This is a genomic window from Novosphingobium endophyticum, assembly GCF_014640675.1.
GTDB lineage: Bacteria > Pseudomonadota > Alphaproteobacteria > Sphingomonadales > Sphingomonadaceae > Novosphingobium > Novosphingobium endophyticum.
Map to the genome: position 1 here is coordinate 53,256 of NZ_BMHK01000014.1, position 54,415 is coordinate 107,670.

At 65.4% G+C, this 54,415-nt stretch carries 60 protein-coding genes (1 of these 60 running past the window's edge); 31 read left to right on the forward strand and 29 right to left on the reverse strand.

Translation table 11 applies throughout. From position 1 onward, the window contains the following. Together IEX32_RS20695 and IEX32_RS11680 are read right to left on the reverse strand one after the other, a co-directional pair. Window positions 1-936, reverse strand: partial view of a sensor histidine kinase gene (locus IEX32_RS20695; RefSeq protein ID WP_229736335.1) — the 5' portion only. It extends 354 nt beyond the left edge of the window; the window shows 936 of its 1,290 coding nt (coding positions 1-936); its start codon is at window positions 934-936; its stop codon lies off the left edge, out of view. Between the two features lie 86 nt (window positions 937-1,022). Then, window positions 1,023-2,546 (reverse strand): fumarate hydratase, encoded by a 1,524-nt coding sequence (locus IEX32_RS11680; protein ID WP_188771698.1) that lies wholly within the window; start codon window positions 2,544-2,546, stop codon window positions 1,023-1,025. Between the two features lie 219 nt (window positions 2,547-2,765). Here IEX32_RS11680 and IEX32_RS11685 point away from each other — a divergent pair, with 219 nt between their 5' ends. The 5 genes from IEX32_RS11685 to IEX32_RS11705 all read left to right on the forward strand — a co-directional run bounded on the left by IEX32_RS11685 (window position 2,766) and on the right by IEX32_RS11705 (window position 6,244). Continuing rightward, window positions 2,766-3,380, forward strand: coding sequence for a protein-L-isoaspartate O-methyltransferase family protein (locus tag IEX32_RS11685; RefSeq protein ID WP_188771700.1), 615 nt, complete (start codon window positions 2,766-2,768; stop codon window positions 3,378-3,380). A gap of 5 nt (window positions 3,381-3,385) precedes the next feature. Then, complete coding sequence (locus tag IEX32_RS11690) at window positions 3,386-4,840, forward strand: TolC family outer membrane protein (RefSeq protein WP_373285442.1); 1,455 nt, start codon at window positions 3,386-3,388, stop codon at window positions 4,838-4,840. A 71-nt stretch (window positions 4,841-4,911) separates the two neighbouring features. After that, window positions 4,912-5,361, forward strand: a complete 450-nt coding sequence (locus tag IEX32_RS11695; protein WP_188771702.1) for a DUF2497 domain-containing protein — start codon at window positions 4,912-4,914, stop codon at window positions 5,359-5,361. A gap of 65 nt (window positions 5,362-5,426) precedes the next feature. Next, entirely contained in the window at window positions 5,427-5,858 is a 432-nt protein-coding gene (locus tag IEX32_RS11700) for an acyl-CoA thioesterase (protein ID WP_188771704.1), read from the forward strand. Then, window positions 5,855-6,244, forward strand: a complete 390-nt coding sequence (locus IEX32_RS11705) for a (2Fe-2S) ferredoxin domain-containing protein (protein ID WP_188771706.1) — start codon at window positions 5,855-5,857, stop codon at window positions 6,242-6,244. The genes IEX32_RS11700 and IEX32_RS11705 overlap by 4 nt, the downstream gene beginning before the upstream one ends. Window positions 6,245-6,253: 9 nt before the next feature. Here IEX32_RS11705 and IEX32_RS11710 read toward each other — a convergent pair whose 3' ends face one another. Further along, window positions 6,254-6,547, reverse strand: coding sequence for a hypothetical protein (locus tag IEX32_RS11710; RefSeq protein ID WP_188771708.1), 294 nt, complete (start codon window positions 6,545-6,547; stop codon window positions 6,254-6,256). 138 nt (window positions 6,548-6,685) lie between these two features. On the opposite strand from IEX32_RS11710, the gene IEX32_RS11715 reads away from it, so the two are divergent. Genes IEX32_RS11715 through xth form a run of 3 tightly spaced genes read left to right on the forward strand, consistent with a single transcriptional unit; the run spans window position 6,686 to window position 8,323 of the window. Then, complete coding sequence (locus IEX32_RS11715) at window positions 6,686-7,111, forward strand: CBS domain-containing protein (protein WP_188771709.1); 426 nt, start codon at window positions 6,686-6,688, stop codon at window positions 7,109-7,111. A 57-nt stretch (window positions 7,112-7,168) separates the two neighbouring features. After that, the gene (locus IEX32_RS11720; RefSeq protein WP_188771711.1) at window positions 7,169-7,501 is read left to right on the forward strand and encodes a HesB/IscA family protein; all 333 of its coding nucleotides are present in this window, start codon (window positions 7,169-7,171) and stop codon (window positions 7,499-7,501) included. 48 nt (window positions 7,502-7,549) lie between these two features. Continuing rightward, a complete protein-coding gene (xth, locus tag IEX32_RS11725) occupies window positions 7,550-8,323 on the forward strand; it encodes an exodeoxyribonuclease III (protein WP_188771712.1) in 774 nt (257 codons plus the stop codon). 15 nt (window positions 8,324-8,338) lie between these two features. Here the strand turns inward: xth and IEX32_RS11730 are convergent, their stop codons facing one another. From IEX32_RS11730 to IEX32_RS11775, 10 genes are all read right to left on the reverse strand, one after another. After that, complete coding sequence (locus IEX32_RS11730; RefSeq protein ID WP_188771713.1) at window positions 8,339-8,968, reverse strand: cell wall hydrolase; 630 nt, start codon at window positions 8,966-8,968, stop codon at window positions 8,339-8,341. A 191-nt stretch (window positions 8,969-9,159) separates the two neighbouring features. Continuing rightward, window positions 9,160-9,492 carry a DUF1491 family protein gene (locus IEX32_RS11735; RefSeq protein WP_188771714.1) on the reverse strand — a complete coding sequence of 111 codons (333 nt, stop codon included), beginning with the start codon at window positions 9,490-9,492 and terminating at the stop codon, window positions 9,160-9,162. Window positions 9,493-9,495: 3 nt separating this feature from the next. After that, window positions 9,496-9,984, reverse strand: coding sequence for a PaaI family thioesterase (locus IEX32_RS11740; RefSeq protein WP_188771770.1), 489 nt, complete (start codon window positions 9,982-9,984; stop codon window positions 9,496-9,498). Continuing rightward, window positions 9,974-10,435: a PTS sugar transporter subunit IIA gene (locus IEX32_RS11745; protein ID WP_188771715.1), complete on the reverse strand. Its 462-nt coding sequence runs from the start codon at window positions 10,433-10,435 to the stop codon at window positions 9,974-9,976. The genes IEX32_RS11740 and IEX32_RS11745 overlap by 11 nt, the downstream gene beginning before the upstream one ends. Window positions 10,436-10,561: 126 nt before the next feature. Next, window positions 10,562-11,131 (reverse strand): ribosome hibernation-promoting factor, HPF/YfiA family, encoded by a 570-nt coding sequence (hpf, locus tag IEX32_RS11750; protein ID WP_188771717.1) that lies wholly within the window; start codon window positions 11,129-11,131, stop codon window positions 10,562-10,564. 25 nt (window positions 11,132-11,156) lie between these two features. Further along, window positions 11,157-11,840: a DNA polymerase III subunit epsilon gene (gene dnaQ, locus IEX32_RS11755; RefSeq protein ID WP_188771719.1), complete on the reverse strand. Its 684-nt coding sequence runs from the start codon at window positions 11,838-11,840 to the stop codon at window positions 11,157-11,159. Window positions 11,841-11,892: 52 nt separating this feature from the next. Next, window positions 11,893-12,492, reverse strand: coding sequence for a dephospho-CoA kinase (coaE, locus tag IEX32_RS11760; protein ID WP_188771721.1), 600 nt, complete (start codon window positions 12,490-12,492; stop codon window positions 11,893-11,895). Next, window positions 12,489-13,361 (reverse strand): shikimate dehydrogenase family protein, encoded by an 873-nt coding sequence (locus IEX32_RS11765; RefSeq protein ID WP_188771722.1) that lies wholly within the window; start codon window positions 13,359-13,361, stop codon window positions 12,489-12,491. Before IEX32_RS11765 ends, coaE begins: the two co-directional genes overlap by 4 nt. Further along, complete coding sequence (locus IEX32_RS11770; protein ID WP_188771723.1) at window positions 13,358-13,942, reverse strand: Maf family protein; 585 nt, start codon at window positions 13,940-13,942, stop codon at window positions 13,358-13,360. The genes IEX32_RS11765 and IEX32_RS11770 overlap by 4 nt, the downstream gene beginning before the upstream one ends. A 24-nt stretch (window positions 13,943-13,966) precedes the next feature. Next, a complete protein-coding gene (locus IEX32_RS11775; protein WP_188771771.1) occupies window positions 13,967-14,812 on the reverse strand; it encodes a pyruvate, water dikinase regulatory protein in 846 nt (281 codons plus the stop codon). Between the two features lie 339 nt (window positions 14,813-15,151). On the opposite strand from IEX32_RS11775, the gene hemE reads away from it, so the two are divergent. From hemE to IEX32_RS11795, 4 genes are all read left to right on the forward strand, one after another. Further along, on the forward strand, window positions 15,152-16,189 hold the full coding sequence (gene hemE / locus IEX32_RS11780) for a uroporphyrinogen decarboxylase (RefSeq protein ID WP_188771724.1): 1,038 nt from the start codon (window positions 15,152-15,154) through the stop codon (window positions 16,187-16,189). A 39-nt stretch (window positions 16,190-16,228) separates the two neighbouring features. After that, window positions 16,229-16,672 carry a CopD family protein gene (locus IEX32_RS11785; protein WP_188771725.1) on the forward strand — a complete coding sequence of 148 codons (444 nt, stop codon included), beginning with the start codon at window positions 16,229-16,231 and terminating at the stop codon, window positions 16,670-16,672. Window positions 16,673-16,893: 221 nt separating this feature from the next. Then, on the forward strand, window positions 16,894-18,150 hold the full coding sequence (rho, locus tag IEX32_RS11790; protein ID WP_188771726.1) for a transcription termination factor Rho: 1,257 nt from the start codon (window positions 16,894-16,896) through the stop codon (window positions 18,148-18,150). 15 nt (window positions 18,151-18,165) lie between these two features. After that, window positions 18,166-18,882 (forward strand): YjbE family putative metal transport protein, encoded by a 717-nt coding sequence (locus tag IEX32_RS11795; RefSeq protein ID WP_188771727.1) that lies wholly within the window; start codon window positions 18,166-18,168, stop codon window positions 18,880-18,882. On the opposite strand, the gene IEX32_RS11800 is transcribed toward IEX32_RS11795, so the two are convergent. Both IEX32_RS11800 and IEX32_RS11805 read right to left on the reverse strand, forming a co-directional pair. Continuing rightward, window positions 18,879-19,847, reverse strand: coding sequence for a quinone oxidoreductase family protein (locus IEX32_RS11800; RefSeq protein WP_188771728.1), 969 nt, complete (start codon window positions 19,845-19,847; stop codon window positions 18,879-18,881). The genes IEX32_RS11795 and IEX32_RS11800 overlap by 4 nt on opposite strands. Before the next feature lie 91 nt (window positions 19,848-19,938). Next, a complete protein-coding gene (locus IEX32_RS11805) occupies window positions 19,939-20,640 on the reverse strand; it encodes a dienelactone hydrolase family protein (RefSeq protein WP_188771729.1) in 702 nt (233 codons plus the stop codon). A 106-nt stretch (window positions 20,641-20,746) separates the two neighbouring features. Between IEX32_RS11805 and IEX32_RS11810 the strand changes: the two genes are divergently transcribed. The 6 genes from IEX32_RS11810 to IEX32_RS11835 all read left to right on the forward strand — a co-directional run bounded on the left by IEX32_RS11810 (window position 20,747) and on the right by IEX32_RS11835 (window position 26,645). Further along, a complete protein-coding gene (locus IEX32_RS11810) occupies window positions 20,747-21,019 on the forward strand; it encodes a DUF6489 family protein (protein WP_188771730.1) in 273 nt (90 codons plus the stop codon). A gap of 39 nt (window positions 21,020-21,058) precedes the next feature. Beyond that, window positions 21,059-22,336, forward strand: a complete 1,278-nt coding sequence (mnmE, locus tag IEX32_RS11815) for a tRNA uridine-5-carboxymethylaminomethyl(34) synthesis GTPase MnmE (RefSeq protein ID WP_188771731.1) — start codon at window positions 21,059-21,061, stop codon at window positions 22,334-22,336. Between the two features lie 70 nt (window positions 22,337-22,406). Then, entirely contained in the window at window positions 22,407-24,254 is a 1,848-nt protein-coding gene (gene mnmG, locus IEX32_RS11820; protein ID WP_188771732.1) for a tRNA uridine-5-carboxymethylaminomethyl(34) synthesis enzyme MnmG, read from the forward strand. Beyond that, window positions 24,251-24,892, forward strand: a complete 642-nt coding sequence (gene rsmG / locus IEX32_RS11825; protein ID WP_188771733.1) for a 16S rRNA (guanine(527)-N(7))-methyltransferase RsmG — start codon at window positions 24,251-24,253, stop codon at window positions 24,890-24,892. The genes mnmG and rsmG overlap by 4 nt, the downstream gene beginning before the upstream one ends. Then, the gene (locus tag IEX32_RS11830; RefSeq protein WP_188771734.1) at window positions 24,889-25,665 is read left to right on the forward strand and encodes a ParA family protein; all 777 of its coding nucleotides are present in this window, start codon (window positions 24,889-24,891) and stop codon (window positions 25,663-25,665) included. Before rsmG ends, IEX32_RS11830 begins: the two co-directional genes overlap by 4 nt. Next, window positions 25,662-26,645 carry a ParB/RepB/Spo0J family partition protein gene (locus IEX32_RS11835; RefSeq protein WP_188771735.1) on the forward strand — a complete coding sequence of 328 codons (984 nt, stop codon included), beginning with the start codon at window positions 25,662-25,664 and terminating at the stop codon, window positions 26,643-26,645. Before IEX32_RS11830 ends, IEX32_RS11835 begins: the two co-directional genes overlap by 4 nt. Window positions 26,646-26,722: 77 nt before the next feature. Here the strand turns inward: IEX32_RS11835 and IEX32_RS11840 are convergent, their stop codons facing one another. Both IEX32_RS11840 and msrC read right to left on the reverse strand, forming a co-directional pair. Next, window positions 26,723-27,364, reverse strand: coding sequence for a glycine zipper 2TM domain-containing protein (locus IEX32_RS11840; protein WP_188771736.1), 642 nt, complete (start codon window positions 27,362-27,364; stop codon window positions 26,723-26,725). Between the two features lie 146 nt (window positions 27,365-27,510). Then, window positions 27,511-27,993 (reverse strand): free L-methionine (R)-S-oxide reductase MsrC, encoded by a 483-nt coding sequence (msrC, locus tag IEX32_RS11845; RefSeq protein WP_188771737.1) that lies wholly within the window; start codon window positions 27,991-27,993, stop codon window positions 27,511-27,513. Between the two features lie 61 nt (window positions 27,994-28,054). On the opposite strand from msrC, the gene IEX32_RS11850 reads away from it, so the two are divergent. After that, on the forward strand, window positions 28,055-29,515 hold the full coding sequence (locus IEX32_RS11850; protein WP_188771738.1) for a PQQ-dependent sugar dehydrogenase: 1,461 nt from the start codon (window positions 28,055-28,057) through the stop codon (window positions 29,513-29,515). Between the two features lie 9 nt (window positions 29,516-29,524). On the opposite strand, the gene IEX32_RS11855 is transcribed toward IEX32_RS11850, so the two are convergent. Next, window positions 29,525-30,349, reverse strand: coding sequence for a DUF815 domain-containing protein (locus IEX32_RS11855; RefSeq protein WP_188771739.1), 825 nt, complete (start codon window positions 30,347-30,349; stop codon window positions 29,525-29,527). Between the two features lie 109 nt (window positions 30,350-30,458). On the opposite strand from IEX32_RS11855, the gene IEX32_RS11860 reads away from it, so the two are divergent. Next, window positions 30,459-31,424, forward strand: a complete 966-nt coding sequence (locus IEX32_RS11860) for an L-threonylcarbamoyladenylate synthase (RefSeq protein ID WP_188771740.1) — start codon at window positions 30,459-30,461, stop codon at window positions 31,422-31,424. Window positions 31,425-31,536: 112 nt separating this feature from the next. On the opposite strand, the gene IEX32_RS11865 is transcribed toward IEX32_RS11860, so the two are convergent. The 5 genes from IEX32_RS11865 to IEX32_RS11885 form a co-directional block, all read right to left on the reverse strand. After that, window positions 31,537-31,869, reverse strand: coding sequence for a DUF6726 family protein (locus tag IEX32_RS11865; protein ID WP_188771741.1), 333 nt, complete (start codon window positions 31,867-31,869; stop codon window positions 31,537-31,539). A 117-nt stretch (window positions 31,870-31,986) separates the two neighbouring features. Continuing rightward, a complete protein-coding gene (locus IEX32_RS11870; RefSeq protein ID WP_188771742.1) occupies window positions 31,987-32,520 on the reverse strand; it encodes a CarD family transcriptional regulator in 534 nt (177 codons plus the stop codon). A 324-nt stretch (window positions 32,521-32,844) separates the two neighbouring features. Continuing rightward, a complete protein-coding gene (fdxA, locus tag IEX32_RS11875; protein WP_188771743.1) occupies window positions 32,845-33,183 on the reverse strand; it encodes a ferredoxin FdxA in 339 nt (112 codons plus the stop codon). A gap of 18 nt (window positions 33,184-33,201) precedes the next feature. After that, on the reverse strand, window positions 33,202-33,495 hold the full coding sequence (locus tag IEX32_RS11880) for an RNA-binding S4 domain-containing protein (protein WP_188771744.1): 294 nt from the start codon (window positions 33,493-33,495) through the stop codon (window positions 33,202-33,204). A gap of 27 nt (window positions 33,496-33,522) precedes the next feature. Further along, window positions 33,523-36,078: a helicase-related protein gene (locus IEX32_RS11885; RefSeq protein ID WP_188771772.1), complete on the reverse strand. Its 2,556-nt coding sequence runs from the start codon at window positions 36,076-36,078 to the stop codon at window positions 33,523-33,525. 182 nt (window positions 36,079-36,260) lie between these two features. Here IEX32_RS11885 and IEX32_RS11890 point away from each other — a divergent pair, with 182 nt between their 5' ends. Genes IEX32_RS11890 through IEX32_RS11915 form a run of 6 tightly spaced genes read left to right on the forward strand, consistent with a single transcriptional unit; the run spans window position 36,261 to window position 42,608 of the window. Continuing rightward, window positions 36,261-37,925 carry a M23 family metallopeptidase gene (locus IEX32_RS11890; protein WP_229736336.1) on the forward strand — a complete coding sequence of 555 codons (1,665 nt, stop codon included), beginning with the start codon at window positions 36,261-36,263 and terminating at the stop codon, window positions 37,923-37,925. Window positions 37,926-37,984: 59 nt separating this feature from the next. Next, the gene (hemB, locus tag IEX32_RS11895; protein ID WP_188771746.1) at window positions 37,985-38,980 is read left to right on the forward strand and encodes a porphobilinogen synthase; all 996 of its coding nucleotides are present in this window, start codon (window positions 37,985-37,987) and stop codon (window positions 38,978-38,980) included. A 4-nt stretch (window positions 38,981-38,984) separates the two neighbouring features. Further along, complete coding sequence (locus tag IEX32_RS11900; RefSeq protein WP_188771773.1) at window positions 38,985-39,554, forward strand: GNAT family N-acetyltransferase; 570 nt, start codon at window positions 38,985-38,987, stop codon at window positions 39,552-39,554. Further along, window positions 39,536-41,767: a spermidine synthase gene (locus tag IEX32_RS11905; RefSeq protein WP_229736337.1), complete on the forward strand. Its 2,232-nt coding sequence runs from the start codon at window positions 39,536-39,538 to the stop codon at window positions 41,765-41,767. Before IEX32_RS11900 ends, IEX32_RS11905 begins: the two co-directional genes overlap by 19 nt. Next, window positions 41,764-42,327 (forward strand): gamma carbonic anhydrase family protein, encoded by a 564-nt coding sequence (locus tag IEX32_RS11910; protein ID WP_188771747.1) that lies wholly within the window; start codon window positions 41,764-41,766, stop codon window positions 42,325-42,327. Before IEX32_RS11905 ends, IEX32_RS11910 begins: the two co-directional genes overlap by 4 nt. Continuing rightward, window positions 42,327-42,608: a DUF167 domain-containing protein gene (locus IEX32_RS11915; RefSeq protein WP_188771748.1), complete on the forward strand. Its 282-nt coding sequence runs from the start codon at window positions 42,327-42,329 to the stop codon at window positions 42,606-42,608. Before IEX32_RS11910 ends, IEX32_RS11915 begins: the two co-directional genes overlap by 1 nt. A gap of 17 nt (window positions 42,609-42,625) precedes the next feature. On the opposite strand, the gene IEX32_RS11920 is transcribed toward IEX32_RS11915, so the two are convergent. The 4 genes from IEX32_RS11920 to IEX32_RS11935 form a co-directional block, all read right to left on the reverse strand. After that, window positions 42,626-44,275, reverse strand: coding sequence for a SulP family inorganic anion transporter (locus tag IEX32_RS11920; protein WP_229736338.1), 1,650 nt, complete (start codon window positions 44,273-44,275; stop codon window positions 42,626-42,628). A gap of 141 nt (window positions 44,276-44,416) precedes the next feature. Continuing rightward, the gene (locus tag IEX32_RS11925; RefSeq protein WP_229736339.1) at window positions 44,417-44,821 is read right to left on the reverse strand and encodes a group II truncated hemoglobin; all 405 of its coding nucleotides are present in this window, start codon (window positions 44,819-44,821) and stop codon (window positions 44,417-44,419) included. Window positions 44,822-44,996: 175 nt separating this feature from the next. Further along, window positions 44,997-47,366, reverse strand: coding sequence for an ATP-dependent Clp protease ATP-binding subunit ClpA (gene clpA, locus IEX32_RS11930; RefSeq protein ID WP_188771749.1), 2,370 nt, complete (start codon window positions 47,364-47,366; stop codon window positions 44,997-44,999). 125 nt (window positions 47,367-47,491) lie between these two features. Then, on the reverse strand, window positions 47,492-47,710 hold the full coding sequence (locus tag IEX32_RS11935) for a DUF1192 domain-containing protein (protein ID WP_188771750.1): 219 nt from the start codon (window positions 47,708-47,710) through the stop codon (window positions 47,492-47,494). 88 nt (window positions 47,711-47,798) lie between these two features. On the opposite strand from IEX32_RS11935, the gene IEX32_RS11940 reads away from it, so the two are divergent. From IEX32_RS11940 to IEX32_RS11950, 3 genes are all read left to right on the forward strand, one after another. Then, window positions 47,799-48,800, forward strand: coding sequence for an NAD(P)H-quinone oxidoreductase (locus tag IEX32_RS11940; RefSeq protein ID WP_188771751.1), 1,002 nt, complete (start codon window positions 47,799-47,801; stop codon window positions 48,798-48,800). A gap of 95 nt (window positions 48,801-48,895) precedes the next feature. Continuing rightward, entirely contained in the window at window positions 48,896-49,513 is a 618-nt protein-coding gene (locus tag IEX32_RS11945) for a glutathione S-transferase family protein (RefSeq protein WP_188771752.1), read from the forward strand. Window positions 49,514-49,707: 194 nt separating this feature from the next. Continuing rightward, window positions 49,708-50,421 (forward strand): DUF1013 domain-containing protein, encoded by a 714-nt coding sequence (locus tag IEX32_RS11950; protein WP_188771753.1) that lies wholly within the window; start codon window positions 49,708-49,710, stop codon window positions 50,419-50,421. Between the two features lie 139 nt (window positions 50,422-50,560). Here IEX32_RS11950 and IEX32_RS11955 read toward each other — a convergent pair whose 3' ends face one another. Together IEX32_RS11955 and IEX32_RS11960 are read right to left on the reverse strand one after the other, a co-directional pair. Further along, window positions 50,561-50,980 carry a bactofilin family protein gene (locus IEX32_RS11955; protein ID WP_188771754.1) on the reverse strand — a complete coding sequence of 140 codons (420 nt, stop codon included), beginning with the start codon at window positions 50,978-50,980 and terminating at the stop codon, window positions 50,561-50,563. Between the two features lies 1 nt (window position 50,981). After that, a complete protein-coding gene (locus IEX32_RS11960) occupies window positions 50,982-52,118 on the reverse strand; it encodes a M23 family metallopeptidase (RefSeq protein ID WP_188771755.1) in 1,137 nt (378 codons plus the stop codon). A gap of 291 nt (window positions 52,119-52,409) precedes the next feature. Here IEX32_RS11960 and IEX32_RS11965 point away from each other — a divergent pair, with 291 nt between their 5' ends. Further along, complete coding sequence (locus IEX32_RS11965; RefSeq protein WP_188771756.1) at window positions 52,410-53,699, forward strand: glutamate-5-semialdehyde dehydrogenase; 1,290 nt, start codon at window positions 52,410-52,412, stop codon at window positions 53,697-53,699. Beyond that, window positions 53,663-54,382 carry a nicotinate-nucleotide adenylyltransferase gene (locus IEX32_RS11970; protein WP_188771757.1) on the forward strand — a complete coding sequence of 240 codons (720 nt, stop codon included), beginning with the start codon at window positions 53,663-53,665 and terminating at the stop codon, window positions 54,380-54,382. Before IEX32_RS11965 ends, IEX32_RS11970 begins: the two co-directional genes overlap by 37 nt. Window positions 54,383-54,415: the final 33 nt, after the last annotated feature.

The window sequence follows — 54,415 nt, forward strand, 5'->3', positions numbered from 1 at the left end:
GTTGGGAAAGCGCACGGCCTCGATCGCGAAGTAGAGCTTCTGCAACTCGATTTCCTCGGCGAGCGGCAGATCGTTCGTCGGGTCACCCGAAAGCGTGTGGCGGTAGAAGTTCGAAAGCGTCTGAATCATCGCCTCGGCGTCATCCTGCCGCCCGGTCATCACCAGCGCCGACAGCGAATTGAGCGTGTTGAACAGGAAATGCGGATTGACCTGATAGCGCAGCGAACGCAGCTCCGCCGCCTCGGCCGCCCGGCGATATTCGCCCTCCCGTCGCTCGGCCGCCCGCGCCTCCTCCGCCTTGGCGAGGGCGAAGTAGAGCGCCACCCAGGCCAACACCAGGAAGTAGCGCCCGAACGCGGTGTCGGCGATGCCCACCCAGCGCTTGTACTCCTGGCCTTCCGACTTGCCGGTGTGGATGGTTATCGCGGACTGCCCATCCTCGGTCGTGCCGGGCCGCACTTCCACATCGGCGGCGCCGGGAGGCGCGCCGGTTTCCCCTTCCGCCGGCGATCGCGAAAGGTCGGGCAGGTCCACGAGGATATTGCCTGCCTCGTCGCGCCTGATCCGGACATTGCCCGTCTCCACCGTGGCCGAATTCTCATCCTCGGCCATCTTGGCCATCTCGATATCGGCGAAGATCGTGTCGTTGATCACGCTGAGGACGACGGCAAGCGGCAGCGCGCCGATCAGAACGACAGCAAGACGCACGCCCGCCGACTTGCGATCCAGCATCTGCAGCAGCGGCCAGACCGCCGCCATCACAAGCATCGAGAGAATGCAGATCGTGAGCCGGCGCGAGACTATCGGCCAGGCAAAGTCGAAACCGATGACCACGCCGCGCAGGGTGGCGACCAGGAAGTAGCACGCCCACAGCGCCGCGAGCGAGAGCAGGACCAGCCGCGCGGGAACCCTCGGTTCGATGGGAACATCCTTCATAACCGGTCGGAATAGCGCGAAAGTTCCCGCCCGCGCCAGTTCTTCGGTCGGCGTGAATGCATCGTTCGTCGAAAGGGCGGCGCGGCTTACTCCGCCAGCAGCGATTCCCTGGCGATCTTTTCCTTCCAGACCAGCGGCGCGAGCTGGTGGACGTTCTGCCCTTCCGGGTCGACCGCGACGGTCACAGGCATGTCCTCCACGGTGAACTCGTAGATCGCCTCCATGCCCAGATCCTCGAAGCCGACGATTTTCGCCTCCTTGATCGCGCGCGCCACGAGATAGGCGGCACCGCCCACCGCCATGAGGTAGGCCGACTTGTGTTTTGCGATGGATTCGGTGGCCGCCGGGCCGCGCTCGGCCTTGCCGACGCAGGCGAGCAGGCCCTGATCCAGCATCATGTCCATGAACGTGTCCATGCGCGTGGCCGTGGTGGGACCGGCCGGGCCGACCACCTCGTCGCGCACCGGATCGACCGGGCCGACGTAATAGATCACGCGGCCCCGGAAATCGACGGGTAGCTCCTCGCCCTTGGCCAGCATGTCCTGGATGCGCTTGTGCGCGGCGTCGCGGCCGGTGAGCATCCTGCCGTTGAGCAGAAGACGGTCGCCCTGCTTCCAGCTGCGCACCTCCTCGGCCGTCAGCGTGTCGAGATTGACGCGTTTGGCCGCACTGTCCGGCGCCCAGTGTACTTGAGGCCATTCGTCGAGCCTGGGCTTCTCGAGGAAGCTCGGGCCGGAACCGTCGAGCGCGAAATGCGCGTGGCGGGTAGCGGCGCAGTTGGGGATCATCGCCACCGGCTTACCCGCGGCGTGGCATGGCCAGTCCATGATCTTGACGTCGAGGATGGTCGAAAGACCGCCCAGCCCCTGCGCGCCGATGCCGAGCGCATTGACCTTGTCGAAGATCTCGATGCGCAGCGCCTCGACGTCGTCGCGCGGCCCGCGCGCCTTGAGCTGCGCCATGTCGATCGGCTCCATCAGGGCCTTCTTGGCAAGGTAGACGCAGTGCTCGGCCGTGCCGCCGATGCCGATCCCGAGCATACCCGGCGGACACCAGCCGGCGCCCATCTGCGGCAGCATCTCGAGCACCCAGTCGACGATCGAATCGCTGGGGTTCATCATCTTGAACTTGGACTTGTTCTCCGACCCGCCGCCCTTGGCCGCGACATCGACCGAGACTTTGGAGCCGGGCACCATCTCCACGCGCAGCACGCACGGGGTATTGTCCCTGGTGTTGCGGCGCGTGAACGCGGGGTCGGTCAGAACCGAGGCGCGCAGCTTGTTTTCCGGGTTATTGTAGGCCCGGCGCACGCCTTCATCGACGACTTCCTGGAGGGACTTGTCCGAGTCCAGCCGGCAATTCTGGCCCCATTCGACGAAGACGTTGACGATGCCGGTGTCCTGGCAGATCGGCCGGTGCCCTTCGGCACACATGCGGCTGTTGGTGAGGATCTGCGCGATGGCGTCCTTCGCCGCCGGCCCCTGCTCCGCGTCATAGGCCTCACCGAGGGCGCGGATGTAGTCCATCGGGTGATAATAGCTGATGTACTGCAGGGCGTCGGCGACACTCTCGATCAGGTCGTCTTCGCGGATTGTCACCAAATCGGCCATGGAAATGCGCTCCCGGTTACGCGGATACCTTGAATTTCGCTGGCTCCCATAAGACGGGACAAAGGGATCGTCAAAGCGCCGCGATCAATCGACCGGCGTATTGTCAAAGCGCTTGGCCTGAATGGCACCTTCGCTTAGAAGGCGCCGCACAATTTGCCGAATTTGCGAGCCATCGATCGTCAGGTCATCGGCCTCGCACGCATGAGGGAACAGTTCGCAATGACCTTGACCGAGGATCGGTCCGCTTCCGCAACCCCCAGCCCCATGAACCCGGCGCGGCGCGCCATGATCGAAAGCCAGCTGCGCACCAGCGGCGTCAACGAACCCTGGGTGCTGAAGGCCATAGGCGGCGTGGCGCGCGAGGATTTCGTGCCGGGGAGCATGCGCGATGCGGCTTACATCGACCGCGCGATCCCGCTGGGCGAGGGCCGCTTTCTGGCCGCGCCGCTGGTTCATGCGAAGATGCTGGCCGAAGCCGAACCGAACCTGAAGGACAGGGCGCTCCTGATCGGAGACGGAGACGGGTATCTCGCCGCGCTGCTGCGTCCGCTGGTCGGTTCGCTCGACGCGGTCGCACCGGCCGATGCCACGGCGATGGCCGGCGAAGGCAGCTACTCGCTGATCGTGATCGACGGCGCGGTGGAGGAACTTCCCGCAAGCCTGGCAGGCCAACTCGCGACCGATGGCCGCCTTGTCACCGGCCTTATGGTCCGCGGTGTCCCGCGCCTTGCCGCTGGCCGCAAGGCCGCCGGCACCATTTCGCTGCTTCCGCTGGCCGAACTCGGCATTCCCGCTCTTCCCGAATTCGCGGCCCCGAAGCGCTGGAGCTTCTGAGCGGGATGCGACACGTGGGGGGACGTGCCCGGCTGCTGGCAGGCATGGCCTGCGTCGGACTGGCGCAGGCGCCCGCCGCGCATGCCGACACCCTGCGTGAAGCGCTGATCCTTGCCTATCAGACCAACCCATCGCTTGAAGCGGCGCGCGCGGGGCAGCGCGCCACCGATGAGAGTGTGCCCATCGCAAGAGCATCGGGCCTGCCCAGCGTCAGCGCCGACGTCAACTACACCGAATTCGTGAAGCGCAGTGCCAACTCCTTCAGCAGCCCGGAACGCGCCCTGAGCGCAGGCACCGACCTGAGCGTTCCGGTCTATTCCGGCGGGGCGGTAAAGAACCGGATCAAGGCGGCGAAGTACCGTGTCGAGGCGGGGCAGGCGGACCTGCGGGCAACCGAAAGCTCAATCTTCTCGGCCGTCGTCGCCGCCTACATGGACGTGATCCGCAACGAGGCTATCGTCGGCCTCGGCCGCAATCAGGTGGACGTGCTCCAGGTCAACCTCCAGGCCACCAGCGACCGTTTCGAGATCGGCGACCTGACCCGCACCGACGTCGCCCAGTCGCAGTCGCGCCTAGCGCTTGCACAGAGCGACCTGCTCACGGCCGAGGCAAATCTCGCCGCCGCGCGCGAGACCTATATCCAGCTCGTCGGCAAGGCGCCCGAGAGGCTCGAGCCGCCCCCGCCGCTGCCTAACCTGCCGGAGAGCCCGCAGCAGGCTGTCGTCCAGGCGCTCGAATACAATCCCGATCTCATCGCCGCCCGCGAGCGTACCAGGGCAGCCGAGAAGGACATCGACGTCGCGGGAGCCGGACGCTTGCCCAGGGTCAGCCTCTACGCCTCGGGCGGCTACAACGACTATTTCGGTACGCTCGGCGGCAACGTCTCGGCGGACATCGCGCAAACCGAAAAGACCGCACAGGCCGGCGCTTCAATCTCGATACCGATCTTTCAGGGCGGTCTGCCCGCCGCCCAGCGCCGTCAGGCGCAGGCGCAGGCCTCCGCTGCCCTGGAAACGGAAATCGCGATCGAGCGCGACGTCATCGCCCAGGTGCGCGCGGCCTACAGTTCATGGCTCGCCTCGAAGGATCTGATCGAATCGAACCAGATCGCGGTCGATGCCGCCCGGCTCAGCCTCGAAGGCGTGCGCGCCGAGAACACCGTCGGAAACCGCACGATTCTCGACATTCTCGATGCCGAGCAAGAACTGCTCAACGCCCAGGTGCAGCTCGTGACAGCGCGCCGCAACGCCTATGTCGCCGGGTTCGCCCTGCTGGCGGCGATGGGCCGAGCCGAAGCCCGCGATCTCAATCTGGATGGCGGCACGCTCTATGACCCCGAGGTCAACTACGAGCGCGTCAGGGACAAGATCTTTGACTGGGACGACGATCCGGCTCCGGTCGCCAGGTCTACGCGCACCGTTGACACGCCGGTGCAGGACGGAGACATTCCGCAGCAATGAGCGCGCGGGCCGAATCGGGACAGCCGAAACGTGCGCGCTCAGGTCAGGGGCGTTCGAAAGGGGCAAGCGTCATGCGTCAGGGCAGTGAACCGTCGGTCGAGGAGATTCTCCAGTCGATCAAGCAGGTGATCGCGCGCGACAACCGTGCCGGTGCCCGAATCGAGCGCAACCGCCGCGCCACCGAAGGGGTTATCGGAGACGAGCCGGCCGAAGAGGACGACGTGCTCGAGTTGGCGGAAGCCGCCGAACTGGAACCCGACGCGGACGACGACGATGAGAATCCGACTCTGGTTCAGCCGGAGACGCGCAATTCCATGCGCGAATCGCTTGCCGCGCTCGCAATGCTGTCCGAACCCGGCGCGCCGCCGCAGATCGTCCGGTCCGGCGAAACGTCGCTTGAGGCGCTGACGCGCGAACTGCTGCGCCCGGCCCTTGCGGAATGGCTCGAAAAGAACCTGCCGCCACTTGTCGAGCGTATGGTCGCGGCCGAAATCTCGCGGATCGTCGGCAAGAAGGGCTGAGTACCGGCGGTCCGGACGGGCCTGTGGTCTGGACCTCTGACCAGTCCCACCCTACCTGACCAAGCATGGCCAAACCCGATCCAGCGCTGCTCGACCCCGCGCGCTATCCATTTTCCTGCACGATCGAAACGCGTTTCAGCGACCTCGACGTCAATATGCACATCAACCACGTGGCGCTGGCCGGCATGGTCGAAGACGGTCGTGTCCGGTTCCATCAGAAGATCGGGTACAGCGATCTCCTGGTGAACCAGTCCTCGATGGTAGCCAACCTCCAGGTCGATTTCCTCGGAGAGGGCCAGTACCCCGCCGCGATCGCCGTGCACAGCGCGGTAGGCGAGGTCGGCCGGACCAGCCATCGCATCATCAACCTCGTCACGCAGGACGGTCGGTTAATCGCCCTGGCGCAAACGACGATCGTCGCCGTTGGCCCGGATGGCCCCAGCCCCCTGCCGGATCGCTTCAGGCAGGCCATCCCGCAATGGATGCTGCGCGCATGAGCACGTTCGAAAAGCAGCTCGAGCAGGCGCGCGAGGCGCTGGCGAAGGCGGGGGGCAGCGGCATCCGGCGTCACATCTTCATCTGCGCCGAACCGCAGAAAAGCGAATGCTGCTCGCCTGAAAAGGGGAAGGCGGCCTGGAAGTACCTAAAGAAGCGGCTCAAGCAGCTCGGTCTCGACGGACCCAGGTCGGACACGCGGGGCGGGATTGCCCGGACCAAGGCCGATTGCCTGCGCATCTGCGCCGTCGGCCCGGTCGCGGTCGTCTGGCCGGACGGGGTCTGGTATCATTCCTGCACCGAGGAGGCGCTCGAACGGATCATCCAGGAACACCTGATCGGCGGCAAGCCGGTGGAGGACTTCCGCCTGCGTCCGCCGGGCGACTGAACGCCGCCGTCAGCGGTTCAGCTCATCCTCCAGGGGATCGATGATCGAATCGTCGTGTCCCGTTCCGCTTGACAGGAACACGAGGCCCATCAGCGCGGATGCCAACAGCATGGTGAACCCGATGCCCAGCGCGGTCGCGATGTAGAGGTGGACCGAAACCATCCCGTTCGAACGGTACAGCACGCTGATCGCCACCACCACCAGCGCAACGGTTGTCGCCATCATCCAGCGCATGATGCGCCGAAACCTGCCCCAGGCATGCGCGGCATTGGCCGGATCTTCGAGCGGGGAATGCGGTATCATCTCAGCCCATGTGTGCGCTGGCTGATACGATCGCAAGGGCCTTCCGCCCGGTCGCCCGAGGAATCTGCCGAAGTGGCTAGCGGCCGGCTTCTGTGATATTCTCTGCGAGGCAACAGCCAGAACAGGGAGAGTACGACGATGACGATCGGGCGGATTATCGAAGGTCGCGAGGCTGTCCTGACCTGCCAGATCTCGAACACGGTAAGCGAAGCCACCGGAATACTTGCCGAACGCCGCATCGGCGCCCTGCCGGTGTTCGATGGCGACACCCTCGTCGGGATGTTCTCGGAACGCGACGTGATCTACCGGCTGCACGAGATCGGACCGGATATTCTGCAACGGCCCATCGGCGAAGTGATGACCGCGCCGGCGGTCACCGTCGAGCCCGAAACGCAGGTCATGACCGCCCTGGCGCTGATGACGCGCCGCCGCATGCGCCATCTGCCGGTCATGCAAGGTGGCCGCATGATCGGCCTCGTGTCGATCGGGGATCTGGTGAAGTACCGGATCGAAAAGGTCGAATCCGAAGCCGCCGCGATGCGCGAGTATATTCAGATGGCATGACGGCCCGCGTAGCGTCGTCCCTTGCCGCGCCCGACCGGGAGGCTTACATCGGCGGGCATGGAGCAGAAAACCCCGACACTCAGCCCTTCGGCCGCCGCGCGCGTGGCCGCCATTGCCGCCAAACAGGGCAAGGCCGCCATCCTTCGCCTTTCGGTCGAAGGTGGCGGGTGTTCCGGCTTCCAGTACAGGTTCGGCCTTGCCGACGACCTTGAGGTGGAGGATTCGGTGACGGAAACTGACGGGGTGAAGCTCGCGGTTGACCCGGTAAGCCTGGATCTGGTGAGCGGCTGCATCGTCGATTACGTCGAATCGCTGGGCGGCGCGGCATTCCGGGTCGAGAATCCCAATGCCGCGGCAGGCTGCGGCTGCGGGTCAAGCTTCAGCGTCTGAACCGGCTTTCGGCTTGACGAACGGGCGTCCGGCTGACGACAAGGCGCCATGAAAATCACAAGCTTCAATATCAACGGCGTCAAGGCACGCCTGCCCCGCCTGCTCGAATGGCTCGAGGAGACGCGGCCGTCCGTCGCGTGCCTGCAGGAAATCAAGTGCCAGGACGAGAGCTTCCCGATCGGTGAGTTCGAGAAGCTCGGCTACCGGGGCATCTGGCATGGCCAGAAGGGCTTCAACGGCGTCGCCATCCTGGCCGACGGCGAAGCGCCCGTCGAAGTCCAGCGCGGCCTTACCGGCGAACCCGAGGACGACCACTCACGCTATCTTGAAGCCAATGTCTTCGGCCTGCGCGTGGTGTGCATCTACCTGCCGAACGGCAATCCCGTTCCCGGACCCAAGTTCGATTACAAGCTGCGCTGGATGAAGCGCCTGCGCGAACGCATGGCCGCCATCGCGGCCGAGGAAGTTCCCGCCATCGTCACCGGCGATTTCAACGTGATCCCGACCGACCACGATGTCTGGTCACCCGCCGCGATGGCCGCCGACGCGCTGATGCAGCCGGAATCGCGCGACGCCTATGTCCGGCTGCTCGGCGATGGCTGGACCGACGCGCTCGCCATCCACAACCCGCGCGGCGGCGTATGGACCTACTGGGACTATCAGGCCGGCGCATGGCAGCGCGATCAAGGCTTTCGCATCGATCACGCGCTGCTTTCTCCCGAGCTGGCGGACCGCCTGGTCGCCTGCGGCGTCGACAAGGCGCATCGCGGGCGGGAGAGGGCCAGCGACCATGCCCCGATCTGGGTGGAACTGCGGGACTGATCAGCCCCGCCGGCATCACCGATAGAAGATGTGGTTGTCCACTTGCGTGAGGCGCGTCAGGCGCCAGCCGGGCGAAACGCGCGCGGCGTGGAAGAACAAGGCGCCCTTTGCCGGGCTGGTCCAGCTGCTCTCAACCGCGATACGGGCGATTGCCACGGCGCGTTTCCAGTCCTTCGAGCCCTCGCGAATGCTGGGCATGCGGTTGCCGCGGATGAAGGAGAACTGCGAGCGCTGGTAGACGACGCCGCAGTAAGTCGACGGGAAGCGCCCGGATTCGGTACGATTGATGATCACGCGGCCGACAGCGAGCTGACCTTCCAGCGATTCGCCGCGCGCCTCGAAATAGATGGCGCCGGCAAGGCAGCGCATTTGCTCGTCGAGTGTCTCGGGCATCGCCTGCTCGCCGACCAGTTCGGCCAGCGAGGCCGGCTCGCCAGGGCTGCCTTCGTCGGCAGCTGCTTCCGCCGCCTCAGTGACGAGGGGCTGGACAACCGGCTCGGAGACGAATGTTGTCGGGGCCTGCGGTTTAGCCAGGATCGGAGCGATTTCCGATGGGGCTGCGCCCGACCCCTGGGCGCTGAATAATGCGGTTGTTACTGTTGCGGCCAGCGCTGCCACGCTCGCCCATTGTACCTTGGTTCGCATTCGGACTTTGTCAAAAGCGGTGAACCCATCCGACACAGGTGCAAACAGAAGGCCCGACCGGGCCTTTTCTTTCTGTCCACGCCTGCCGACGATTCCCCGTCTGCGTGCTAGCCGGGCAGACCTTATTGCCCCCCCGCCGCTTCCGCGTCTGCGGGGGGCCCATACCTTGCATTCCTTGCAAGTCAACCGCGTTAATCAGAATATCCGATAAAGCGCTCGGCCTCCGCGACGTCCAGTTCGACAACCCAGAGATCCCGATCCTGGCTGATGCGGCGCTCGATGAATGCCGAGATCGCCCGCGAATCGTCAGTTTCCTGCTGTCTCGAGCGGCACCAGGAGCGCGTGCCGTCGAGTTGCGGCATCCGCTCGAAAATTCGCGGATTCCCGCCCTTTTCGGTGAGCACGAGCATTATCGTCCCGGCGTCGCGTTCACCTTTGTTGAGAACGGTGGCGAAACCTCCCTCTGCCTGAACCCGGCGAATCAGCCCGGCCACTTCAAGATGCGCGGGGAGACGCTGTTCCATCGGTCAGGGCGCCGTGCCGGAATAGCCCGGCAGACTGGAAAGCGGAATGCGCGAGCGCATGAAAGTGCCGGTGCCGCGGCCGACTTCGTCGCCCTCCTCGTCTACCAGGCGTGACTCGGCCACCAGGACCCGCCGGCGACCACTGACCCAGCGCCCTTCGGCGACCACCGTGCCGCCGCGTATCGGCTTGCTGAGGAGCAGATTGAAGGAGGTGGTCAGCAGGAAGCGATCGGTAATCAGCGTGTTCGCCGCATAGAACGCCGCATCGTCCAGCATCTTGAAATAGATCGTCCCGTGCGCGGCGCCGGCGGCATGGAAACAATCGGGCTCGACGTCAAAAGTGATGCGCGACAGGCCCTCGCCGAGGATTTCCAGCCGGGAACGGAACATCCGGTTGACCGGCGCGGAGGCGTAGAGTCCTTCCAGCGCGCGCCAGTGCAGGCCGGCCCCGACGGCGTCCAGGTCGCCTCCGGGGGTAGCGTCAGGCGGCATCGCGATCGATGACATTGCTCAGAAGGCTGTACAGAACTTCCGGTCCCCGCGCGGCAATAAGCTCCTCATGCATACGCTCGTCGCGCATCATCCGTGAAATCGCGGCGAGCGCGTGAAGGTGCGCGGCACCCGCACCCTCGGGAGAAAGCAGGCCGAACACGAGATCCACCGGCATGCCGTCGGCCGAATCGAACTCGACCGGCGCCTCGAGCCGCATGAACGCGGCAACGGGGCGTTTCAGCCCTTCAATGCGCGCGTGCGGGATCGCGATGCGGCGGCCGAAACCGGTACTGCCAAGCTCCTCGCGCTCGACCATCCGTTCCAGAACAGCGTCGCGATCCAGATCGTAGACTTTCGCGAAAAGGCTGGCGAGTTCGCCCATGATGAGATCCTTGCTGCCCACGGCGGCTGTCGTGACCGCCTCAGGCAGCAGAGTAAAAAGACCGTTCATTTGTCGATTTCTGATTCTGGTGACCGGTTGACAACTAAAAATTGCACCCGGCTCCCGGTAAAACCGGGAGCCATCGTTTTTCCCTTAGATCAGGAATCCAAGCGCCGGCGAAATCGCCGTTCGGCATCAATGGGGTTCGACCCAGCCGATCGACCCATCGCCGCGGCGGTAGACCATATTATGGCGGCCAGTTCCAGCGTTTTTGAAAAACAACGCCGTTGTGTTGCGCAAGTCGAGCATCATGACCGCGTCCGAAACCGTGGCTTCGGGAACGTCCACGCGGGTTTCCGCGATCACCACCGGGGCGTCGGCATCGAACTCTTCAGTTTGCTCGACCGGCAGTTCCTCGAAGATGGTGTAGGCGGCTTCTTCCACGGCCAGGGCATGCGCCACCTGTTCGTGGCGATCCTTGATGCGACGCTTGTACCGGCGCAGCTGCTTGTCGATCTTTTCCGCGGCCTGATCGAGCGCCAGGTGAGCATCGTGTGCCAGACCCGTCGCCTTGAGCACGAGGTTCTGCATGACGTGCATGATGATGTCGCATCGGAATGCGCCCGCCGGCGCTTTCCCGAATGTCACCTGCGAGGACAGGGCGCGATTGAAATACTTATCGACGATACTGGTAAGGCGCTCACCCACATGGGCCTGAAGGGCTTCACCTGTATCGACCTGGTGACCGGAGACGCGGATATCCATGGGCGTATTCTCCTCATATTGAAGTTCAGGCACCCCAAAGCGGGGTATCGACCGACTTGAGAAACTCCGCGTGAGCAGCAAGCTCCGCGTCGGTGGCCGCGTGGGTACGCGGTTGGCGGAAAGGCCTCTCCTTTCGTTCGAGGACCTTCGTTTGCGCCACGATCTCGACGGATTCGGTGCAAAGTTCGAGGCCGATCTGGCGGCCTCCGCGAAGTTCGACGTAGACCTGCGCCAGCAGCTCGGCGTCGAGCAGGGCGCCGTGTTTCGTGCGATGGCTGCGATCGATCCCGTAGCGTGTGCAGAGCGCGTCGAGCGAAAGCTTGGCACCCGGATGACGGATCTTGGCGAGCGCCACCGTGTCGACCATCCGCTGACGGTCGACTTCCGGATGGTCGCAGCACGTCAGTTCGAAATTGATGAAGGCGAAGTCGAACCCGGCGTTGTGGGCCACCATCGGGCTGTCCTCGATGAAGTCGAGGAATTCTCCGGCGCGTTCGGAAAAGAGCGGCTTGTCGGCAAGGAACGCGTCGGAAAGCCCATGCACCGCCTCGGCCTCGGCGGGCATTGTCCGCTGCGGATTGAAATAAGCGTGAAAGGTGCGACCAGTCAGCACCCGGTTGACCATTTCCATGCAACCGATCTCGACCATCCGGTCACCGTTCTTGGGGTCGAAGCCCGTCGTTTCGGTATCGAAGATGATCTCTCTCATCACTTTTCATATCTGCCTGCCAGGCCCGGTACGCAAGGCCTGTGAGTGGAAATTATGCGCTACCCAACGCGGCCACGATACCGGCCACCTGATCGCGCGTAGCGGCAAGGCTGGTGCCGGTGTCGATCACGAAATCGGCGCGCGCCCGTTTTTCCGCATCGGGAACCTGAAGCGAAAGGATCTGCTCGAACTTTTCCGCGGTCATGCCCGGCCTTGCCAGGACGCGTTCGCGCTGCATTTCCGCCGGGGCGGACACGACGGCCACGGCGTCCAGGCCCTGTCCCCCGCCTTTTTCGTAAAGAAGAGGAATATCCATTACAATCAATGGCTTATTATCATTTTCCGCAAGGAATTTCCGGCGTATGTCGGCGACCGCGGGATGGACGATGGCCTCAAGCAGGGCGAGTCTGTCCCTGTCGCCGAACACCGCCGCGCCGAGCCTGGCACGGTCGACTCCCTGCGATCCCGTGGTGCCGGGAAAGGCTTCCTCGATCGCGGGAAGCAGTGCCCCGCCCGGACCCTGCAGCTCGTGCACCGCCGCGTCCGCGTCGAATACCGGAACCCCCATATCGCGCAGCATCTGCGCCACGGTCGACTTGCCCATGCCGATCGAACCGGTGAGTCCGAGAATCCGTGGCCGGGTCGCGTTCATTTGAGCAGGATCTCCCGCAACTCCGCGTCCGAGTCGCGCGGTGGGGACTGGCCGAAGAAAAGCTCGAAAGCGACCGCCGCCTGGCCGATCAGCATGGAAAGACCGTCCACCGTCTCTAGCCCGGAATCGCGCGCCTGCCTGAGCAACGGCGTCTCCAGCGGGCTGGTGACGATGTCATAGACCACGCTGGCGGGCGGGACGTGACTGAAATCGAGATCGAGCGAAGGCTGTCCGGTCATGCCCAGCGGACTGGCGTTGACGACCAGATCCAGACAACCGGCGCGATCGTCGAAGGCAAAATCGGTCGGCTCTGCGAAATGCCGGATGTCGACGGCGTGGTGATCCGGCCCGGGCGCGAGCTCCTCGAGAAGGGCGCGCGCCTTTTCGGGGTCGCGGCCCGCCAGGACAATCACGAAACCTTCGGCGGCAAGCGCGGCCACGATTGCCCGAGCCGCGCCGCCTGTGCCGAGAACGCGGGCCATGCGAAACAGGTGCGGCTTGCCGAGCCGTTCGCGCAGCGGCTCGAGGAACCCCAGCGCATCGGTGTTGAAACCGCTCAAGGTCCCGTCAGCCTCTCCGATCACCGTATTCACCGCGCCAATACGCGTCGCGAGAGGATCGAGCCGGTCGAGCATGGGAATGATCGTCTGCTTGTGCGGCATGGTGACGTTGCACCCGCGCCAGTCATCGTTCGTGCGACGACGGGCGAGGTAATCGGCAAGTTCGTGGGATAGCACAAGACAGCGGTCATAGCGCGCCGCGATGCCGAGCTTCTCCAGCCAGAACGTATGGATCGCCGGCGATTTCGACTGGGCAATGGGATCGCCGATCACTTCGGCGAAGCGTGTCCCCGGCGGCGAGAGGTTCACTGTTTCATGGCTCCCAGATTGCGCAGCGCCGCCTGGACCTTGAGTAGCGGCATTCCGAGGATGGTGAAATAGTCGCCTTCGACCTTTTCGAACAGCTGTACCCCGCGCCCTTCGAAACGGAACACGCCGACGCAGCCTGCCACTTCGGGCCATTCGGCATCGAGATATTCCCCGATGAACGTGTCGGACAGGGCAGCCACATGCAGTTCCGCAAGCCCGCTACCAGACCAGATCACTTCACCCTCGCGCGCCAGTGCGGCGGCGCTGTGCAGCTTCATCGCCTTGCCGGAGAAGAAGCGCAAGTGCTCCGTCGCGGCCTCGCGCGTATCGGGCTTGTCGAAGCGAAACCCTTCGCAAGTGACGAGCGAATCGCTTCCCAGCACCAGTTCGCCCGGCGCCTTTTGCGAGACCGCGATTGCTTTTGCCTTTGCGAGGGCCAGCGCCACTTCGTCCGGCGGTGCGGCGCCAAGTTCGGCCTCTATCCCGCGTTCGTCGATGCGGGCCGGCTGCGTGCGAAAAGGAATGGCCGCCGCCTCGAGCATGGCGCGACGCGAGGCGCTTTGGGATGCGAGAATGATCATTTTTGTGCTTGTTTTTCCGCAATTTCAGATCGGCTTCGCGCCTATGGGATCCTTCGCGCCGGCAGCCTTGCGCTCATTGTAAAGATTGATGATCGCTGCCGCCGTCTCCTCGATCGAACGGCGTGTGACATCGATGACCGGCCAGGAATTGTCCGCGAAGATACGACGCGCGAACTTGACTTCGCTCTCCACCTTCTCGGCCTGGACATAATCGGTATCGGGGGACTGGCTCAGCGAAAGCAGGCGATTGCGACGGACCTGGATCAGACGTTCGGGCGCCGTGGTCAGACCCACGACCATCGGGTGGCGCAAGCCGAACAGGGCCGTGGGCGGGGGACTTTCCACGACGATCGGAATATTGGCGACCTTGTAGCCCCGATTTGCGAGATAAATGCCGGTTGGTGTCTTCGAGGTGCGCGAAACACCGGCCAGAACGATGTCGGCTTCCTCCCAGTCCTCCCACGCCATGCCGTCGTCATGGGCAATGGTATACTGGATGGCGTCGACGCGCGCGAAGTAGGCTTCGTCGAGCCGGTGCTGCCGACCCGGACGGCCCTTCGCCTCCTGCCCCAGATGCGCCTCGAGCGCATCGGTGACGCCATCGAGCACGGCAAGGGCAGGCAGCCCCAGCGAATGGCAGCGCTCCTCGAGCCGGCTGCGTGTTTCCTCGTTGACCAGCGTGAAGAAGACAAGCCCGGGGTTGGCCGCAATCTCGCCCATGATCCGGTCGAGGTGCTGCTGCGAGCGGACCATCGGCCAGAAATGGCGAAGCACGTCGCTGTCGTCGAACTGGGCAAGTGCGGCCTTGGCAATCATCTCCAGCGTCTCGCCGGTGGAATCCGATAAGAGGTGGAGATGAAATCGCGCCATGAAACGGGTCTCGCGAAGGTCCTTGCGGGCGGCCTGTGGATATGCACCGGCATAAACCACGGGAGCATTCCGGTGACAACTCGCGCAGTCGATTCCGTCCCCATCCTCCTGAATCCAGCTGGCGACTTGTGGACAGGGCGAGACTGCGTTCCACAGCCTGGGGATAAGGCGCAAAAGGATTGCTTGACCGTGACTCCAACCGGATTCGGGTGCGCACTTCACCCTGTTCATGCCGGGACAAATCAGGCATTGGGCCACTGTCCCCGCTATCCACAGGACCAACAGACTCCATCATCCTATTATAAAATCTTCAATTATTTTGATTGGACGTGAATCGCGATGCCCGGCCTTCTCCTGAACACACTGCGCGGTGAGAACACGAGCTCCCGTCCTGTCTGGCTCATGCGGCAGGCAGGCCGCTACCTTCCCGAGTACCGGGAGCTGAGGGCCAGCAAGGGAGGCTTTCTCGCGCTGGTCTACGATAGCGATGCAGCGGCCGAGATAACGCTTCAGCCGATCCGCCGTTTCGGCTTCGACGGCGCGATCCTCTTCTCCGATATCCTGATCGTTCCTTACGCCATGGGTCAGGACCTGCAATTCCTTACGGGCGAAGGGCCGAAGCTGACGCCGCGCCTTGTCGATCATGCACTGGACGCGCTGGTGGCCGTGCCCGAAAGGCTTGCCCCCATCTATGAAACTGTTGCGAAGGTCCGCGGCCTCCTCGATCCCGACAAGACCCTGTTGGGCTTTGCAGGAAGCGCCTGGACCGTCGCGACGTACATGGTCGCCGGCGAGGGGAGCCGCGACCAGCACGAGACGCGCGCCATGGCCTATCGTGACCCTGCGGCCTTCCAGACGATCGTCGACGGGATCGTTGCCGTCACGGTGGAATATCTCTGCGGCCAGATCGAAGCCGGCGCCGAAGCCATCCAGCTTTTCGATTCCTGGGCCGGCAGTCTTGCCCCGGCGCAGTTCGAGAAATGGGTGGTGGCGCCCAATGCGCGGATTGTCGAGCAGGTGCGGACCCGCCACCCGGACACGCCGATCATCGGCTTTCCGAAGGGCGCGGGTGAGAAGCTGGCGGCCTATGCGCGCGAGACGGGCGTGGACGCGGTCGGCATAGACGAGACGATCGATCCGCTCTGGGCCGCGCGCGAGCTTCCCGCGAACATGCCGGTGCAGGGCAATCTCGATCCCCTGCTGCTGCTTTCCGGCGGGAATGAACTGGAACGCCAGACGCTTGCGGTGCTTGATGCCTTTGCCGCGCGTCCCCACGTATTCAACCTCGGCCATGGCATCGGTCAGTACACACCGATCGCGCATGTCGAGCAACTGCTGTCGACCGTTCGCGCCTGGCAGCGTCTGGCGTATGTCTGACTAATGAGGAGGGCGCGGCTTTCGCGCCGCAGTTGACGCATGGAGCAGATTTTGCAGACCACCTACCTTTGGCTGAAAGCGGGTCATGTTATCTTCGTGATTTTCTGGATGGCGGGCCTGTTCATGCTGCCGCGTTACTACGTCTATCACCAGGAAGCGCCGGCCGGTTCCGAGGAGGAAACCCGGTGGATCGATCGCGAGAACAAACTGCGCAAGATCATCCTCACACCCTCGCTGATCATGGTCTGGGTCTTTGGTATCGCGCTTGCCACGGCCATGGGATTCTGGAGTTCCGGATGGCTTCACGCCAAGCTGCTCTTCGTGCTGGGGCTTTCCGCCTATCATGGCTGGCTGGTGAGCTACGGCAAGAAGCTGGCGAAAGGCCAGCGTCCGCTCACCGGCAAGAAACTGCGCCTGCTCAACGAGGTACCGGGACTGGCCGTCGCGGTCATAGTGGTGCTTGCCGTCGTCAAGCCCTTCTGAACCTTCGCTGCTCGCCGGCGGCCGTCCGCCGCGCAAACAGCGCGCGCTGTCCCGGTTTGTTCGCCGCTTGCACGTGATGCGTTGACCCCATGCCGTCCAGCGCTTATCTGGACGGTGTTCCGGCATTGTGCTGCGACGTCCGTTCGTCAGTCCGGATCTGCTTTCCCCAAGCCCATCGATCCGCCGGCCTTTCTCATTTTTCCATCCGGAATCCATACAAGATGCATCTGAAAGAACTCAAGAAGAAGACCCCGGCTGAACTCGTCGAGATGGCCGAAGAAATGGGTGTCGAAGGCGCCTCGACCATGCGCCGCCAGGATCTGATGTTCGGTATCCTCAAGGAGGTTGCCGAGGACGGCGAGGAGATCGTCGGCCAGGGCACCATTGAGGTCCTTACCGATGGCTTCGGCTTTCTGCGCAGCCCTCAGGCGAATTATCTCGCCGGCCCCGACGATATCTACGTTTCGCCCAACCAGGTCCGCAAATGGGGCCTGCGCACCGGCGATACCGTCGAAGGCGAGATCCGCGCGCCCAAGGACGGCGAGCGCTATTTTGCCATCACCAAGCTCATCAGCGTCAACTTCGACGATCCCGACGTCGTTCGTCACCGCGTCAATTTCGACAACCTGACGCCGCTCTATCCGGACCAGCGCCTCAAGCTCGACACCCTCGATCCCACGGTCAAGGACAAGTCGGCCCGCGTGATCGATCTCATCAGCCCCCAGGGCAAGGGCCAGCGCGCGCTGATCGTGGCCCCGCCGCGTACCGGCAAGACCGTGCTGCTCCAGAATATGGCCAAGGCCATCACGGACAACCACCCGGAAGTCTTCCTCCTTGTCCTGCTCGTCGACGAACGGCCGGAGGAAGTCACCGACATGCAGCGCTCGGTGAAGGGCGAAGTCATCTCCTCGACTTTCGACGAGCCTGCCAGCCGCCACGTCCAGGTTGCCGAAATGGTGATCGAGAAGGCCAAGCGGCTCGTCGAGCACAAGCGCGACGTGGTGATCCTGCTCGACTCGATCACGCGTCTTGGCCGCGCCTACAACACCGTCGTTCCCAGCTCGGGCAAGGTGCTGACCGGCGGTGTCGATGCCAACGCCCTGCAGCGGCCCAAGCGCTTCTTCGGTGCCGCGCGCAACATTGAGGAGGGCGGCTCGCTTTCGATCATTGCCACCGCGCTGATCGACACCGGCAGCCGCATGGACGAAGTCATCTTCGAAGAGTTCAAGGGCACCGGCAACTCGGAGATCGTGCTCGACCGCAAGGTGGCCGACAAGCGCATTTTCCCGGCGCTCGATGTCGGCAAGTCCGGTACGCGCAAGGAAGAACTGCTGGTGGCCAAGGACCAGCTCAGCAAGATGTGGGTGCTTCGCCGGATTCTCATGCAGATGGGAACCATCGACGCGATGGAGTTCTTGCTGGACAAGATCAAGGACTCCAAGACCAACGAGGACTTCTTCGCGACCATGAACCAGTAAACGGGGCACATCGTCTTGAGTATTCTTGTGACATTGGCCGCCGGCGCTTCGCTGGGCGGGCCTGCCGAGATCTGGCAGCACATCGTCAACGACTTTTCGAACATTACCGAACCGGCGGCCCTGGCGGCGTTCGGTCAGGTGCTGATGATCGACCTCCTGCTTGCGGGCGACAACGCGATCGTCGTGGGCGCGCTGGCGGCGGGGCTTCCTGCTGCCGATCGCAAGAAGGTCATTCTCATCGGCATCGGCGCGGCGCTCGCCTTGCGTATTGTCTTTGCCCTGACGGTGAGTTGGCTGCTCGGGATTGTCGGATTGATCTTCGCCGGCGGCCTGCTGCTGCTCTGGGTCGCCTGGAAATTCTGGCGCGAACTTCACCATGGTGGTCAGGAGAGCACGGGTTCGCCCGAAGTCCAGGGTGACGAACACAGCGGTCTTCACTCGGCGAAGACTTTTGCAGGGGCCGCGTGGGCGGTAGCCGTCGCGGACGTTTCGATGAGCCTCGACAACGTGCTCGCGGTTGCCGGAGCGGCACGCGACCATCCGGGCATCCTGATCGTAGGCCTGCTGCTTTCCGTCCTTCTCATGGGGATCGCGGCGAATTTCATCGCACGCTACATCGAGCGCTACCGGTGGATCGCCTATCTCGGGCTTGCCGTGATCGTCTATGTCGCACTGAAGATGATCTATGAGGGCTGGGTGGACCCGGCGCTCGGCATCAGCTCGCTGTTTTAGGGGATAAGGATTGTCGAGCCCGTCGTCGCGCGGTTTTCCAGCGCGCGATGGGCTTCGGCGGCCTCGGTCAGTGTAAACCTGGCTCCGATTTGCGGTTTGAGTACGCTGCTGCCAATGCGGTCGAACAGTTTGGCTGCATTGGCCGCCAGCATCTCCGGTGTCGCGATATAGTCGGTGAGCGTGGGCCGTGTGACATAGAGCGAACCGGCGCGCATCAGGTCGAGCAGGGTGATGGGCGGCACGGCGCCCGAGGCATTGCCGTAGCTGACCATCATGCCGCGCGGTCGCAGGCAGGCCAGCGACGTTTCCCAGCTTGCCGCGCCAACGCCGTCATAGACGACATGACACATCGCGCCACCGGTGATCTCCCTGACGAAACTTTCCAAGTCATTGAAACTGCATGACAAACTGTGAATGCCCGGCACGGTTTCGGCCTTTTCGGGCGAGCCGGAGTGGGCGATGACCGTAACGCCCTTGTCGAGCAACCACGGCACCAGCAGCGAACCCACGCCCCCCGCGGCCGCGTGAACGAGCGCAACGTGTCCTGCCCGGGCCGGAAAGGTATCCTCGGCCAGATAGCAGGCGGTAAGGCCCTTGAGCAGGACGGCAGCGGCAATCTCCGGTGCAATTCCTTCGGGAATGCGAATGGCCGCATCGGCCCGGACGATACGGTGGGTGGCGTAGGCGCCGCCGTTTTGCGTGCAGCCGATGCGGTCGCCGACAGCAAGGTCACCTGCTTCCTCGCCCACCGCGATGATCCGCCCGACGCTTTCGGATCCCAGTCGGATCGGCAGGGGGTCGGGATAGAGGCCCTTGCGATAGTACGTGTCGATGAAGTTCAGCCCGACCGCGTCATTTTCGATCAATACTTCACCCCGGCCGGGGGAGGGCACTTCGAAGTCCTCCCGTTCGATCACTTCGGGCCCGCCATGACGAGGCGAAATCATCCTGTAACCGGTGGTCATGTCATGGGTCTCTGTATCACCGATGGTAACCTGACGGTGCGAGTGCAGCGGGCGGTTACCGGCGCCCGCTGCGACAAGCCTGATCGCGCAATCAGCCTACATGTTCCGCCAGGAAGGCGACGGTCCGCTCGTCCGCCAGACTGGCGGCCGCGTCGTCGCGTCGGGAACCGAGCTCGGCGGCAAAGCCGTGGTCGAGGCCTTCATAGTCGTAGATCGTCACCTTGGGATGGTCGTCGAGGCCTTCGTGCATCGCTTTCTGCGCCTCGGGCGGGACGAAGCCGTCGGCGGTAGGCACGTGCAGCAGGAGCGGCCGGGCAATCGCGTGCTTTTCATTGAGCATCTGGTCGATGCCCACGCCATAGTATCCGACCGAGGCATCGATGTCGGTTCGCGCCGCGGCCATGTAGGCGATCTTGCCGCCCATGCAGAACCCGACGAGGCCCACCTTGGGCACGCCCATCTCGCGTTGCACCCAGTGGATCACCGCTTCGATGTCGCGGATCCCGAGATCGAAATCATGCTTCATCATGTAGCCGACCGCTTTCTGGAATTCCTCGGGCTTGTCGGGATCGAATTCGATGCCGGGCTGCTGACGCCAGAATGTGTCGGGCGCGACCGCGAAGTAGCCCTTGCTTGCCCAGCCGTCCGCCTTCTTGCGGATGCCGGCATCCACACCGAAGATTTCCTGCTGGACGATGATCGCGCCGCGTGGCGTTCCTTCAGGCTTCACGACATAGGCCGGAATCTTGCCGTCACCGTCCAGCGCGGGGATTTCGGTGTTTGTGGTGGTCATGGAACTCTCCTGGTTGGCCGTTGTCCCGTGGAGTTAGGCACGGACGATGGACTTTGCCAAGCGCATGTGTCAGCTATGATACGCAAAATTTGCAAGGGAGGCCCGCATGAAGGTCAATGTCGAGGTGGAATGCTCTCCGGAAGAGGCCCGACGTTTTCTGGGCTTGCCTGATGTCACCAAGGCCAACGAAGTCTACGTCGACGCCATCACCAACGCCATGCAGGGTGTCGGCAGCTTCGAGCAGCTCAATGACGTGGCAAAGCAGATCGCTCCGGTGGGCCAGTTCGGCCTGAAGCTGTTCCAGCAGATGTTCGAAAGCGGCGCGCAAATGGCGATGAGCGGTGCCGGGAAAAGCAAGTCCAAGAAGGAAGGCGAATAGCCTCTTTCCTCGGTCCGTCCCGCAGGGCATGGAATTTCCATGACCGACACGATTTTTGCGCTTTCGAGTGGTCCTCCGCCGGCAGCGCTCGCGGTGCTGCGCGTGAGCGGCCCTCAAGCGGGCGCCGCGATTACTTCATTGGCCGGGACTTTGCCGTCACCGCGACGCGCGAGCGTCCGCACATTGCGCGATGCCGAAGGCGGCGTTCTCGACCGCGGGCTGGTCCTCTGGTTTCCCGGTCCGAATACGGCGACGGGCGAGGACCTCGCGGAATTCCACCTCCATGGCGGACGGGCGGTCGTCACGACGGTCGAGCACGCGCTTGCGGGGTTGCCGAAGTTGCGCCGCGCAACTCCCGGGGAGTTTACCCGGCGCGCCTTTGCAAACGGCCGCATCGATCTGGCTGAGGCCGAAGGGCTGGCCGATCTGCTTTCCGCCGAGACCGAACTCCAGCGCCGCAGCGCGCTGGCGATGGCCGAGGGAAGCTTCTCCGGCCAGGTCGAGGCATGGCGAGAGCGGGTTCTGGCGGCGTCGGCGGCAGTGGAGGCGGTACTCGACTTCGGGGACGAGGACGACGTGTCCGAGCTTCCCCCCGGCTTCAACCGCAACCTTGCGATGTTCCACGTGGAACTTTCGGAATGGCTCACGCGCCCCCGCGCGGAGCGGCTGAAGGAGGGCTTTCGGGTCGTCCTTGCCGGTCCGCCCAATGCGGGGAAGAGCACCCTGTTCAACGCGCTCGTAGAGGATGAGGCGGCCATTACGGCGCCGCTTGCCGGAACCACGCGCGATGTCCTGACCCGCGCGGTCGCCCTTGACGGCATGCCGTTTGTCTTTGCCGATACCGCAGGGCTCCGCGACGAGGCGGGGGATGAAATCGAAGTGATCGGCATCTCGCGGGCAAGGGCGGCACTCGCTGAAGCCGATCTGGTCCTCTGGCTCGGACCCGACGGCGAAGGCCCGCAGGGGGCATGGGAGATCGCCGCGCAAAGCGACCGCGCCGACAGCCTGCCCAAACGCGACCCGCGCCACCGGGTTTCGGCCTTGACGGGAGAAGGGCTTGACCGTCTGCGAAGCGATCTGGTGGCGACGGCGGCGACAATGATGCCGCGTCCGGGTGAAGCCGCGCTCAATCGCCGGCAACACGCACTGATCGGCGAGGCCGCGACCGCGGTGGCCGCCGCCGGACGCGAGACCGATCCGCTCCTGGCGGCCGAAGCCCTGCGCCTGGCACGGGTGGCATTCGACGCGCTGATCGGCCGGACGACCACGGAAGACATGCTCGACGCGCTGTTCGGCCGCTTCTGTATCGGCAAGTAACCGGCGTCTGTTTCACGTGAAACACTGCAAGTGCTTTGACGCGAATCCCGCGCTGGAGTAAGCGCACGCGATGCAGTTCTTCGACGTGATTGTGATTGGCGGCGGCCATGCCGGCTGCGAGGCGGCCGCCGTGGCCGCCCGTATGGGCGCGCGCGCCGCGCTGGTCAGTTTCGACATCGAGGCCGTCGGCGCCATGAGCTGCAACCCGGCGATTGGCGGTCTGGGCAAAGGCCATCTCGTGCGCGAGGTCGACGCCTTCGATGGACTCATTGCCCGAGCAGCGGACGCGGCCGCAATCCACTATCGCATGCTCAATCGCTCGAAAGGCAGCGCCGTTCACGGCCCGCGCGTGCAGGCCGATCGGCGGCTGTTCAAGGCAGCGATCCATCGTCTTCTCAAGACGCAGGGCGACCTGACGCTGATCGCCGGCGAGGCCTCGGCGCTGGTTCTCGACGGGGGCAGGGCGGCGGGCATCGAACTGGCGGATGGCACTCGCCTTGGCGCCGGCGGGGTGGTCTTGTGTACGGGCACATTCCTCGGCGGCACCCTGTTCAGGGGCGAGGAACGGATCGTGGGTGGGCGCATCGGCGAGGCCTCGGCGCAGAAGCTGGCGGCACAGATGCGCGAGGCGGACTTGCCCATGGCGCGGCTGAAGACGGGAACGCCGCCGCGCCTCGACGGGCGTACGATCGACTGGTCGCGCCTGGGCGAGCAGCCTTCGGATGACGAGGCGTGGACCATGTCCGCAATGGGCGGGCGCCGCGCGAACCCGCAGGTCTTCTGCGCGATCACGCGGACCAACGCGCGCAGCCACGACGTCATCCGCGCGAACCTCCATCGCTCGCCGCTTTTCAGCGGCGCGATCGCAGCACAGGGCCCGCGCTACTGTCCGTCGATCGAGGACAAGATCCACCGCTTCGCGGACCGTGACGGGCACCAGGTCTTCCTCGAGCCCGAAGGGTTGGACACCCACCTCGTCTATCCCAACGGTATCAGCACGTCGCTGCCGGCGGATGTCCAGCTCGAGATGCTTCGCACGATGGAGGGGCTTGAGGCGGTCGAAATGGTCGTGCCGGGCTATGCCGTCGAGTACGATCACGTCGATCCGCGCGCGCTGCGCACCAGTCTCGAGCTGCGCGACATTCCGGGTCTCTATTGCGCAGGCCAGATCAACGGCACGACCGGCTACGAGGAAGCGGCCGCGCAAGGGCTCGTCGCGGGCATGCACGCGGCCGCCAAAGTGCTTGGCCGCGAAACGGCCGCGCTCGATCGGGCGAACAGCTATATGGCGGTGATGATCGACGATCTGACGCTGCATGGCGTGAGCGAGCCTTACCGGATGCTGACGGCGCGCGCCGAATATCGTCTTCGCCTTCGGGCGAACAACGCCACGACGCGCCTCACACCGCTGGCGCTTTCCATCGGCGCTGTCGGTCCGGCGCGGCAGGCGTGGTTCGCGGGGCGGGAGGAGAGCAGGGCTGCGCTCGGCACGGCTTTTGACAGGCCGGTATCGGCCGGTGAGCTTGCGGCCGCCGGCCTGCCTGTGCGCACCGATGCCGGGCGCCTGCCGATCCGGGAGTGGCTGCGTTTCGGCGGGGTGGACCTGCAGAATCTTTCACCATGGATCGCGCCTGAGCTGCTGGCGGACGGGACACTCGCGGAGGAGGTCGCGGAGGACGCGGCCTATGCTCCCTATCTTGAACGCCAAGAGCGCGAGCTGCGCGAGCTTCGGGCGAGTGAAGCCCTGCCGCTGCCCGAGGATTTTCCCTACGCCGATATTCCGGGGCTTTCGCGCGAAATGGTGGAGCGCCTGACGCGCGCGCGCCCCGAAACGCTCTCTGCCGCCGGGCGGGTTCCCGGCATCACCCCTGCGGCGCTCGCGGCGCTTCTGGTCCATGCGCGGCGGGTGGCTGCTTGATTGCGACCGAGGATGAAGCGCGGGCATGGCTGCTGAACCTGCCCGAGTGCGACGCGGCCGCCATGGCGCGGCTGGAGTTGCTGGTCGCGATGCTGCGGGAGGAGAATGCGCGGCAGAATCTCGTCTCGGCCGCAAGTCTCGACGAGGTCTGGCTCAGGCATATCGCGGACAGCGCCCAGCTTCTTCCGCAGGTTCCACGTGGAACCACGCTTCCATGGATGGACCTCGGCACCGGGGCGGGCTTTCCTGGTCTCGTGATCGCTGCGCTGCGCCCCGAATGCGAAGTTCTCATGGTCGAATCGCGAAAGCGCCGAATCGATTGGCTGGACCGGGCGAGAATCGCCATGGGGCTCGAAAGGGCGAGGGTCGTCGGCCAGAGGGTCGAAATGGTCGAATCCCGTCCGGCGAGTGTCATTTCAGCACGCGCATTTGCCCCTTTGGAGCGCTTGCTGGTGTTATCCGCGCGATTTTCCACAGCTGACACGGTCTGGCTGTTGCCCAAAGGGCGTTCGGCACAGCAAGAATTGGATGACCTTCGCAAGTGGCGGCATGTGTTCCACGTGGAACAGTCTCTTACGGACCCGCAAGCAGGCATTATTGTCGGCACCCTCGCCGGCAGGAAGGGTAAGGCCAAGTGATCCGAATCGCGATTGCCAACCAGAAGGGAGGCGTCGGCAAGACCACCACGGCGATCAATGTCGCCACGGCTCTTGCTGCGACCGGCTGGAAGACCCTGCTCATCGATATCGATCCCCAGGGAAATGCCTCCACGGGAGTCGGCGTTTCGGCATCGGCGCGGGAATATTCCTCCTATGATGTGCTGGTCGACCAGGCGGCGATCGAAGGATGCGTCATGCCCACGAGCATTCCGGGCCTCGATATTCTCCCGGCAACGGTTGACCTTTCGGGGGCCGAAGTCGAACTCGTCGGCGCCGATGATCGCGCGCACCGTCTCCAGCAGGCGCTGCGCAAGGACATCGGCTACGACGTCTGCCTTATCGACTGCCCGCCTTCGCTCGGCCTGCTCACGCTCAATGCGCTGACGGCCGCCGATACCCTGCTGGTGCCGCTGCAGTGCGAGTTCTTCGCGCTTGAAGGGCTGAGCCAGCTTCTCCAGACGGTCGAGCGGGTGCAGCAGCGGTTCAACCCCGATCTGGGCATCATCGGCATCGCGCTTACCATGTTCGACCGCCGCAACCGTCTCACCGATCAGGTCTCCGAAGACGTACGGTCGTGCCTGGGTCAGCTGGTGTTCGAAACCACGATCCCCCGCAATGTCCGGCTCTCCGAAGCGCCCAGCCACGGCGTCCCGGCGCTGATCTACGATCACGCCTGCGCCGGCAGCCGCGCATACATGGCGCTGGCCAGGGAACTGATCACCCGACTGCCCGAGAAGAGGAAAGCGGCATGAGTGACGAATCGATTGTCCGTATCAGCTTACCCACGGCCGAATACGGCAACGCGCCCAGGCCGGCCCGGCAGAAGCCCAAGGGTCTCGGCCGGGGGCTCGGTGCGCTGCTCGGCGAATCGCGCCGGGAGGAACCCGTTGCCCATTCGGCAGATCAGGGCGATGCAAACGCCGCGCCGAGGGCAGGGGACCTGGCCTCGCTCGCGGTCGCTGACATAACGCCGCATCCCGATCAGCCGCGCCGCATTTTCGACGAGGAGGCGCTGGACGAACTGGCGGCGTCGATCGCGCAGCGCGGGGTGATCCAGCCCATCATCGTTCGCCCCATGGACAATGGCCGCTACCAGCTCGTCGCTGGCGAACGGCGTTGGCGCGCGGCGCAGAAGGCGCAGCTGCACGAGATTCCCGCGCTGGTGCGCAATCTCACCGAGCGCGAAGTGATGGCTCTGGCGTTGATCGAAAATCTCCAGCGTGAGGATCTCAACCCGATCGAAGAGGCGCGCGCCTACAGTCGCCTCGCCGAGCTTGAGGGCATGACCCAGGCCGAGATCGCGCAGATGGTCGACAAGAGCCGCAGCCATGTCGCGAATTTCCAGCGCCTGCTTGCACTACCCGACGATGTGATCGGCATGGTCGAGAAGGGTGATCTCTCGATGGGTCATGCCCGCGCGCTGATCGGTTGCGATGATGCTGCCGAGATTGCCGGGACTGCCGTCGCCCGGCAGATGTCCGTGCGGGACGTAGAGAAACTAGTGCGCAAGAAGGCGCGCGGCGAAACCGCGCCGCGCCGCGCCCGCACGGCTCGCAGCGCGTCGGACGATGCCGATATCGCTGCCGTGCAGAGCCAACTTGAGGAATGCCTTGGCCTGCCGGTGAAGATCAACGCCGATGCCGATCCCAAATCCGGCACGGTGACGATCAAATACGGCACGCTGGACCAGTTGGACCTGATCTGTCAGCGTTTGACCGGCGGTTCCATATAATACACTGAATTATAACGGATATTTCGCGACGCCGCAGAACGCAGGCCTGCGGCGGCGTGCTTGCATCTCGCGCCGGTCTATTTGATCGGAACGCGCTTGTCCGGGACGATCTTGCTCGGCCTGGGAATGTACCGCCTGCTCGGCGCCGGGCGTGCCGGGACGTCTTCGTAAACGTATTCGATGGTCTCGGTGCATTCGGGCTCGGCCCGGGCGACGGGAACCATCATTACCGGTCGGGCGGCCATGCAACAGCCCGCGGCGGGATAGCCGTAACCCTGCGGATAGCCATGGCCCTGCGCGTAGCCATGGGCGGGGTAGTAGCCGCCATGGGTATAGCGCGCGTAGTAATCGTCGAGGTAGGCCTCGCATTCGTCGCGGTTGCGGTTCGCGTCCTCGGCCTTGTCGATTGCCGCGCCCGCGGCCGCGCCGACCGCCGCTCCCGCGATTGTGCCGACAGCGCGGTTACCCGAGCCGGCGATCCGGTTGCCCGCCAGTCCGCCCACGACCCCACCGATCACGGCGCTGCCCAGGCCCGAATCGCGAGCGGAAAGGCGGTGACGGCAATCGGCCAGCCAGGCCTCGCGAGCAGCCGGATCGAAGCCGTAGCGCATGTCGCTGCGATGAAACGCCGGCTCGGCGCCGTAGCCGTCATGGGCGAGCGCCGGCTGGGCGGTCAGAACCGTTGCCGTGGCAACGGCGGTCAGGAGGGGAAGACGCATCCGGATTGGCCTTTCGCGAGAACGGACGGGTAAGTCCTGTCAGTTAACGCGAAATTTAGCATCGTAAGGTGCGGAAAACCAAGCGCCTGAAGGCGTGGTCGTGCGCGGTGTCCCGATTCGGCGCAATGCCGGAGGGATGGTGCGGCCTAGATTGCCATGGCGGCGACTTGCGCCACCAGTTGCATGCCGCTTGCGTCCTCGTCGTCGAACCGCCCCGGTGTCGGGCTGTCGAGATCGATCACCGCGATGACCCTGCCGCCGGACACAATCGGCACGACCAGTTCCGACCGGGTCTCAGCATCGCAGGCGATGTGGCCGGGGAAGGCGTGGACGTCGGGCACAATCTGCGCAGCGCCGCTGGCAGCGGCTGTGCCGCATACCCCGCGCCCGAAGGGTATGCGGATGCAGGCCGGCTTGCCGATGAAAGGGCCGAGCACCAGCTCGTCGCCGATGGCGCGGTAAAATCCCGCCCAGTTGAGGTCCGGCACGAACTGCCAGATCACCGCCGCCAGGTTTGCCATGTTGGCTACCGAATCGCGTTCGCCGTCGACAAGGGCCTGCGCCGCGCGGGCCAGCGCGCTGTAGAGGACGGGCTTCTCGAGATCGGGATCGGGAGCGAAGTCGAACATGGATCGGCGTTAGCCCAACGCGAGGTTGCCGCATAGGCGGCGAACGCGTATTTCGCTCGGCATGCGATCGATCCTTCTCAGGGCCCTGGCGGTCCTCGCCGTAATCGTCCTGGTCATCATCGGCGTGATTGCCTGGGCGCAATACTCCAACAGTTCCGACCTGCCCGGCGACGCCACCACCGGCAAGGAGCCGACGCTTGTCGATCCGGACCCGCAATGGATCCCCAGCGTGAGCCTGCCCAGGACCATCGGATGGGAGGGCGATCAGACGCCGAAGGCCGCAGAGGGTCTTGCTGTGGCGCGGTTCGCCGAGGGGCTCGACCACCCCCGCACCATGCTGACGCTGCCCAACGGCGATGTGCTCGTGGCCGAGACCAATGCACCTGCCGGGAGCAAGCCGCAGGGTATCACGGGCGCCGTGATGAAATGGATGATGGACCGGGTTGGCGCGGGCGGGCCTTCGCCGGACCGGATCGTGCTGCTGCGCGATGTCGATGGCGACGGCAAGGCCGAACAGCGCTTCGATTTCCGGACGGCAGACATGCGCTCGCCCTCGGGAATGGCCTATGGCGAGGGCAAGCTCTACATCGCCAATCACGATGCCGTGCTCCAGTTCACGTTCGAGCCGGGCGCAACGCAGTTGGAGGGTACGCCTAAAAAGCTGATGGACCTGCCGCCGGGGGGCAACCACTGGATGCGCAACCTGCTGCTGAGCGGCGATGGCAAGCAGCTCTACGTCGCGGTCGGTTCGGCCACGAACATCGCCGACGACGGCATGGCGGCAGAGGCGGGCCGCGCGGCGATCTGGGAGATCGACACCGATACCGGCAATCGCCGCCAGTTCGCTGCCGGCATGCGCAATCCCAACGGCATGGGCTGGAATCCCTCCACCGGGGAACTGTGGGCCACGGTGCAGGAGCGCGACATGCTCGGGCCCGATCTCGTGCCCGATTATCTCACCAACGTGCCGGTGGGGGTGCAGTACGGCTGGCCCTGGATCTACTGGAAGAACATCTACGACGACCGCGTCGAGTGGCCGATGCAGTACGGCATGGGCGATTATACCCGTAAGCCCGAATATGCCCTGGGCGCTCATGCCTCGGCGCTTGGGCTGGTATTTGCCGAAGGCGGCCAGCGCATGGGGCCGCGCTTCGCCAATGGCACCTTCATCGCCCGGCACGGTTCGTGGAACCGCCGTCCCGCGGTCGGCTACGATGTCGTGTTCGTGCCTTTCGACGACAACGGTAATCCCCGGGACGTGAAGCCCGTGCCCGTACTCGGCAGCTTCCTCACTGACGGTTCGACCCATGGCCGACCGACCTGGGTGGCCTGGGACCGGACAGGCGGCCTGCTCGTCAGCGATGACACCGCAGGCGTGATCTGGCGGGTGTGGGCGCCGGGCGCCGAGCCGTCGCCGGCGCCCGGGAAGGTCGAGACCGAACAGCTCAAGCCGCTGACCGAGATCAAGGATCCGACGCAGCTCAAGCCCGAGGATCTCTTGCGCGCGATGATGGAGGACTGATCGGGCCGGTCAGAGCGCCTTGCCCGTACGGCCTGCCAGTTCGTTGACATATTGCCAGGCCACCCGGCCCGAACGCGCACCGCGGCGGCGTGACCATTCGAGCGCGTCGCCGGTTTCCCATGCCAGGCCGAATTGCGTGGCATAGCCCTCGATGATGGCGAGGTAGGCGTCCTGATCGCAGTTGTGAAAGCCGATCGAGAGGCCGAAACGATCGGCCAGCGCAAGCCGGTCGTCCACCACGTCGCGAGGGTTTATCGGGTCGTCCTGCTCCGACATCGAGCGCGCGACGATCGCCCTGCGGTTCGAGGTCACCGCCAGGCGCACGTTGGCCGGGCGGGCCTCGACCCCGCCCTCCAGCCAGGAGCGCAGCAGGCGCGGGCCGCTGGTCTCGCTCTCCTCGAAGCCGAGGTCGTCCACGAAGACGAGGAAGTGCCGGTCGATATTCCCCAGCGTGGTGAAAAGCCCGGCGACGCCCGAGAGCGCTTCCTGCGCCACCTGCACGAGGGCGATGCGGCCGGCATGGCTCTGCTGCGCTGCGCGGATCGCGGCGCGCAGGAGCGCGGACTTGCCCATGCCGCGTGCGCCCCAGAGCAGCATGTCATGCGCGGCATGGCCGGCGGCCAGGCGGGCGACATTGGTGACGACGCGTTCCTTCTGGTCGTCGATTCCCCGAAGCAGGTCCAGTTCCGGCGCTTCGAGGTGCGACACGGCGCGGGCGCTGCTGCCGGTCCAGACATAGGCCGGGTGAGCGAGCCAGTCGGTCGTGGGCGCCGGCGGCGGTGCAAGGCGCTCCAGAGCGTTGGCGATGCGGGCAAGCAGGTCAGGGTTCGTCATGAGTGATCTTCGCAGGCAGAGGGACGGGAAACCAAGGCTGCTCATCGCCGGGCTGTCCCGCCGGGCGCTTTTCCTTGGCATTTTGCGTTTCCGGCTATAGCGGCGCTCCATGGACCATTCCAGCGAACATGGACCGGCAAGCGGCCCGACGCTGCTGCCCGCCGATTCGGTGGGGGTAGGGGAAGCCGTGCGGCTGCTGCGCGAGGGAAAGCTGGTCGCCGTGCCCACGGAGACCGTCTATGGCCTTGCCGCCCGTGCCGACCGGGACGAGTCCGTCGCGGCGATCTACCGGACGAAAGGGCGGCCGAGCTTCAATCCGCTGATCGTTCACGTCGCCGATCTGCCTTCAGCGCGCCGCCTTGCTGAATTCGATGATCGCGCCCTGCGGCTCGCGGAACGGTTCTGGCCCGGGGCGCTGACCCTGGTGCTTCCGCTGCGTCCCGGCGCGCCGATTGCCCCGGCCGTGACCGCCGGTCTGCCGACAGTGGCGCTGCGTTGCCCCGCGCATCCAGTGATGCGCGCGGTGATCGGCAAGGCCGGCCTGCCGTTGGCGGCCCCCTCGGCCAACCGCAGCGGCGGCGTCAGTCCCACGAGTGCCGCGCATGTGGCGGCATCGCTCGGCGCTAACGTTGACGCAGTGATTGACGGCGGCGTCTGCGAGGCGGGGCTGGAGTCGACGATCGTCGCCCTGCGCGATGGCGGACGCTGGCAGATACTGCGCCCCGGTCCCGTAACCGAGGCGCGGATTTCCGAAGTTCTCGGATGCGCAAGCGACGCCGTGACGTCACAGGCCATCGAAGCGCCGGGGCAGCTTGCGAGTCACTACGCGCCGGGCAAGCCGGTTCGGCTCGGGGCCGTCACGGCCGAAGCGGACGAATTTCACATAGGCTTCGGAAGCGTCGCGGGCGATGCGACGTTGTCGGCCTCCGGGGATCTGACCGAGGCGGCGTCGCGGCTCTACGCCTTGCTTCACGAGGGAGCCGCTTCTCCCCGCCCGAGGATTGCGGTTGCGCCGGTTCCCGAGGAGGGCATCGGCGCCGCGATCAACGACCGGCTGCGCCGCGCCGCATCCTAGAGTGTTTCCGACTTTGATTGCATCAAAGCCGACACTCTATGCATTTGTTTTACCGTGATTTCCGAGTCAGCAGGCGGTTCCACCTGCTTCGAAATCACTCTAGGCGCCGCGCTCACCTCGGTTCGTAAGGCACCGAGGGCATGAGCTGCTGGATCTCGGCGTAGTCGTCGCGGGCCTTCAGGCACGAGCGGCTGTCGCCCTCGTTGCACTCGCGCATATGCCTGTCGTGCTGGCGTTGCAGCTTGCCCAGACGTTCCTCGCGCTTGCGGATTTCGCGGCCCCGCTTCTCGTCGGCCTCGGACTGGCTGGTGGTCATCATGTCGACCCCCTTGCCGGCCACGCGAACGGGCGCGGTGGCGACCTTTGCGACGGTTGAGATACAGCCGGAGAGCACAGGGGCTGCGGCAAGGGCGAGGACCGCGAGGGGCAGGGCGCGTGGCATCATCGGGGCGGACCCTGTCACGGGAAATGTTTCATCGCAATGAATGCGTGCCTGAAAAAACGAGAAAGGGGCCGCGACCTTTTCGGAAGCAGCCCCTCTCGATGGCGGCGAAGCCGCCGGTCAGACGGTTTCGGCGCTCTCGTAGTACTTGGGCGCGTACTCGTTGAGGATCGCCAGGATCTTCTGCAGCGCCGCCGGCTCGTCGGTCTTTTCCATGGCCGCGAGTTCGCGCGCGAGACGCGAAGAGGCCGCTTCGAAGATCTGCCGTTCCGAGTAGCTCTGCTCCGGCTGGTCGTCGGCGCGGAACAGATCGCGGGTCACCTCGGCGATCGAGACGAGATCGCCCGAGTTGATCTTGGCTTCGTATTCCTGGGCACGGCGCGACCACATGGTGCGCTTGACCTTCGGCTTGCCCTTGAGCGTGTCGAGCGCCTCGCGCAGGGTCTTGTCCGAAGACAGCTTGCGCATGCCGATCGATTCAACCTTGTTGACCGGAACGCGCAGTGTCATGCGCTCTTTCTCGAAACGCAGCACGTATAGCTCGAGCTGCATCCCGGCAATTTCCTGCTTCTGCAACTCGACGACACGGCCCACCCCATGCTTGGGGTAAACAACGTAATCTCCAACATCGAAGGCTTCGGCCTTGGTTGCCATGTATCGTCCTTTCACCTGCAGGTTCGTTTGTCATATCCGCGGCGGGAGATACCGTGGTGGTGCGACTAGGAGGCGTTCAGCCGCCTCCGCCACCCGGTCAGATCACTCCCCCAACCGTTTGCTTTCGAACCCTGCCTCGCAATGGAAACACCTGCCAAACAGGCAATGCCCGGGCAGTCGGCCGATTATATAGCATGGATGTGACATAATTACCAGAGGTCAGCGAATGTTTACGCTAACGCACCACGCCCGGCACGCAGGAGCGTGTCGAGGTGTGCTGGGAAAATGTCCGTTCGGAGGCAATCGCCTCCGGGCAGGCAAGGGTCAGTCGCCTTCGCCGGGTTCGGGCGAGAAGTACTTTTCGAACTTGCCGTCCACGTTCTTGAACTCGTCGGCGTCATCCGGCGAATCCTTCTTCGACGTGAGATTGGGCCATTCCGCCGAGTACTTGGTGTTGAGCTCCAGCCACTGCTCAAGACCGTTTTCGGTATCGGGCAGAATGGCTTCCGCGGGGCATTCGGGTTCGCACACGCCGCAATCGATGCATTCGCTGGGGTTGATGACCAGCATGTTCTCACCCTCGTAGAAGCAGTCCACGGGGCAGACTTCGACGCAATCCATGTACTTGCACCGGATGCAGGCGTCGGTGACGACATAGGTCATGGCTGCGAATTCCCTTTCTCAGGCATCATTACGGATGGTCGCTGCTATGGGATCAGCGGCCCCGCCGTCAAGCACTCTGTAACAGGACTGCGCCTCCGGAGCGGGTCCGCGCCTGCCCGGCAGCGCCACGATCTCGATCACGCGAACGCCCGAGCGGGCCGGCACCGTCAGCACGTCGCCTGCGCAAACCTTCTGGTGGGCGCGCTCCACGCGGCGGCCATTGATGCGCATGTGCCCCTCCTCGGCTATCCCCTGGGCGATGACGCGGGTCTTCGCGAGGCGCAGATACCAGAGAAGCTTGTCGATCCTCATGCCGCCTCGCTCATCCCCGCCGCCCGCTCAACCGCGCACCATGTCCGCCAGCGCCGCGAAGGCGCCGTCCTTGCGGACCGGCTTCGGCCGGACGTCCCCGGCCTGCCGGCGCGGGGGACGCCAGCGCCAGCGGGTCGGCGCCGGTGGTCCATGGGCTTCGTGCGCCAAGGCGCGCGGGGCGATCGGCTGAAACCCGGCAAGGCGCAGAAGCCGGGCATAGCTCTCGGTCGTCAGGCCCATCGAGACGGCTTTGGCCGGATCGAGCGCGAAGCTGGCCTTTCCGCCCCGCGCCCCGCGCGCCTCATGCGCCTCGCGCAGCAGCTTTTCGGCCATATCCAGCCGCACGAGCTGCTTGCCCAGGCCGCGATAGCCGGGGGGACGCTGCTCCCGCCTTGCGGGCAGGGCCGGGGGCATCTCCGTGGCAGGCACCCCGCCGCCCGGAGGCTTGCCGGCCACACGGGCCAATTCTCGCCAGAGCGCGATCGGAGCGGGCCTCAGCATGACCGGTACGAAGACATCGAGCGCACCCACGCGCACGCCGAGCCGGGCCAGCATCATGCGCCGTTGCTTGTCGAGCCGATCGACACCCGAAGCCTCGCGTGACGTCATGCCGCCGGCTTCGACCAGTGCGATCAGCAGGGCCCGCAGATCCGGTCCCGCTTCCTCGGACCGGCTCGCCTCGTCGAGCTTGCGCAGCGGGGCGAGCGGCTGGAGCGCGGTATCGAGCCAGGCCTCCAGCGCCGCGACGAGCGCCTTGCGCGATGGGCCGGGGATGGCATCGAGCGTGCGGTCGGGAACGAGCAGCGGCGAGAGCAGCGAACGGCCCGGCGCCAGCACGGCGAGACGTCCTCCGTCCCACGCTAGCGTGCCGCGATCGGATGTGATCTGTGCCGTTCCCGCGTGTATCGCCTCGACCAGCGCGTCGGCCCGCGCCTGCAGGAGCGAGGCGAGATGCCTTTCCGCCGCGGCCAGCAGCAACTTGCGGTCGCTCAGGCGCGCGGCGGGGTCGACGTGGAAGGCAAAGCCGCGCAGGCTGCCGATATGCTCGCCCTCGACCAGCACTTCCTCGTCTTCCATGCGTACCGAGAGCAGGCCGGTGTCGGGTCCGAGCTTCTTCATGAGCACGGCGGTCCGGCGGTTGATGAAGCGTTCGGTGAGCTTGCCGTGCAGGGCATCGGAAAGCCGCGCCTCCACCGCGCGGGCGCGCGCCGCCATTTCGTCGCGCGCCAGGACCCAGTCCGGGCGCTGGGCGATATAGGCCCATGAGCGGATCGCGGCGATGCGGCCTTGCAGCGTGTCGATGTCGCCGGCGGTTCGATCGAGCTGCGAGATCGCGTTGGCGACGTAATCCGCGCCGAGTTCGCCGCCGCGCAGGTCCTGCCAGAGGCGCGCGACGAAGCGCGCGTGAGTTTCCGCGCCCTGCTGGCGAAAGTCGGGCAGGCGGCAGACTTCCCAGAAGCGCTCGACCATGGCCGGGCCGTGGACCGTATCGATGGCCTGCGGTTCCTCGGCCAGCCGCCTGAGCACGGCCAGGTCGATCGCCTCGGGCGCGGGACCCAGTTCGGGCCGCTCCGGCGGTGTCTCGAGGTCCTCGATCAGGGTGGCAATGGAATCGAAGCGTGGCTCCGGCTCGCGCCAGAACAGCCTCGTCAGCGGCGGGAAGCGGTGTTCCTCGATCGCGTAGACTTCTTCCGGGTCGAAGTCGGAATCGTGACTGCCCGAGCCGGTCAGCGTGCCGAACGTCCCGTCCGTCTGGTGACGCCCGGCGCGGCCCGCGATCTGCGCCATCTCCGCCGTGGTCAGGCGGCGCTGGCGCACGCCGTCGAACTTGGAGAGGCCGGCGAAGGCGACATGTTCGACATCGAGGTTGAGGCCCATGCCGATGGCGTCGGTGGCGACGAGGTAGTCGACTTCGCCCGACTGGTAGAGCTGGACCTGCGCATTGCGCGTCTGCGGGCTCAATGCGCCCATGACCACCGCCGCGCCGCCGCGAAAGCGCCGCAGCATTTCGGCGATCGCATAGACCTGTTCGGCCGAGAAAGCGACGATGGCGCTTCGTGGCGGAATGCGCGAGAGTTTCCTGGCTCCGGCATGACTCAGCGTGGAGAAGCGCGGCCGGGTGATGATCTCCGCCTCGGGCACGAGCGCCCGGACCATCGGCTCCAGGGTGGAGGCGCCGAGAATCATCGTCTCCTCGCGGCCGCGCGCGTGCAGCAGGCGATCGGTGAAGACATGGCCGCGTTCGCGGTCGGCGCCGAGCTGCGCCTCGTCTATGGCAACGAAGGCGAGACTGCGATCTGTTACCGGCATGGCCTCGACCGTGCACAGCAGGTAGCGCGCGTGCCTGGGTTCGATGCGCTCCTCGCCGGTGATCAGCGCGACGTTGTTCTCGCCCTTGATCGCGCAGACCCGGTCATAGACCTCGCGTGCCAGCAGCCGCAGCGGAAAGCCGATCGCGCCGCTCGAATGGGCGCACATGCGTTCGATGGCGAGGTGGGTCTTGCCCGTATTCGTCGGCCCGAGCACGGCCTTCACCCCTGAGGGGGTGTCGCCGCGCGCCGAGACAGTCCGGTCGTGAGCCATTTCGCCGTCGAGTGTGGCATTGCCGCCCGCCGCTCGCAAGTGTCGGCTCGCCGAAATCGAGGGCGGTAATCCACAGCGTTAGGGGAGCCTTAACCTTGAGCATGCAGGAATTTTACCGAATGTGCCCCGGGGTGGGCGCGAGGCTCGCGGCAGAGCCCACAGTGGCGACGAGGGAAGGGCGCTTGTTCAAGGAGCTGGACGGGGACGCCGGCATTCATGCCGGGGAAGGATATTCCGGGGGCGCGGCGCAGGCGCCGTCCCTTTCGCATGCACAGGCGCTGCCGGATGCTGCTCTTGTGGAATCCCCGCCCCTGCCACGGCTTGAAGCAAACCGAATTGAGCAGGAGCCAGCACCGCTCCCCTGGCGCGCGCGCCTCGACAAGTGGAAGCATGACATCGAGGCCTGGTGCCACAACGTCGAACTGGCGCCGGATCTCGCTGCCGACATCGGCAGTCCGCGCTGGTACCGGGGGCTGGCCACGCTGTTCGGGCTGAGTGCCGCCGCGGTCGCCTTCTGGCCCAGCTTCTCCGCGGTCGAGGCGGCGACGCCGATACCGTTCAACGACCGCATCCGCGACGAATTCCGCAGCCAGACGATCGCGCCGCTCGCGCTGGGAGGCGATAGCGGCCGCAAGATGGGCGCCAGCCCGCTGGTGCATCCGCTCGCCCGTGTGCCGGAGCGGCCGATGATCCAGCTCGTCTCGACGCTGGGCCAGGGGGACAGCCTGCAGCGCATGCTGCAGCGCGCCGGCGTGGGATCGTCCGATATTTCGCAGGTCTCCGAGCTTGTCGCGCGCGCCGTCCCGCCCGGCGAGATCGCGTCGGGTACGCAGTTCGACATCACGCTGGGCAAGCGCCCGGCCGAAGGCGCGCCGCGCGCGCTCGATGAACTCGCCTTTCGCGCGAGATTCGACCTCGACCTTGCGATCGAACGCAACGACGGAGCGCTGACGCTGGTGCGGCACCCGATCGCGGTCGATGAAACGCCGCTGCGCATTCGCGGCACGGTGGGCTCCAGCCTCTACCGCTCGGCGCGCAACGCCGGCGCTCCGGTCGCGGCGATCCAGTCCTACCTGCGCGCGGTCGACAAATACCTTTCGCTCGAAAGCGATGTCACCTCAGGCGACGCGTTCGATCTGATCCTTGCCTACAAGCGCTCCGCCAAGGGCGAGCGGCAGGTGGGTGAACTGCTCTACGCAGGGGTCGAGCGCGACGGCAAGCCGCGCCTGCAGCTCATGCGCTGGGGCAAGGACGGGCAGATGTTCGCCGCTTCGGGAATTGGCGAGACACGCAGCGCGCCGATCGGCATGCCGGTCCCGGGGCGAATCACGTCCCGCTACGGCATGCGCCGGCACCCGATCCTGGGCTACAAGCGCATGCATGCCGGGATCGATTTCGGGGCAGGCTACGGCACGCCGATTCATGCCGTGAGCGAAGGAACCATCACTTATGCCGGCCGTCATGGCGGCCATGGCAACTACGTGCGCATCAACCATGGCGGCGGCATCGGCACCGGCTATGGCCACATGAGCCGGATCGCGGTGAAGAACGGCGCGCGCGTCCGGGCAGGGCAGGTCATCGGCTATGTCGGCTCGACCGGGCTTTCAACCGGGCCGCACCTGCATTTCGAAGCCTATCGGGCCGGCAGGACGGTCGATCCGATGAGCATTCGTTTCGTCTCGCGGCCGCAGCTCGACGGCAAGGAGCGCGGCGAGTTCAAGCGGCGGATGAATGCGCTGCTGGCGGTCGAGCCGGGCGCTGCCCTTGCCAATTTCGCGACGCGCGAGGAACAGCTCGCCGAGGCCGAACGCGAGATCGACCGGCTGGCGCCAAAGAAGATCGGCTGACCGCCCATCGGCCACCCGTCCGAATTGAACGAGGCCGAAATTTCGGGCAAGCACCCGGCATGACCGGATCCTATCCCCACACTCGACTGCGCCGCACCCGCGCCACGGCCTGGAGCCGCGCCATGCACCGCGAAAACGTGCTTACTCCAGCAGACCTGATCTGGCCGCTCTTCGTCACCGAAGGCGAGGGGGTGGAGGAGCCGATCGCCGCGCTGCCGGGCGTGTCGCGCTGGTCGGTCGATGGCGTGGTCGCGCGGGCGAAGGAAGCGGCCGAGCTTGGCATTCCATGCCTGGCGCTGTTTCCCAATACGCAGCCCGACCGGCGCAGCGAGAACGGCGGCGAAGCGCTCAATCCCGACAATCTCATGTGCCGCGCGATCCGTGCGGTGCGCGACGCGCTGGGCGACAGGATCGGCCTGCTCACCGATGTCGCGCTCGATCCCTACACCAGCCACGGGCAGGACGGGCTGATCGACGCCGCCGGTTATGTGCTCAATGACGAGACCGTCGAAGTGCTCGTCGGGCAGGCGCTCAACCAGGCGGCCGCGGGCGCCGACATCATCGCGCCCTCCGACATGATGGACGGCCGCATCGGCGCGATCCGCGATGCGCTCGAGGATGCCGGCCACGCCAACATCCAGATCATGTCCTATGCCGCCAAGTATGCCTCGTCCTTCTACGGCCCGTTCCGCGACGCGGTCGGATCGCGCGGACTGCTCAAGGGCGACAAGAAGACCTACCAGATGGACCCCGCCAACAGCGAGGAAGCCCTGCGCGAAGTCGAGATGGACCTGGCCGAAGGCGCGGACAGCGTCATGGTGAAGCCCGGCCTGCCCTATCTCGACATCGTCCGCCGGGTGAAGGAGACGTTCGAGGTGCCGGTCTTCGCCTATCAGGTCTCGGGCGAATACGCGATGATCGAGGCGGCCGTCGCGGCCGGGGCGGGGGACCGCGACGCACTGGTGCTGGAGACGCTGCTTGCCTTCAAGCGCGCGGGCTGTTCGGGCGTGCTGACCTACTACGCCGCCCATGCCGCGCGGTTGCTCAATGGCTGAAGCGATGGCGGCCTTCCATCTTGAGACGGACCGGCTCATTCTGCGCGATTGGCAGGAAAGGGATTGGGAGCCGTGCTTCGCCTTGACCAACACCCCCGCCGTGATGCGCTGGCTCGGCGGTGTGCTCGATGCCGAAGGCATGCGCCGACAGCGCGAACGGCTGGAAGCCTATAACGCTGAACATGGCCATACCTTTTGGGTGCTCCTCAGAAAAGACGATGGCGGGCACCTGTCGGGTGAACTGATCGGATTTTGCGGTCTGAAAAAGGCAAACCAGCAAGGCGCGCCGATCGGAGATTTCGAGATCGGCTGGCGGCTCCGCGAAGACGCATGGGGAAGAGGGTATGCGAGAGAGGCTGCGCAGGCTGCTCTGGCGCTCGCTTTCGAACGGTTCAGCGCGCCGCATGTCATTGCGCTTACGGTCGAAGGTAATGAGCCGAGTTGGGGGCTCATGTGCCGGCTCGGCATGAAACGCCGTCGGGACCTTGATTTCGCCAGCGACGAATTTGACCCGGAGACCGGCAGGATCATCGTCTATTCCATCGACAGGGACGAGTGGCGGGCAATCGGGTGAGTGCGGGCGCGCCTCTGGTCTGGCGCCCGCTGTTCGTGGCGACAGTCTTCGTCGGCAGCTTCCTGCTGTTTCTCATCCAGCCGATGGTGGCCCGCATGGCGCTGCCGCAGCTGGGCGGCGCGCCGAATGTCTGGAACAGCGCGATGCTGGTCTATCAGGCACTGCTGCTTGCCGGTTACGGCTATGCCCACTGGCTTTCGCAAAGATCCTTGCCGCGGCAGGTCCTGATCCATGTCGCGGCGCTATTCCTCGCCGTGTTGAGCCTGCCGATCGCGCTTGCGCGGTTGCCCGCCGCCTTGCCCGGCTGGGAAGCGGTCTGGGTTCCCTGGCTGTTTCTGTTGAGCGTGGGCCCGGTCTTCCTTCTCGTTTCGGCGCAGGCCCCGCTCATGCAGCGCTGGTTCGTCGCCGACGCGAGGGCCGGTGCCCCCTGGGCACTCTATGCCGCATCCAATCTGGGAAGTTTTTCGGGACTCATCACCTATCCGCTGCTGGCCGAGCCGCTGCTTTCGCTGGATGCGCAGAGCCTGGGATGGGCGCTCGGCTATGGCCTGCTGATAGTGCTGGTCGTGCTTTGCGCGTGGAGCCGGCGCGGCGCCGCCGCGCCCACGGCTTCGGCAACGGTGGCGGCAGAGCCCGTGCCGCTGCGCCGCAAGCTGCACTGGCTGGCGCTTTCGGCGGTGCCGTCGGGGCTGATGCTCTCGACGACCACGCACCTCACCACGGACATCTTCGCCTCGCCGCTGCTCTGGGTCATTCCGCTCGGGCTATACCTGCTCAGTTTCGTCGTGGCCTTTGCCGATTGGCGCGGGGCCGCGCGGACCGTAACCGTTATCGCGCCGGTCGTCGTCGCCGCCTTCGGCAGCTTTGCGATGCGATCGAACGGCGCGGGCACGTTATTGCTGGCGGGCGGAGGCTGCCTGCTGCTTTTCACGGTCGCCGTCTCGCTCCATTCGCGTCTCTACGACCTGCGGCCCGACGCCGGCCGCCTTACCACCTTCTATCTGGTCATGGCCGCCGGCGGGGCCCTGGGAGGTCTGTTCACCGCGCTGATAGCTCCGCTCGTGTTCGACTGGGTCTGGGAGCATCCGCTGCTGATCCTGGCTGCCGCCGCGCTGATGCCGCTCCACGAATTGCTGCGCTGGCGCCGCATGGACGGACTCGATCCGCGCATGGCGCGCATTGTGTTGGTCCTGTTCCTGGCGCTGGCACTGCTGCTCGCCTTTCGGCTCGACGATGTCGCGCTGCGCTCCGATACCGGGCTGCAGGTCACGCTGCTGACCGTGTTCATGATCGCGATCGCGGTTCTGGTCATGGCCTGGCGCTGGGCCTTCGTGCTGGTTCTCGTCATGGCCATGGTGGCGCAGGGCGGCAGCTGGACAATCCGCGCCAGCCTGAAGGGTGAGCGCACGCGCAGCTATTTCGGCATCTATACCGTGCGCGACTATCCGGATTCGCGGCTGCGCATCCTGACGCACGGCACCACGCTGCACGGCCAGCAGTCGCTCGACCCGGCGGAGCGGAACAAGCCGATGACCTACTATGGCCCGACCTCCGGTATCGGCCAGGCGCTCGCGGCGACGCCGGCGCTTCAGGGAGGGCGCGCGCGGATCGGCATAGTCGGGCTCGGCACGGGATCGCTCGCCTGCCTCGCCGTGCCGGGACAGCAATGGACGTTCTTCGAGATCGATCCCGTGATCCTGCGCTATTCGACCTCGGGCCAGTTCACGTATCTGCGCGATTGTACACCGCAAGCCCGCGTGGTCCTCGGCGATGCGCGTCTGGAGCTGGAAAAGGCCTCGCCCGGCTCCTTCGACGTGCTGGCGATCGACGCTTTCTCGTCCGACGCAATCCCGCTTCACCTGCTCACCCAGGAGGCGTTCGAGGTCTATCTGCGCGCGCTCGCGCCGCGCGGCCTCCTCATGGTGCACATCTCCAACCGCTACATCGACCTCGAACCGGTGATCGCCGCGGTGGCGCGGCGGGAGGGCCTTTTTGCCCGGTCCCGGATGGATTTTCCTGACGATCGGGAGCGCTATACGCCCTCGCGCTGGATCGCCCTTTCGCGCGATTCATCGCAAATCGACGGGCTTGTGCAAATGCACCCCGATAGCCCATGGAGTCCGCTCGAGCCGCCGGCGGAGCGGCCGTGGACAGATAACCACGCCTCGATCCTGCCGCATATCCGCTGGCGCAGTCTGACAGGAAACCCATGACCGAGAATCGCACCGACATCACATTGGCCGCCATCAACGGCAAGGCTCCCAGGATTCACTCGAGCGCCTTCATTGCGCCGGGCTGCCGGATTATCGGCAATGTCGAGATCGGCCCTGACGCGAGCATCTGGTACAACTGCGTGATCCGCGCGGATGTCCACCGCGTCGTCATCGGTGCGCGCACCAATATCCAGGACGGCACGGTGGTCCATTGCGACAGCCCCAAGCCGAGCAATCCCGATGGCTTCCCGACGATCATCGGCGACGATGTGCTGATCGGGCATATGGCAATGGTTCATGGCTGCACGCTGGAGGATCGCGCTTTCGTCGGTCTCGGTTCGATCGTGATGGACGGCAGCTATATCGAGTCGGAAGGCATGCTTGCGGCCGGCGCGATGCTTACCGGCAAGCGCATCGGTGCGCGCCAGCTCTGGATCGGCCGCCCGGCCAAGCATATGCGCGATCTTGACGACGCGGCGGTCGCGGCCAACCAGGCGGGCGTCGCCGGATACGTCATTAACGGCCGCATGCACATCGAGGCGCTCGGCCTGAAGGACTGATGGCGAAGCCCCGGCCCGAGATGCCGCCGTCCGAAGCGGTCCGCGCGCTGATCGACGGCGAGGGGCGGCTGGCGGTGCGGGTCACGCCCGGCGCCAGGACCGAGGCGCTCGAGATTGCCGAGGGCAACCTGCTCGCGAAAGTTCGCGCCAAGCCCGAGGACGGCAAGGCCAACGATGCCGTGCGCCGTCTGCTTGCAGCCGCGCTCGGTGTGGCTCCCTCACGAATAGAATTGTTGCGCGGCGCAACTTCCCGGGAGAAGCAATTCAGGATCGAACTGTAGTTCCGGTCACTTCGGGGTCACTCCGACCGGGGGTCGACGCGTTCCAGGCGCGACAGGGCCGAGGCCAGCGTCTTGACCCGTTCGGCGCCGGCAAAGCGCGGGGATGAGCGGACCAGCGTGTCCCAGACAGGCGGCGGCATGTCGCAGAGGATCACTCGCGCGCCGCTGCCCTTTGCCTGGCGAACGAAAGTCTCGAGCACGTTGACGCCGGACGAATCCATATAGGGAACGCGGTCGAAACGCAGGATGATGGCGCGCGGCGCCCGGCCGATGCGGTTGAGCGCATCGAGCATCTCGCCGGCGACACCGAAGAACATGGGGCCGGCGATGCGGAACACTTCGGTTCCTTCCGGAAGCGCGGCACGCTGCTCTGGATCCTCGACGCTCTGGTCCTCGCCGAGCAGGCCGGTCGTCTCGCTCATGCGCGCCATGAACAGGAGCGAGGCGAGCGTCACGCCCACGCCGATCGCCACGGTCAGGTCGACAAGCACGGTAAGCCCGAAGGTCAGGAGCAGCAAGGCGCGCTCGCCTGCCTCCATTCGCATCAGCGCCTTGAAACGTTCGGCCTCGCTCATGCCCCAGGCGACGATGAGCAGGATCGCGGCAAGCGCGGCCATCGGCACATAGGCGACCAGCGGCCCCGCGACCAAAAGCGCGCCGAGCAGGAACAGCGCGTGGAAAATTCCTGCCATCGGCGTCTTTGCGCCGGCCCGGATATTGGTCGCGGTACGTGCGATGGCGCCTGTGGCGGGCAGGCCGCCGAAGAGCGCCGAAACAAGATTGGCCGCTCCCTGGCCGACCAGTTCCTGTCCGGGACGATGCTTGTAACCGGTCATGCCGTCGGCCACGACGGCGGACAGCAGGGCCTCGATTCCCGCCAGAAAGGCGATGGTGAAGGCCGAGGGCAGGATTTCCCGGATCATGGGCAACGAGATTACCGGAAGCTGCGGCGCGGGCAGGCTTGTCGGCATGTCGGGAAACCGCTGGCCGACCGTCTCGACCGGGAGCGCCAGCCAGGAAACCGCGACCGACGCGACGAGTATGCCGATCAGGTAGCCGGGCAGCCTCGGATTCAGCTTCTTCAGGATCAGGATGAGGGCCAGCGTCCCCGCGCCGATTATCGCCGTTGCTTGCGAAAGCGTACCCAGCGCGCCGAAATAGGCCTCCCATTTCCCGAGAAATTCCGCCGGGACCTTTCCTGCGTCGAGACCCAGGAAGTCGCCGATCTGGCTTGAGGCGATGATTACGGCGATGCCTGCCGTAAACCCGGTAACGACCGGCATCGGCACGAACTTCATCAAGCGTCCGAGCCCGGCATAGCCCGCGCCGATCAGGATCAGCCCCGCCATTCCCGTAGCCAGCACCAGCCCTGAATAGCCGTGCTCGGCTATCACGCCCGATATCACGACCACGAAGGCCCCGGTCGGTCCGCCGACCTGGACCCGTGATCCGCCGAGCGCGGAAATCAGGAAACCGGCGACCACCGCCGTGACCAGTCCCTTGTCGGGCGAGGCGCCGCTCGCGATGGCAAGGGCCATCGAAAGCGGCAGGGCGACAATGGCCACGGTCAGCCCGGCGAGGGCATCCGCGCGCAATTGCACCAGCGAATAGGTTTTCAGAGTCGTCAGCAGCTTGGGCCGCATGAGCGACGTCGGCAGAGAGTCCATGATCGTCCCGGTAGCGAAAGCCCGATTCCGGCCGGAGGGAACCCATGTCGGGTCACCGGGAATCAAGGACGAATCGCGAAAGGCCTTAAACAGCGATGTTGCAGATATTGCAACTGAGCATGGCTTCAGGGATTCGGCAAGTCAAGCTTTCCCCATCCCCCGCGCGAGGTCCGCGAGCACCTCGCCCATGGCCTGTGCCATGTCGGCCGGTTCCGGCGCGACATCGGCCACGGCACGTTTCATGGCTTCGGCCCACTGCACGGCGACGGTCTGGTCGATGGTCAGGGACTTGTGGACACTCATCATGCAGCGGCCGGGGATGGCTTCGAACCAGTCGCGCGGCCCGCCCGCCCATCCGGCGAGGAACTGCGGCAGGGCCTTGCGTATGGGGGTAAGGTCCGGCGCATGCATTGCGCGCAGCTCGGCGTATCGCGGATCCTCGTCCATCAGGTCGTAGAACCGGTCGCAGATCGCCTCGAACACGGGCGCGCCGCCAAGACGGTAGTAAGGGGTATTGGGAGTCTGGACTTCAGCTTCGATCGACACTGGTTTTCTCTCGGAACATGACCGTTGGCTTTTTCCTATCGCGGTGCGTTCGCGAGGGCGTTGATCGGGATCAACCAGGGAAAATCGGTCCGGATCGCCGGCTTGGCCGGATGGAAACGAAAACGGGGCGGAGACCTTCGGTTTCCGCCCCGTTCGTCACTCATTCCCGACGCCGTCAGTCGTCGGTGCTTTCCTCCGGCTGCGGGCCGTTGTTCTTCGCCGTTTTCCTGGCGGCGGCTTTCTTCTTGGACTTGGCCACTTTCGGGGCCGATGGGGTCAGCTCGAAATTGAGCGCATCATCCTTGATCGAAACATGGACTTCGCCGCCGTGCGCGAGCTTGCCGAACAGCAGTTCCTCGGCGAGCGGCTGCTTGACCTTCTCCTGGATGACCCGCGCCATCGGGCGGGCGCCGTAGAGTCGGTCGTAGCCGCGATGGCCCAGCCACTCGCGCGCGTCGGAGTCGAACTGGATGTGGACGTTCTGATCGGCCAGCTGCAGCTCGAGCTGGAGGATGAACTTGTCCACGACCCGGCTGATCGTCTCCTTGCCGAGGTAGGCGAAAGGCACGATCGCATCGAGGCGGTTGCGGAACTCCGGCGTGAACATCTGCTTCACGGCCTCGTCGCTGGCGTCCTCCTTGGAGACGTCGCCAAAGCCGATTCCCTGGCGCGCCATGTCCGCCGCGCCGGCATTGGTGGTCATGACGAGGACCACGTTGCGGAAATCGACGGTCTTGCCGTGGTGGTCGGTCAGACGGCCGTTGTCCATCACCTGCAGCAGGATGTTGAACAGGTCCGGGTGCGCCTTCTCGATCTCGTCGAGCAGCAGGACGCAATGCGGCTGCTGGTCGATGGCGTCGGTCAGCAATCCGCCCTGGTCGAACCCGACATAGCCCGGAGGCGCGCCGATCAGGCGGCTGACCGAATGGCGTTCCATATATTCGGACATGTCGAAGCGCTGGATCGGAATGCCCATGACCGAGGCGAGCTGGCGCGCGACTTCGGTCTTGCCGACGCCGGTGGGGCCGGAGAACAGGAACGAGCCGATCGGCTTGTCCGGGTCGCGCAGGCCGGCACGGCTCAGCTTCATCGCGGTCGAGAGCACTTCGATGGCCTTGTCCTGGCCGAAGACGACGCGCTTGAGGTCGCGTTCGAGGTTTTCCAGCGCCTTCTTGTCGTCCGAGCTGACCGACTTGGGCGGGATGCGCGCCATAGTCGCGATCACCGCCTCGATCTCGCGCGCGGTGATCGTCTTCTTGCGGCGGCTGGGCGGCACCAGCATCTGCATGGCGCCGACCTCGTCGATCACGTCGATCGCCTTGTCGGGCAGTTTGCGGTCGTTGATGTAGCGCGCCGAAAGCTCAACCGCGGTCTTGATCGCGTCGGGCGTGTACTTGACCTTGTGGTGCTCCTCGAAGGCCGAACGCAGGCCCCTCAGGATCTTGATCGTGTCCTCCACCGTGGGTTCGTTCACGTCGATCTTCTGGAACCGGCGCAGCAGCGCGCGGTCCTTCTCGAAGTGATTGCGGAACTCCTTGTAGGTGGTCGACCCGACGCAGCGGATCGTGCCGCCCGAGAGCGCCGGCTTGAGCAGGTTGGAGGCGTCCATCGCGCCGCCGCTGGTCGCGCCGGCGCCGATCACCGTGTGGATCTCGTCGATGAACAGGATCGCGTGCGGCATCTTTTCCAGTTCGGCGACAACCTGCTTGAGGCGCTCCTCGAAGTCGCCGCGATAGCGCGTGCCGGCCAGCAGCGAGCCCATGTCGAGCGAGTAGATCACGGCCTCGGACAGAACCTCGGGCACTTCGCCCTCGACGATCTTGCGCGCGAGGCCTTCGGCGATGGCGGTCTTGCCCACGCCCGGATCGCCGACGTAGAGCGGGTTGTTCTTGGAGCGGCGGCAGAGGATCTGGATGGTGCGATCGACCTCCGGCCCGCGGCCGATCAGCGGATCGACTTTTCCGGCCAGCGCCTTCTCATTGAGGTTCACGCAGAACTGGTCGAGCGCCGAATCCTTCTTGTTGGCGGCCTTGGCCTCTGCCTTTTCGTCCGGGCTCGGGGTGGGATCATCGGCGCCCTTTGGGGTGCGGTCCTCGATCCGCTTGCCGCCCTTGCCGATGCCGTGGCTGATGTAGCTGACGGCATCCAACCGGCTCATGTCCTGCTGCTGCAGGAAATAGACGGCATAGGAATCGCGTTCCGAGAACAGGGCGACGAGCACGTTGGCGCCCGTGACCGTGTCCTTGCCCGAGGACTGGACGTGCAGGATCGCGCGCTGGATCACCCGCTGGAAGCCGGCGGTCGGTGCGGGGTCGCCCTTGTCCTCGGTCTTGAGCGACTGGTACTCCTGGTCGAGGTACTGGCGCACCACGTCGCCGAGATCGCCAAGGTCCACGCCGCAAGCCTGCATGACCTGCGCGGCGTCCGGATCGTCGATCAGCGCGAGCAGCAGGTGCTCGAGCGTCGCGTACTCGTGGCTACGCTCTGACGCATGCGACAGCGCGGAATGCAGTGTCTTTTCGAGGCTTTGGGCGAAACTTGGCATTTACGACACTTTCATTGGGAGCGACGACTCTCCTCGTCGGGGAGGTTCTAGGCACAAGACCGTTTCCAGCTCCATATAGGAACATCCCGTAGCCTTGCGAGGTTCGAGAGCGAACCTTGCCCGGGTCACGATGTCTTCGGCCTGAACAGGGACCGGGCCGCGAGCATGTGCGCGGCCGATTTTTCGCGGTGAACCCTGATGCGGGCGATCTCTGCTTCGAGAAGTGCGATGCGTGCGTCGAGTTCTTCCAGCGAATAGCCATCCAGGCTTTCACTGGCCAGGAGGCTGGCGGCTCCGAAGTCGTCTTCGGGCGACCGCAGCCGCGGTCGATCGTCATCGTCCATCGTGAAACAGCATCGGTCGGCAGTTTGCCCCTGTCAATGGTGCGAAAGAGGTTTCCCTCCGGCTATTCGCTGTGGCAAGCACGTGCCCATGCCAGCAGACTTGCCCAAAACGATGACAGCAATCGGTTTTCTCAACCCCGGCGGGCCTGAGGTCCTGCAGGCTCAGGAGCTGCCCGTACCCAGGCCGGGGTATGGCGAAGTGCTCGTCAGGGTAGGGTTCGCCGGGGTGAACCGACCGGACGTGGTACAACGATTGGGCAGGTATCCCCCGCCGCCGGGCGCCTCGCCGATCCCGGGCCTGGAGATATCCGGCACCGTCGCCGCCGTCGGGCCGGGCGTGGCGGATCTTGCCGAAGGCGACAGGGTCTGCGCGTTGGTTTCGGGGGGCGGCTATGCGCAATTCTGCCTCGCCAAGGCGGCGCATTGCCTGCCGGTGCCGGGCGACCTTCCCCTCGACGAGGCCGCGGCGCTTCCCGAAACGCTGTTTACCGTCTGGCACAATGTGTTCGAGCGCGGCCATGCCCGCGAGGGCGAGACGCTGCTCGTTCACGGCGGCACCAGCGGGATCGGCACGATGGCGATCATGCTGGGAAAGCTCTTCGGCCTGAGCGTCATCGTCACCTGCGGCTCGCCGGAAAAGTGCGCGCGGGCGATCGAGATCGGCGCCGACCACGCGATCGACTACAAGGCGAGCGATTTCGTCGAGGAAGTGGCCCGGATCACCGGGAAAGAGGGGGTGAACCTCGTGCTCGACATGGTCGCCGGCGACTATGTCGCGCGCAACCTCAAGTGTCTCGCGCCCGAGGGACGCCATGTGACCATCGCCGTGCAGGGTGGCGCCAGGGCCGAGATCAACATGGCGGTGGTGATGACCCGGCGCTACACGCTGACCGGCTCTACCCTTCGGCCGCGTTCGGACGAGTTCAAGGCGCTGCTGGCCCAGGAAATCCGCGCCAATGCCTGGCCGCTGGTCGAACAGGGCAGGCTGCGCCCGGTGATGGACATGCGCTTTCCGCTGGACCGCGCCGCCGCCGCCCATGCCCGCATGGAGGCGGGCGACCACATCGGGAAGATCGTGCTTGAGGCGTAGCGCGCGCCCGTGGATTGCCCCGCGGATTGCGTTGACGCCATGACGCGGCGAGGCGCAAGATCGCGGCGGCCCGCGGCCGGGCCGAGGAGGACCGCTTGACCGCAGATCTCATTCTTCACGAAGACCCGCGCAGCGGCAACTGCTTCAAGATCCGCCTGACGGCCTCGCTGCTCGGCCTTCCCCTCGAACGCCGGCAATACGACATCATGAAGGGCGAGACGCGCACGCCCGAATTCCTTGCGAACGTCAACGCGAACGGCCGCATTCCGGTGCTGCAGATCGGGGACCGATTTCTTCCGGAAAGCAACGCCGCGTGCTGGTATCTGGCCGAAGGCTCCGCGCTGGTGCCCGCCGACCGCTTCGACCGGGCCGACATGCTGCGCTGGATGTTCTTCGAACAGTACAACCACGAGCCCAATATCGCGACCTTGCGTTTCTGGCTCCTCTTCGTCGGCGAAGCCAACCTTACCCCGTTCCAGCAGGGCCAGATCATGGCCAAGCGCGTCGGCGGCGAAGCGGCGCTGGCGGTGATGGAGGATCACCTTGCGCGCCGCGACTGGATGGTAGGCGATTCGGTGACGCTCGCCGATATCGCGCTCTATGCCTATACTCATGTGTGCGAGGCAGGGGGCTTCCGGCTTCAGGATTACGCGGCCGTCTGCAAGTGGCTGAACCGCGTCTCCGGGCTTTCCGGTTACGTGCGCATGGACTAGCCGCTCCAGGATGCCGAAATGAACCGGCGGGGCCCTTGTTTGTGCCGCCGCAGCGCGTATTGGCGCGATTTGAGGGCATCGCGCTTGCCGAATCCCCAAACTTTCCCTAAATCGGGTCGGGAACGGCCGCTCCGCGAAGGGGCGGCCCTTATTGTTTGCGCCTTTCGCTCACGTTTCGTCGGAGATCCACAAAAATGAGCCAGCCGACTCCGCTCATGCCGCATGCGACCGCCTCCTGGCTGGTCGACAACACTGCCCTCAGCTTCGAGCAGATCGCCGAGTTCTGCGGCCTGCACATGCTCGAAGTGCAGGCCATGGCCGACGATCTTGCTTCCAGCAAGTACACCGGCCGCGACCCCGTTCGCGCGGGTGAGCTGACGATGGAAGAGATCGAAAAGGGTCAGCAGGACCCGGAATACAAGCTCAGGATGCACAAGGCGCCGGTGACGGTCAGCCGCACCAAGGGGCCGCGCTATACGCCGGTTTCGAAGCGTCAGGACAAACCGGACGGCATCGCCTGGATCCTGCGCAACCACCCGGAGGTTTCGGACGCGCAGATCGGCAAGCTGATTGGCACCACCCGCAACACCATCGCCGCGATCCGCGAGCGTTCGCACTGGAACATCGCCAACATCACGCCGAAGGATCCGGTCACGCTCGGCCTGTGCTCGCAGCGTGAGCTCGACGCGATCGTCGCCAAGGCCGCCAAGAAGGCCGGTATCGAGGAAGAGGGCACCGGTGACGAAAACCTCGTCGGCGACCGTGAGGCGCTGATCGAGGAACTGCGCGCCGAGCGCGAGGCTGCCGCCAAGGCCGCCAGCGAAGCCGCGCAGGAAGCCGAAGTTGCCGCCTGGCTCGAGGCCAAGCGCGCGGCTGAGGCGGAATCGGGCGGGGAAAACGGACAGTAGTTTTCGCGAGCGTTTTTCGAAAGACTGCAATCCGGCGCGGAAAGAGGCTCTCGGGCCGCTTCCGCGTCGGACGCGCTGCCCTGCCTTTTCGGCGATGACCGCGACGTCGGCGGCCCGTGGCCGCCGACGGATCCTTGCTTTATTCGGCGGCTGTAAGGACGAGTTCGGCTTCGGCGACGCGCGGTTTGGCCAGCGCCGGGGGAACATGGCCCCCGTTCGGGGTCAGGCGGCCGTGGAGCCTGGCGCCCTGTTCGATGGTGAGCGCGTCATAGGCGACGTCGCCTTCGATGGTCGCCGTCTTGAGGATGACCACTTCGCGCGCCGATATCACGCCGCGCACGGTGCCGGCGATGCGCACGATTTCGGCCTTCACGGCGCCCACGATCTCGCTGCCTTCGCCCTGTACCAGTGCGTTGCAGGCGATGTCGCCTTCGACCCGGCCGTCGACGTGCAGGTCCGCCGTCGCCTCGATATTGCCGACAATGCCCGTATCGGAACCGAGCATGGAAAACGTCGAACCATTGTTGGACGCGCGATGACTTGCGGCGGTCTTGACCATATTAGTGTGCTTCTTGCTGAACATTTGCGGCAGCCTCGAGGAACGGGCGCGGATTGACCGGGCGGCCGTTGACGCGGACTTCGAAGTGGAGATGCGAGCCGGTCGAGCGGCCGGTGCTGCCCATGCCGGCGATGACCGTGCCGGTGTCGACTTTCTGCCCCGCCTTGACCTTGAAGGCCGAGAGATGGCCGTAGCGCGTCATCAGGCCGTTGCCGTGGCTGATCTCGATGCAGTTGCCATAACCGGGGCGGCGACCCACGAATGTCACCTTGCCCTTGGCGGCGGCATAGATCGGCGAGCCGAGCGGGCCGGGAAAGTCGAGGCCGGCGTGAAACGCGGCGGCGCCGGTGAACGGGTCCGACCGATAGCCGAAGCTCGATGAAACGTATGCGACATGCGCGGGTTGCGCTTGCGGGATCGAGGCAAGGCCGTTCTCCAGCGCATCCATGCGGGCAAGGCTGACGCCCAGACGCTTGAAGCGCGGGTCGAGCAATCCATCCTTGCCGGTGGCGAGGCGCAGCAACGGACCACCTTCGGCGCGCGACGATCCTGCGACGAAAGTATTGGGGTTGAGCCCAAGCTTGCGGATGGCTTGCGACGCGGCGGAGGAACGGCGGTCGGCATAGCGGGTCAGGCGCTCGACGAAAGCAAGCTGCTCGGCTTCGATGCGGGCGAGGCCTGCGGCTTCGGGAAGAACGGCGCTGACCTTGCTTACGGTCTTCGCGGCTTCGCCCTTGCTGTCCGAAACGGCCTCGCCGTCGCTCCTGTCCTCGGGAAGATCGCCGATATGCGCTTCGACCATCTGTTCGATGAATTTCTGGCGGCGGGCGAGATCGGAGGTGACGTCCTCGATACCGTCGCGATACTCCTCGACCCGGCTCTCGGCGGTAGCGACCTGTGCCTCGCGGCTGATCAGCTGGGCGCGCTCGCTGTCGGCGGACCAGCGTTCGAAGGCCATCGCGCCCATCGAGCCGCCCCAGGCAGTCAGCAGCAGCGTCGCTATGCCCAGCGCGCCAAGCTGCATCCCCGAGGATAAACGGATAAAGCGGACCTGTCCCTGGGACCGCATGATGAACTCGCGATCCGGAAACTTGGCCCTGAAGCGCTTAAGCAGCGCTCCGGCTGATTTGAATTGCAAGACGACCCCGCTCGACTGTTTTTATGTCCCAAACCCGAGTGGCGGGCTAGCAGCGGGAGGCCGAAAACGCGAATCGGCTGACCGTAATTCCTTGTCGAGTCGGGGTGAATTGAGCCGTCGATGGGATGACTTGAGGGAACTTGCACTTCGCCTGTCTCGCGATTCTGCGGGTCAAGCGCGCAAGGGTAGTAAGCGATTCGTGTTCAGGAGGGGGCGCTGAACCCCGCGCAGACGTTTCTCGCGGTGCTCAGGATCGGTGACATTCGGACCTGCCGGTGCTAGGCGGCGGGCATGAACGTTCAGACAGCCTCTCCCGGCCATGCCGATGCCGAATCGCCTGAAGCGCTGGTCGAGCGCCTAGCCCGCGACGGCCGCGCCGCCCAGCGCGTACTCGCCCGGCTGACGGACGAGCAGAAGGCCGCCGCGCTGCGCGCCGCCGCCGCGGCCCTTCGCGATTCCGAGGCGCCGATCCTGGAGGCCAATGCGCTCGATCTTGCCGCCGGCGAAGCCAAGGGTCTGACAAGCGCCATGCTCGATCGCCTGCGGCTCGATCCCGCGCGGCTGGCCGGCATTGCCGACGCGGTGGAACAGGTCGCTTCGCTGCCCGATCCCGTGGGCCAGGTGATCGACACCGGCGAACGCCCCAACGGCCTCAGGCTCAGCCGGGTGCGCATTCCGATCGGTCTGATCGGCATCATCTACGAAAGCCGGCCCAATGTGACCGCCGACGCCGCCGCGCTTTGCCTGCGCTCGGGCAATGCCGCGCTGCTGCGCGGCGGCAGCGAAGCGCTGAATTCGAACCGCGCGATACGCTCGGCGTTCGCCAGCGGCCTCGAAAGCGTGGGGCTTCCCGCGGCGGCAATCCAGCTCGTGCCGACGCAGGACCGCGCGGTCGTCGGCGCCATGCTGACCGCCGCCGGTCTGATCGACATGATCGTGCCGCGCGGCGGCAAGAGCCTCGTGGCGCGCGTCCAGGCCGACGCCCGGGTACCCGTTCTCGCCCACCTTGACGGCATCTGCCACACCTATGTCCATTCCGCCGCCGATCCCGAAATGGCGAAAACGGTCGTGCTCAACGCCAAGATGCGCCGCACCGGCATCTGCGGCGCGATGGAGACGCTGCTGCTCGACACGCAGTTCCCCGCGTCGCGCGACGTCGTGACGTCACTGATCGAGGCAGGCTGCGAATTGCGCGGCGACGCCCGCGCCCGCGCGCTCGATTCGCGCATTCTGCCCGCGAGCGACGAAGACTGGGATACGGAATATCTCGACGCGGTGCTGTCGGTTGCCATCGTCGACGGCTTCGAAGCCGCAGTCGAGCACATCGCGGAGCATTCCTCGCACCACACGGATGCAATCATCACGGCCGACGACGCGGCGGCGGAACGTTTCCTGGCCGAAGTCGACAGCGCCATCGTGATGGTCAATGCCTCCAGCCAGTTCGCCGACGGCGGCGAATTCGGCCTCGGGGCGGAGATCGGCATTGCCACGGGCCGCCTCCATGCGCGCGGCCCTGTCGCGCTCGAAGGGCTGACGACATACAAGTGGCTGGTGCGCGGGACCGGGCAGGCGCGGCCCTGAACGGGCGCTCCGCAAGAAGGCGCGGCGGCCCGGTCACCGGGCTGCTTGGCGGCAGCTTCAATCCGGCGCACGGCGGCCACCGGCGCATTTCCCTGTTCGCGATGGAGGCGCTGGCGCTCGATGAGGTCTGGTGGCTCGTTTCGCCCGGCAATCCGCTGAAACCGGCGAAAGGCATGGCGCCGCTGGCCGTGCGCGTCGCTTCCGCCAGGCGGATGGCGCGGCGTACGCGCATTCGCGTTACCGCGATCGAGCGTCAACTGGGTACGCGCTATACCGTCGATACGCTGAAGAAGCTCCTGCGGCGCTACCCGAAGCGCCGCTTCGTCTGGCTCATGGGCACGGACAATCTCGTCCAGTTGCACCTTTGGCGGGACTGGCGAACGATCGCGCGGCTCATGCCGATTGCGGTAATCAGCCGACCGGGGTATGATGCAGTCGCCCTCGCGAGCCCCGCGATGGCCTGGCTGGGGAGATTCCGGAGGCCCCTGACCAGTCTTCGAGGTCCGGAAAGGTGGAGCGCACCCGCGCTGGTGACATTGCAATTTGACCCCGACACGCGTTCGGCAACGGCGATACGCCGGGCCGATCCGGACTGGGCTCGAAAGTCGGCAGAAAGGCTTTCGCGCATCGGCCATTGTCGGGACGGTGTCACATATCGTCCGATTCCCGGAGAAGCAGCGTGAGCAGGCCCCGTGCCTCTCACCAGCGCGCGCCAA

Bases quoted from the DNA above. Each gene is read 5' to 3' on its own strand.
- IEX32_RS11680 (WP_188771698.1), bottom strand. From the start codon at position 2,546: ATGGCCGATTTGGTGACAATCCGCGAAGACGACCTGATCGAGAGTGTC.
- IEX32_RS11685 (WP_188771700.1), top strand. From the start codon at position 2,766: ATGACCTTGACCGAGGATCGGTCCGCTTCCGCAACCCCCAGCCCCATG.
- IEX32_RS11690 (WP_373285442.1), top strand. From the start codon at position 3,386: ATGCGACACGTGGGGGGACGTGCCCGGCTGCTGGCAGGCATGGCCTGC.
- IEX32_RS11695 (WP_188771702.1), top strand. From the start codon at position 4,912: ATGCGTCAGGGCAGTGAACCGTCGGTCGAGGAGATTCTCCAGTCGATC.
- IEX32_RS11700 (WP_188771704.1), top strand. From the start codon at position 5,427: ATGGCCAAACCCGATCCAGCGCTGCTCGACCCCGCGCGCTATCCATTT.
- IEX32_RS11705 (WP_188771706.1), top strand. From the start codon at position 5,855: ATGAGCACGTTCGAAAAGCAGCTCGAGCAGGCGCGCGAGGCGCTGGCG.
- IEX32_RS11710 (WP_188771708.1), bottom strand. From the start codon at position 6,547: ATGATACCGCATTCCCCGCTCGAAGATCCGGCCAATGCCGCGCATGCC.
- IEX32_RS11715 (WP_188771709.1), top strand. From the start codon at position 6,686: ATGACGATCGGGCGGATTATCGAAGGTCGCGAGGCTGTCCTGACCTGC.
- IEX32_RS11720 (WP_188771711.1), top strand. From the start codon at position 7,169: ATGGAGCAGAAAACCCCGACACTCAGCCCTTCGGCCGCCGCGCGCGTG.
- xth (WP_188771712.1), top strand. From the start codon at position 7,550: ATGAAAATCACAAGCTTCAATATCAACGGCGTCAAGGCACGCCTGCCC.
- IEX32_RS11730 (WP_188771713.1), bottom strand. From the start codon at position 8,968: ATGCGAACCAAGGTACAATGGGCGAGCGTGGCAGCGCTGGCCGCAACA.
- IEX32_RS11735 (WP_188771714.1), bottom strand. From the start codon at position 9,492: ATGGAACAGCGTCTCCCCGCGCATCTTGAAGTGGCCGGGCTGATTCGC.
- IEX32_RS11740 (WP_188771770.1), bottom strand. From the start codon at position 9,984: ATGCCGCCTGACGCTACCCCCGGAGGCGACCTGGACGCCGTCGGGGCC.
- IEX32_RS11745 (WP_188771715.1), bottom strand. From the start codon at position 10,435: ATGAACGGTCTTTTTACTCTGCTGCCTGAGGCGGTCACGACAGCCGCC.
- hpf (WP_188771717.1), bottom strand. From the start codon at position 11,131: ATGGATATCCGCGTCTCCGGTCACCAGGTCGATACAGGTGAAGCCCTT.
- dnaQ (WP_188771719.1), bottom strand. From the start codon at position 11,840: ATGAGAGAGATCATCTTCGATACCGAAACGACGGGCTTCGACCCCAAG.
- coaE (WP_188771721.1), bottom strand. From the start codon at position 12,492: ATGAACGCGACCCGGCCACGGATTCTCGGACTCACCGGTTCGATCGGC.
- IEX32_RS11770 (WP_188771723.1), bottom strand. From the start codon at position 13,942: ATGATCATTCTCGCATCCCAAAGCGCCTCGCGTCGCGCCATGCTCGAG.
- IEX32_RS11775 (WP_188771771.1), bottom strand. From the start codon at position 14,812: ATGGCGCGATTTCATCTCCACCTCTTATCGGATTCCACCGGCGAGACG.
- hemE (WP_188771724.1), top strand. From the start codon at position 15,152: ATGCCCGGCCTTCTCCTGAACACACTGCGCGGTGAGAACACGAGCTCC.
- IEX32_RS11785 (WP_188771725.1), top strand. From the start codon at position 16,229: ATGGAGCAGATTTTGCAGACCACCTACCTTTGGCTGAAAGCGGGTCAT.
- rho (WP_188771726.1), top strand. From the start codon at position 16,894: ATGCATCTGAAAGAACTCAAGAAGAAGACCCCGGCTGAACTCGTCGAG.
- IEX32_RS11800 (WP_188771728.1), bottom strand. From the start codon at position 19,847: ATGACCACCGGTTACAGGATGATTTCGCCTCGTCATGGCGGGCCCGAA.
- IEX32_RS11805 (WP_188771729.1), bottom strand. From the start codon at position 20,640: ATGACCACCACAAACACCGAAATCCCCGCGCTGGACGGTGACGGCAAG.
- IEX32_RS11810 (WP_188771730.1), top strand. From the start codon at position 20,747: ATGAAGGTCAATGTCGAGGTGGAATGCTCTCCGGAAGAGGCCCGACGT.
- mnmE (WP_188771731.1), top strand. From the start codon at position 21,059: ATGACCGACACGATTTTTGCGCTTTCGAGTGGTCCTCCGCCGGCAGCG.
- mnmG (WP_188771732.1), top strand. From the start codon at position 22,407: ATGCAGTTCTTCGACGTGATTGTGATTGGCGGCGGCCATGCCGGCTGC.
- IEX32_RS11835 (WP_188771735.1), top strand. From the start codon at position 25,662: ATGAGTGACGAATCGATTGTCCGTATCAGCTTACCCACGGCCGAATAC.
- IEX32_RS11840 (WP_188771736.1), bottom strand. From the start codon at position 27,364: ATGCGTCTTCCCCTCCTGACCGCCGTTGCCACGGCAACGGTTCTGACC.
- msrC (WP_188771737.1), bottom strand. From the start codon at position 27,993: ATGTTCGACTTCGCTCCCGATCCCGATCTCGAGAAGCCCGTCCTCTAC.
- IEX32_RS11850 (WP_188771738.1), top strand. From the start codon at position 28,055: ATGCGATCGATCCTTCTCAGGGCCCTGGCGGTCCTCGCCGTAATCGTC.
- IEX32_RS11855 (WP_188771739.1), bottom strand. From the start codon at position 30,349: ATGACGAACCCTGACCTGCTTGCCCGCATCGCCAACGCTCTGGAGCGC.
- IEX32_RS11860 (WP_188771740.1), top strand. From the start codon at position 30,459: ATGGACCATTCCAGCGAACATGGACCGGCAAGCGGCCCGACGCTGCTG.
- IEX32_RS11865 (WP_188771741.1), bottom strand. From the start codon at position 31,869: ATGATGCCACGCGCCCTGCCCCTCGCGGTCCTCGCCCTTGCCGCAGCC.
- IEX32_RS11870 (WP_188771742.1), bottom strand. From the start codon at position 32,520: ATGGCAACCAAGGCCGAAGCCTTCGATGTTGGAGATTACGTTGTTTAC.
- fdxA (WP_188771743.1), bottom strand. From the start codon at position 33,183: ATGACCTATGTCGTCACCGACGCCTGCATCCGGTGCAAGTACATGGAT.
- IEX32_RS11880 (WP_188771744.1), bottom strand. From the start codon at position 33,495: ATGAGGATCGACAAGCTTCTCTGGTATCTGCGCCTCGCGAAGACCCGC.
- IEX32_RS11885 (WP_188771772.1), bottom strand. From the start codon at position 36,078: ATGGCTCACGACCGGACTGTCTCGGCGCGCGGCGACACCCCCTCAGGG.
- hemB (WP_188771746.1), top strand. From the start codon at position 37,985: ATGACCGGATCCTATCCCCACACTCGACTGCGCCGCACCCGCGCCACG.
- IEX32_RS11900 (WP_188771773.1), top strand. From the start codon at position 38,985: ATGGCGGCCTTCCATCTTGAGACGGACCGGCTCATTCTGCGCGATTGG.
- IEX32_RS11910 (WP_188771747.1), top strand. From the start codon at position 41,764: ATGACCGAGAATCGCACCGACATCACATTGGCCGCCATCAACGGCAAG.
- IEX32_RS11915 (WP_188771748.1), top strand. From the start codon at position 42,327: ATGGCGAAGCCCCGGCCCGAGATGCCGCCGTCCGAAGCGGTCCGCGCG.
- IEX32_RS11920 (WP_229736338.1), bottom strand. From the start codon at position 44,275: ATGGACTCTCTGCCGACGTCGCTCATGCGGCCCAAGCTGCTGACGACT.
- clpA (WP_188771749.1), bottom strand. From the start codon at position 47,366: ATGCCAAGTTTCGCCCAAAGCCTCGAAAAGACACTGCATTCCGCGCTG.
- IEX32_RS11935 (WP_188771750.1), bottom strand. From the start codon at position 47,710: ATGGACGATGACGATCGACCGCGGCTGCGGTCGCCCGAAGACGACTTC.
- IEX32_RS11940 (WP_188771751.1), top strand. From the start codon at position 47,799: ATGCCAGCAGACTTGCCCAAAACGATGACAGCAATCGGTTTTCTCAAC.
- IEX32_RS11950 (WP_188771753.1), top strand. From the start codon at position 49,708: ATGAGCCAGCCGACTCCGCTCATGCCGCATGCGACCGCCTCCTGGCTG.
- IEX32_RS11955 (WP_188771754.1), bottom strand. From the start codon at position 50,980: ATGGTCAAGACCGCCGCAAGTCATCGCGCGTCCAACAATGGTTCGACG.
- IEX32_RS11965 (WP_188771756.1), top strand. From the start codon at position 52,410: ATGAACGTTCAGACAGCCTCTCCCGGCCATGCCGATGCCGAATCGCCT.